Below are 42,393 nucleotides of genomic sequence, written 5' to 3' on the forward strand. Positions count from 1 at the left end.
CGAATTTCTACAGTACACCTCTCGCCCGCCGTTTGGTGTAGAATTCGGCCCCTTGTCTGTTCAAACTGCTTCCCACTGCTCCCCCCTCATGAATCCCTTTGCCCAAGCCCTTTCCGCCGCCCTCGGCCGCTGCATCGCCAGCAAAGAAATCAGCGAACACGGCCGCCGCATCGGCTTTCTCTACCGCGAAACGCCGGTGTTCGAGCAAGACAGCGGTTGGCGCTTTTTCGCCGGCGACGAAAGCGACGAATACGCCGCCGACCCCGATAATTTCGCCGTCTGCAGCATGGCCGACATCAGCGAACGCCATCCGGACATCCAGCCCCTGCTGCAGGAAGCAGAAGGCGCTTGGGAATGGAGCGAAGCCGAAAACGGCTTTGTTCCCGCCCCCGACTGGCAACCGCAATCATCCCGCCCGTAGGCTTTCAGGTAGCCTCACCGCCCTCCCTTTCATCCATCCGACAAACGGCGGCGATGCCGGGCGTCTCGAGTCCGGCACGAGCCATCCACCCCATTTCCATTTGCAAGGAACCCGCATGAACATCATTTCTCCCGACCACGACGGCACCAGCCTGCGCATCGGCATCGTACAAGCCCGCTTCTCCAATGAAATCGGCAGCGCCATGCTGACCGTGTGCACCGAAAAACTCATCGCCCTCGGCGTGGCCGAAGCCGACATCACCGTGGCCACCGTGCCCGGCGCCTTAGAAGTGCCTTTGGTGCTGCAAAACATGGCCGCTTCCGGCGATTACGACGCCCTCATTGCCTTGGGCGCCGTCATCCGCGGCGAAACCTACCACTTCGAGCTGGTTTCCAACGAATCGGGCGCCGGCGTGAGCCGGGTCGGCCTCGACTTCAACATCCCGATTGCCAACGCCATTCTCACCACCGAAAACGACGAGCAGGCCCACGCACGCATCCGCGAAAAAGCCGACGATGCCGCGGTGGTGGCGGTGGAATGCGCCAATCTGGTCAACCGCCTGAGCCAAAACTTCCCCGCCTGATGCCCGCCCTGCCGAGGACACGTCATGAAAACCAATAAAACCCCGCGCCGCCGCGCCCGCGAATACGTGGTGCAGGCGCTGTACCAAACCGCGCTCAACAGCAGCCCCGCGCCCGAAGCGGCCAAAAACATTCGCGAAAACGAACACTTCGCCAAAGCCGACGATGCCTTGTTTACCAACGTCTTCTTCGGCGCCCATCAGGCACAGCGCGAACTGATGCAGACCATGCGTCCCCTGCTCGACCGCGACGAAAAAGACCTCAACCCCATCGAGCGCGCCGTGCTGCTGATGGCCGCCTACGAGCTGCGCGAGATGCCGGAAACGCCTTATCCGGTGATCATCAACGAAGCCATCGAAGTCACCAAAACCTTCGGCGGCACCGATAGCCACAAATTTATCAACGGCATCCTCGACAAGCTGGCTGCCCAATGGCGTCCCAACGACCCCAAACGCCAGCAACGCTGAAAAACCATCCAACGCAACAACAGGCTACCTGAAAGCGAACCCACGCTTTCAGGTAGCCTGTTTCAACCTTCAACACCGACCATGGCTGGCCCCTTTAAGAAACACAAACCGCCCTTATCTGGCCAGCATCCCCGCAGACTTGCCCCCGCCTTCGGTTTGGGCGACAATTCTGCACCCACACACTGAAAAGGAATCACCATGTCCACCCCAGACGAAAGCCCCATCATCTTTACCGAAAGCTGCTGCACCAAAGTGGCCGATTTGATTGCGGAAGAAAACAATCCCGATCTGAAACTGCGCGTTTTTGTGAACGGCGGCGGCTGTTCGGGTTTCCAATACGGATTCACTTTCGACGAAATCACCAACGACGACGACTTCCAAATTGAAAAAAACGGCCTGGTCTTTCTCATCGACCCCATGAGCTATCAATATCTGGTGGGCGCGGAAATCGACTACACCGAAAGCCTGCACGGCTCGCAATTTGTCATCCGCAACCCGAATGCCGCCACCACTTGCGGCTGCGGCTCCTCATTCTCGGTTTAAGCCCAATACGACAAAAACCGCTTATCTGAAACGATCAGATAAGCGGTTTTCTATATCGCCAAAACACAGCAGCAGGCTACCAGGCCTGACGCCGTTTCAGCTGCAAATAGCGGTTGATCAACTCGGTGCTCAGCTGGCTGGGCAGCACATGCACGGCGTGGATGCGGGCGATGTCGAATTTTCGGATTGCTTCGGCCGTGTGCCGCTCATACTGCAAGGCACCCAGATAAGATAAAGCGTCTTCTTCAACCCGCAACGGGGTGCGGCGGACCTGCTCCGGCGCCTGCGGGCGCAGACCGCCGAACAACACCATATGGTGTTTGCGCAGGCGTTGGATGTGCTGCATCAAATGCCGGTCGTCATCATGATTGAGGTGGGAAAGCACCACCACCAAAGCACGGCGCTTCTGCTTTTGCAGCAACAGATTGACCGCGTTTTCAAAATCGGCCGCCTGCTGGGAAGGCTCGATGTCGAACACGCCCTGCACCAAACGCCCCAGCTGCTCCATGCCTTTGTGCGGCGGCACAAAACGGCTCTCGGCATGGGCAAAAGTGAGCAGGCCGACTGCATCCCCGTGCTTCAGCGCGGTGTAGGAGAGCAGCAGCATGGCCTGCAGGGCATGGTCGAAATGGCTTTTGCCTTCCATCTGCAAGCGCATATTGCGCCCGCAATCGAGCAGGAAAATCAGCTGCTGGTCTTGTTCGTCCTGATAAGTGCGCACAATCGGCCGGCTCATACGGGAGGTGGCTTTCCAGTCGATGTTGCGGATGTCGTCGCCGTCTTGGTAATCGCGCAGTTGGTGGAAGTCCTGCCCCAAACCGCGGCGCGGCAGTTTTTTCACCCCCACCAGATTCAGCCAGCGCTGCAGGCCGATCAAATCGGCGCCGAGAATACGGCTGAAATCAGGCAACACGGCGGCTTTGGCCGATTCGGGATCGGCCACCTGCCGGCGGTATTTGCGCTGCCACAAACCCAAAGGGCTGTTCAGCCAATACTCCACGCCCTGAAAAACGGCATGGCCGCGCCGGCGCGGGGTGAGATGGTAACGCACGGTGCTGATGCGGCCGGGCAAAGTGTCCAACACCAATTCGGGCGTATCGGTGTCCCAATCGGGCGGAAACAGATCGGCCAACAGCAGGTTTTGCGGCCGCCGCCACAGACCCTTTTCCGGCGGAATGAAGCTGATTTCCACCGTGTGCGGACGGCCTTGGATAAACTGATGCGGCAGCTGGCGCTCAATCACGGGGGCGGGATGGCGGCGGCCCATGAAAGCGTCGGCCAGCGCGGCCAAGGCCAACAACCCGCCGCCGATGCCGCAGCCGCGGGCCAGCCAGCGGCCCGCGTCTTGGTTCAGGTAGCCTAAAATCACGCCGGCCACGGCCACCGCCGCCAAGGCGGCCGCCAGCGCCACCAGCAGTTTGGAAGGTCTCATCGGCGGGCCTTACAGTCTCGGCGCGGGCACGGAAGCGGCCAATTCGTTCAGCACCTGCTCCACCTCGATGCCTTCCATCTCCATCTGGGTGGAAAGGCGCACGCGGTGGCGCATGGCGGGCAGCCAGATGGCTTTGATGTCGTCAGGCGTCACATAGTCGCGGTCGGCAATCAGGGCGTAGGCGCGGGCGCAGCTGATCAGGGCAATGCCGGCGCGCGGCCCCGCGCCAACCGACAGCGCCGGCCAATCGCGGGTGGCGGTGACCAAGCGCACGGCGTAGTCGATGATTTGCGGATCCACCGCCACTTGGGTCACTAGCTTCTGCAGCTGCTCGATTTGGCCAGGCTGGAACACATGGCGCGGTTGGTTGTCGTTCAGAATATCGTTGCCCTGGCTGTTGATCACGGCCGACACCATGCGCGCTTCGTCTTGCGGGTTCGGGTAGCCGATCAGCACCTTGAACATAAAGCGGTCGAGCTGGGCTTCGGGCAGCGGATAAGTGCCTTCCTGCTCAATCGGGTTTTGGGTGGCCAACACCATAAACGGGCGCGGCAGCGGATGGGTGTGGCCGTCCAGCGTCACGCTGCGCTCCTGCATCACTTCCAACAACGCGGATTGGGTTTTCGCCGGTGCGCGGTTGATTTCGTCGGCCAGCAACAGGTGGGTGAACACCGGGCCTTGACGCAACTCGAAACGGTTGTTGTGGGCATCGTAGCGGTAGTGGCCGGTAACGTCGGAGGGCATCAGGTCGGGCGTGAACTGGATGCGGCGGAATTCGCCGGCAAAGGTTTGCGCCAAGGAGCGCACCAGCAGGGTTTTGCCCACGCCGGGCACGCCTTCGAGCAACACGTGGCCGCCGGCCAGAAACACGGTCAGCACTTCGTCCACCACCCGCGCCTGGCCGATCAGCACCTCGTTGAGGCGCTGGCGCAGCACTTGAACGGCACGGACGCCCTGCTGCATGGCGGGCGAGGCGGGGGCCTGGGCCGGCCGGGAAAGATTGATGTCCGTCATCGAGTCATCCTTTTTGAAAATCCAATCATCACATTCATCACAGGGGCGGGCTTTTCAGGTAGCCTGCAGGCTACCTGAAAAGCGTTTACCGGCTCGTTAATACCAAGACTGCGGCAGATGGCGCATGATCCGTTGGTGGCTGTCGAGCATGGCCAGCCATTCGGCACGGCTGACGCGCTCGGGCAGTTTTTTTAGCCACGGTTCCACCACTTTCGGCGGCAGCTGAGTTTGGCGGCACAACAGCGCCACTTGGCTGTGCAGCGGCATCTTCTGCCAGCCGGGGTGGCGGCGGTGGAGCTGGGTAAGCAGCTCACGCTGCAAGTCTTTCAAAATCGCCTCGCGCGACAAATGGCGGCTGAGGAAGCGGCCTTGTGCCAGCAGATGCTGATTCAGGTAGCGTTCCGGCGCCGGCGGCAAGATGCGCACCACGCCGACGCGGGCCGCAATCCGCCACAACAGCACGCCGCCCATCAGCAACAGCAGCAATACCGCTGCCGGCTGCGCCAGCAACAGCTTCAGCCATATCGGCTGGTGCAGCGGCGGCTGGGCGCTGCGCAAACGCTGCACTAGCCACACTTTATCCGCATCCTCCGCCAGATAGGCGGCCAAATAAGCGTGGTCATACAGATTGAGGCTGGCTTCGTCCCACATCGGCACTTGCGGGTTTTCCAGCCAATCCAAGTCACTGCTCAGCACCACGCTGCCGTTACCGTGGCGCAAGGCCACCAGCTGCGAACCGTTTTGCGACTCTCCCCGAAACCAAACCGAGCTGTTTTGCTGCGGCACATAGCGGGTGCCGTCCCAATCGTTTTCACTCGGCAAAACGTGCAGCGTGCCGCCCTCGGGCAGACGGATGCGGTTAAGGCGGTAACTGCAGGAACGGATTTCGAGGCGCTGGGTTTGCTCATCCATGGCATCGCGCGCCACCGCGCGGGCTGCTTCCAAGCGCCGCTGCATATCGGCACGGCAGGCCGGCTCGATCGCCACCCGCTGTTTGTCGCTGTCTTCCTGCTCCAGCTCCTGCCCGGCTTGCGCTTTCACGCGCAGGCTGTCGGTCAGCACGCGGGCGAAATGGTCGGCATCCCCGGTATCGGTTTCGTAGTGGCGCAGGCGCAAGACCACGTGGTTGCCGCGCGCCACCCAAGCCAGCAGGTCTTGCGCATCTTCGCGGGTGCCCAAATCGTGCTGCGCCACCACCATCAGCTGGTTGTCGCCGTAGGCTTTGCTCCAGCCGGTCAGCACCCTGGCCGACTCCACCTCCAGCTCGGAATCGTAAGCCTGCAACAGCCGCTTGAGGCCGTAAAACGAGCCCTCTTTCACCGCCGCCTGTTGATCCATTTCCTTCCAGTCGCGCCGGCTTTCGGTCACCAGATTGGCCGCCACCAACGCCGCGCCGGCCAGCAACACCAACAACAGCCCCAATCCTATTTTTTTCGCCCGGCTCATGCGCCCCCTTTCCCTGCCGCCGGCAGGCTACCTGAAAGCGGCGCGCGCCCCAATACTGCGCGGTATTGCCGGCACAATTCGTGCACGGTTTCGCGCGCCGGCTGACGGTGGGCATAAGCCAGCGCCACCCAATTGTCGGTAAGCAGCCGCCAGTAATCCAGCAACTGCGGCTGGCGCTGGCGCACCCTTTTGAGCACCTGGCCTTCGGTGTCGCTCGCCCGCAGCGGCAGGCCGTAGCGGTAGCCCACTTGGGAGAGGCTGGCGCGATACAGCAGGCTCAACGCCGCACGCGGGTCGCGCTCGTATTCGGCCAACACCGCCGCAGCCACATCGTCCGGCAGGCTTTCCGGCGTAATCTTCATGCCGAACAGGGTTTCCGGCACTTCCTCGCCGCCGTGCCGATAGAAACCGCCGTTTTCGCGATACCAGCGCAGCAGCAACCACAGCACCACGGCCAACAGCAACCCCACCAGGGCATACATCACCGCATTAAACCAGGCCGGCGCTTGCCGGCCCGGCTGCTTGTCCCAAGACAAAGACGGCGGACGGCCGCTGCTTTTATCGCAACTGCGCCAGCAATATTCGGTTTCCTCGCCGATATGCGGAAACGGCGGCCGGTTCAACACCTGCTCGCGCACCTGCTCCACCTGCTGCCGGTCGGGCAGGTTTTTCGCTTCCAGGCTACCTGAAAAGCCGATGCCCAACAGCACCGCCAGCAACACGCCCCACAAAGCCGAACGCGATCCGGCCAGCCGCTCTTGGATTTTGCGCGCCGCCAAGCGGATGTCCCAGCCTTCGGCACGGGTACGGGTGTTCAGATACAGCGTAAAGCCGCAGGCGGTAAACAGCGGGCCCCAAAAGCAGAGCAACAGCGCATAAGCCGCGTTGAGCACATGGGCGAACAGGCGGCCTTCGTCCTGATCAAACATCCGCTCCAACTCCTCCAAAGTGGCCATGGCGCGCAGATTGCTGAAAGGATGGCCCACCACGTTTTCGGCCGGGTTGTCGAACCACAGCCAAAACACCGCCACTAACAGCCCGTAGGCCACAATCATTTCGAAATGGATGCCGAAAAAGCCCAGCCAGGCCGCAGACGCCCCGCTCTGGCGCGACAATTCATTGCAGCGCCGCTGGTGCGCCTTACCGCTCAAACCCTCCAACATGGTCACCGGCAGCACCAGCGTACGGCGGAAACTGAGCCGCCGCCAAGTCAGATCGCCCAACAGTCGCGGGCGGAACAGCCGTTTCCAACCCAAGCGCACGCATTCGCGGTAAGACGGCGGCGCCTCAAACACCTGCTGCGACATCACGGCCAAAATCGGCCCTTCAAACAGCGGCTTCAGCCACCAAATCAGCACACCGGCCAGGAACGGGTTTTGCCACAACACGGCCGTCAACACCAAATAAAGCGGCAGCGAAAAGGTGGCCCACAAACCCATATACAGAAACGGACGTTCCTGAAACAGGCGCGTGCCCAAATCTAAGGCTTCCCAATTGCTGCGCGGGCGGAAATTGAGGCGGGCTTCCCAAATATTCATGCCGCACCTCCCGCCCCTTTGCGGCCGGCAAACAGCAGGTAAGCATACACCAAGAGCCACAAGACGGCCGCCACCGCATATTTCAGCCACATCGGAATACTGGTGAGCGGCGACCAGAATCCTTCAATCAAGGCCGCAATAAACAGCATCAAAAACGCTCCGTTCATCAGCATCACCGCCTGTTTGCCCTGAATGCGCAAGGCATCGCGGCGCGACAAGCCTTGCGGCCTCAACAAGGCCGCACCCAAGCGCAAACCGCCGGCAGCGGCCAGCACAATACCGGTCAATTCAAACGCGCCGTGGGCGCCGACAAACGAAAAAAAGGCCGGCCCGGCGGGCTGATGCACCATATAGCCCATCGCCCCGCCGATCACCCAGCCGTTGAATACCGTCACATACACCGTGCCCAAACCGAACAAAATGCCGCTGCCGAAGCTCTGAAAGGCAATGCTGATGTTGTTCCACACATAATAGGCAAACATGACCCAATTTTGCCAAGCCTCGCGGTTGGTGCGGTCCTCATACTGCTGGCGCATTTCTTCATAAGCTTCGGCCAAACCTTCGCCGCCGCCCAAGCCGGCCACTTTATCGCTGCTCTCGGGCAGAAAGGCCACCAGCAGAAACGCCGCCATCAGCGGCACATAAAACAAAGCATGCGCCAACCACACCAGCTTCTTCTCGGCCCGCACCGCCTGCGGGAAATCGCGCCGCACAAAAGCGGAAAAACGGGCGGCCAGCGACGTTTTCTGGCTGCTGTACAAAACCTGATGCGCCCGTTCGCACAAATACTGCAAATAGTCGGTCAGGCCGCCGGAGTAATGACGGTCGTTCGCCAGCGCCAGATGGTGGCAGACGGTGCGGTAATCCTGCATAAAAGCCGTGATTTTAGCCGGCGCCGGGGTGACGCGTTTACTCTCGAATTGCTGCAAATCCTGCTCGAAAGCCTGCCAAAACGGACGGTGTTGCTCTTCGAAAAACAACTGTCTCACACCGCATCCTTTCTTTCTTCACCGGCATAATATTTGGCCAAACCCAACAACAGGCGCTCGGCATCGGCCTCTTCGCGGCCGAAAATCGACAGGGCCATCATCTGTGCCAACTCCTCGGTGCGCGCACGGGTAAGGAAACGGCGGCGCTCCACAAAGCTCAATACGGCCTGCTGCTCTTCGCGGGCCAGCGCCACCGGAGGCGGTAGCGCCTCTACTTCGCCCAAATCCAGCCGCTCGATTTTGCCGCGGGTTTTGTCCACATACACCACCACGGTGGAAGCCAATAAATCGCCCAAACGACGGCCGTGCGGATTGCTCAGCGCCACCGTCATGCCCACGCCGTAGAAAAAAGGCAGCGCGTCAAACAGGCGTAACAGATTGCGCAACAGCGAGGCCGACCAGCTCACTTGGGTGCCGTTGTCGTTGACCACTTTCAAACCGAAGATTTTTTTACCCGGCGTCTGCCCGTTCCACATCACTTCAAACAACACGGAATACAGCCAGGTTACAAAAAACAGGTTCAGCAGCATGAAAAAAATAAATATATGCTGTCCTGTCTCGGTGAAGCCCAACATCGAAACCAAAAAAGAAGTGGAAACCACAAACCACAGCACACGGATCAGCAAATCCACCGCATAGGCGCGGGCGCGGGCAAACACAGATGCCGGCCGCAGATAGATGTCCACCGCCTCCGGCGTTTCCACCTTCAGCAAAGTATCTAAACGGTGATGGGAAGAAAATTCAGACATGGGGCGCGTTTTTCGTCAACACAGTGGCAAAACAAAGCGGGCAAACGGCGTGCACTTTGCACCAAAGCCGAAGATTTGACAAGCCCGCCGCGCCCGCTGCAGGCTACCTGAAAACCCGCCCGGCCTCGCCATGCAGGCAAAACCTTAATTCGGGTAAAACCATTTGAAAAAGCCGCGGCAACTGTGCTGTAATCGCGATCTTTACATTTCAGCCTTTACAGGACAGTTCATGAAACACACCGCCCGTCTCGGCCTGCTGGCCGCCGCCCTGCTGGCCTTGAGCGCCTGCAACCAACCAGCCTCCACTTCCGCCGGCGCTTCCGCACCGGCTACCGCCTCCGCACCCGCCGCTTCCGCGCCGGCCGCCGGTTTGGATACCGATGCACAAAAAGCCAGCTACCTGATGGGCTACGAAATCGGCGCTTCCGTTCAGGAAATGAAGAAAAACGGCTTGGAAGTGGAACAAAGCGCCTTCATCACCGGCCTGAACGCCGCCTTGGCCAGCGAACCGATGGCATTCTCCGAAGAAGAAGCGCTGGCCATCATGCAAAAATTCCAAGAAGACCAAATGGCCAAACTGCAAAACCGCCAACAGGAAGCCGCCAAAGACAACGTGACCAAAGGCCAAGCCTTCCTAAATGAAAACAAAGCCAAAGCAGGCGTGAAAACCACCGCCTCCGGCCTGCAGTACAGCGTAAAAACCGAAGGCAGCGGCAAGCAACCCAAAGCCACCGACACCGTAACCGTCCACTACGAAGGCCGCCTGATCGACGGCACCGTATTCGACAGCTCCATCAAACGCGGACAGCCCGCCAGCTTCGCCCTCAACCAAGTCATCAAAGGCTGGACCGAAGGCCTGCAGCTGATGAAAGAAGGCGGCGAATACACCTTCTACATCCCCGCCGAGCTGGCCTACGGCGAACAGGGCAACCCCAGCATTCCGCCTAACTCCGTATTGATTTTCGACGTACGGCTGATCAAAGTCGGCCAATAAGCCGCCCCACGCCATCAGGCTACCTGAACAGTTTCAGGTAGCCTGATTCTTCATCATCTCCCCTGTTCCTGACATGAAACGCATCTTCGTTTTATATACCGGCGGCACCATCGGCATGCGGCAAACGCCCAACGGCCTTGCCCCCGACACCGCCTTGGTCGAAACCGCCCTGACGCCCTTCGGCCGCCGCGCCCGCTTCCACTGGCACGTTTGCCAGCCGCTTATCGACAGTTCCGCCCTCTCCCCCGCACACTGGGCCGAATGGCTGCAGATTCTCGAGCATGCCCTGCCCGGCTGCGACGGCATCCTGCTCTTGCACGGCACCGACACCCTGGCCTATACCGCCAACCTGTTGGCACTCGCTTTCGACAACCAACACAAACCCGTCGTTCTCACCGGCTCGCAACAGCCCTACAGCCAAACCGGCAGCGACGCCCCGCACAATCTGCACACCGCCGTGTCCGCCCTCCTGCGCCCAGACGTGCACGAAACCCTGATCGCCTTCAACGGTAAACTTTTTCCTGCCGTCGGCAGCAGCAAGTGCAGCACCGAAACCGCCGCCGGCTTCCATAACCTGCACTTCGGCAGCTGGCAACCCAGCCGGTCGGCCGTCTCGCTCGGCCCACTGCCGAGGCAGTTTGATCCGAACATCTGCGTCGGCCACCACTGGCTGGTGCCCGGCTGCAACAGCGCCATGACCGCCCACAGCCTCAGCCACTTCCCGCAACAGGCCGCCGTGCTGCACAGCTACGGACACGGCAACGCCCCTGCCGACGAAGCCCTGCTCGCCGCCGTCCGCCGCTTCACCCGTGAACACCTGCTGCTCAACATCAGCCAGGTTCCCCACGGCCGTGCCGATAGCAGCTATGCCCAAAGCAGTCCGCTAACGGCCGCCGGCGCTTTGGCCGGCGGCCGCTGCAACACCGAAACCGCCACCGTGCTGATGATGCTAGCCGCCGCCAACCGCTGGCAACCGGCCGATCTGCTACAGGCCTTAGACCGGCTCAGTTTGCGCTAAGCGCTGTGGTCAGCAGGCTTGCGCAGCGGTTTTCTGAGGAATCATCCGCAGATGCCGGGTAGACTCGAAAAGGTGTTTTGAGGCGCTAAGCCTATCAAACAGGTCGGCGGCATTTCCCTTATCCCGCAGAGGCGGCGCTGCGGGCAGCGGGAGGCAGGGGCCTGTTGTTGCCTATATCCGGCATGCTTGGGTAAGCAAATCGCTGAAAGCGCCTATTTATGGCGCTTTCAGCGATTTTTATTGGCTCTAGAATCATGAGTCGGCTTGCCAAACGGTCATAACAAATCCAAAAACCGATGCCAAGCCAAACCGGCCATTTGCGCAGGCTGTCGCAATATACCGCCGGGAAAGGCGCGGTGGGCGATGGATTCAAATACCTGCCAGCGCTGCTCCCGCCCGAGAATGGCCTCGCTGCACACTTGGCCGGCCAAGCCGGTCAGCGCCACACCGTGGCCGGAAAAGCCCTGCAACAGATACAGCTCCGGCCCGATGCGGCGGAAATCCGGGGCACGGTTCATGCTGATGTCCACACGACCGCCCCACACAAAATCGATGTTCACCTCGGCCAGCTGCGGAAACACTTTCAGCATGTCCTGCCTCATGCTGCGGCGCAGGGTTTCGGCGTCCGGCTCGGCCTGACGGTAGTTCACTTTGCCGCCGAACAGCAAGCGGCCATCGGCACTTTTGCGGTAATAGTCGAGCACGTAGCGGGTGTCGCAGGCGGCGATGTTGCCGGGCAGAATATCGCCGTTCCACTCGCCCAAAGGCTCGGTGGCGATCACATAAGTGCCCACCGGCAATATATAACGGCTGCGGTATTGATCGGCTGCGGCAAAACCGAAACGGACCGGGAAGGTGTTTACCGCCAACACCACATGCTGCGCCACCACGCTGCCTTGCGGGGTCTCCACCCGCCACAGGCCTTCCTGCCGCCTCAGCTTGACGGCGGGCGTTTGCTCGAATAGCAGCGCGCCCTGCCCGGCGGCAGCTTTGGCCAGGCCGAGGGTGTAGTTGAGCGGATGCAGGTGGCCAGAATCGGTGTCGTAAAGGGCGCCGCAATAGCGGTTGCTGCCGATGTGGCGGCACACTTCGCCATGGTCCCATTCGGTATAGCCGTGATAGCCGTAGCGTTGCGCGGCGGTGTCGCGCCACTGCTGCAGGGCCGCCATGTGCTGCGGCTTCACGGCCACCGTGGCATAGCCGCGCTGCCAATCGCAGTCGATGGCGTAACGGCGGACGCGCTGTTCGACCAAATCCACTGCTTCGCCGCTCCACTGCCACAAATCGCCCGCCCGCTCGGCACCCAGCAGCTGCTCCAGCTTGTCCATGCCGCAGGCGTAATCCTGAATCACCTGGCCGCCGTTGCGGCCGGAAGCGCCGAAGCCGATGTGTTTGGCTTCGAGCAACACGGCGCGGGTGTCGGCTTCAGCCAAGGACAGCGCGGTACACACGCCGGCCAAACCCCCGCCGATGATGCAGGTGTCGGTTTCGATGTCGTCCATAAGCGGCGGATAGCGGTCGGGATAGACGCAGCTGGCGGCGTAATAGGAATCGGCGGGCTTCATGGACGTCCTCCTGAATGGCAATCTGTGGGTTTCAGGTAGCCTATCGGGCTACCTGAAAAAACACAACGCCGCACACGGCGGCGTTGCAGGCTGAATCAAGAACGGGTTTGCGCAGCGGCTTCGGCAGCCGCTTGCCGGTAGGCTTGGGCGGTTTCGCGCTCGCGCTTGGTAATCTGCCGCATCATCAGATAATTGCCGGCGACCACCAAGGTGCCGACCACGGCGATCAAGATGGTGGCCAATACGTTCATCTGCGGGTCCAAACCTAAGCGGATTTTCGAAAAAATCAACTGCGGCAAGGTGGTGTAACCGGGGCCGGAAAGGAAGGAGGTAATCACCAAGTCGTCCATCGACAGGGTAACCGACAGCAGAAAGCCCGAGGCGATGGCCGGCGCAATCAGCGGCAGGGTAATCACCCAGAAAATCTTCCACGGCTTGGCGCCCAAATCTTTGGCCGCTTCTTCCAGCGACTGGTCCAACTCGGCCAGACGGGCGCGGATCACCACCGTTACATAGGCCATGCACAGCGTGGTGTGGCCCAGCCAAATGGTAAACCAGCCGCGCTCGAACTGCAGCCAGGAAACGGCTGCACCCTGCAACAGCGATTGCACTTGGTAAATCAGCATCACCACCGAGAGGCCGGTGATGATGTCGGGCATCACCATCGGCGCCGACACCATGCCGGCAAACAGAGTGCTGCCTTTGAAATGCTTGATGCGGGCCAAGGCATAGCCGGCCATGGTGCCCAGCACCACGGCGGCGAAGGCGGAAATCAGGGCGATGCGCACCGAGAGCCACACCGCATCCAGAATTTCGCGGTTGGCCAACAGGCGGCCGTACCATTGGGTGGAGAAACCGCCCCACACGGTTACCAAGCGCGATTCGTTAAAAGAATACACCACCAGCATCACGAGCGGGATATACAGGAAAGCCAAACCCAACAACAGCGAGGCTTTCAAAAACAGCGATGAGAAAGACAGCCTTTTAGCCACGGCCCACTCCTTCCAACTGACGGGTTTCATAATGGTGGAACAGCGCAATCGGTACCACCAGCAGCAAGACCATGATCACGGCCAGCGCGGAAGCCAGCGGCCAGTTGTTTTGGGCGAAGAATGCCTGCCACAACACTTTGCCGATCATCAGGTTTTCCGGCCCGCCCACCAGCTCGGGAATCACAAATTCGCCCACTGCGGGAATAAACACCAGCATGGAGCCGGCGATGATGCCGCTTTTCGACAAAGGCAGCGTGATGGTGAGGAAAGATTTGATGGGGCCCGCGCCCAAATCGGCAGAGGCCTCCAACAGGCGCAAATCCATTTTCAGCAGCTGGGTGTAGAGCGGCAGAATCATAAACGGCAGATAGGTGTACACCATCACCAGATTCAGCGAGAAGGCGTTGTAAAACATATCCAGGGGCTGGCTGATGATGCCGGCCTGCAGCAGCATATTGTTGATGATGCCGTTCTGGCCGAGCAGGCCCATCCAGGCGTACACCCGCAACAATAACGAAGTCCAAAACGGCAGCATGATCGCCAACAGCAGCACATTGCGCCATTTTTCGCCGGAGCGCGCAATCGCATAGGCCACCGGATAACCCACCAAAAGACAGATCAGGGTGGTGGTGAGCGCGGTCATGATGGAAGACAGATAAATCCGCACATACAGATTGCTGCCTTTTTCCTCGGTAAACGGGTTCAGCTCCAGCCACAGCGAAGACCAGAAATTGTCGAAAATATCGGCATAGTTCATATAGCTGAGCGCCACATTCACGCGGCCGAAATCTTCGTCCACCGTATAGAGCGGCGTATAGGGCGGAATGGCGATTGCCTGTTCGGCCACGCTGATTTTCAGCACAATGAAAAACGGGATCAGAAACAGCACCAGCAGCCACAGATAGGGAATGCCGATCACCAGCCCCTGACCGGGCTTGAACTTGGTTTTCAAATCGTTCCACTTCATGTTCAGGTAGCCTTATCGGTTAGCGGGTGAGCGGTACGGGCTGGTTGGCCGGCCAGCTCAGGTACACGGTTTCTTCCCAAGTGGGCGGCGTTTCGTTTTGCAGATACCAGCGCGAAGACGGCACCTGGCTCTTGATGATGCGGCCGCTGGGCAGGCGCACGTGGTAGATGGCAAAGCTGCCCAGATAGGCGATTTCCTCCACCGTGCCGGCGGCGCGGTTGTGCTCGCCCAAGCCGGCCGGCGGCGCTTTGTGCATATTGATGTCTTCGGGACGGATGCTCACCCACACGGTTTGGTCTTCCGGGCCGGTGATGCCGTGGTCAAGCAAGATGCGGTGCTCCAACTCGCCGCAGGCAATCTCAGCGTGGTCGGCTTCGTCCACCACCACCTTGCCTTCGAAAATATTGGTTTCGCCGATGAATTCGGCAGTGAAGCGGCTGTTGGGGAAATCGTAAATTTCGCTGGGCGTGCCCACCTGCTGCAACTGGCCTTCCGACATGATCGCAATGCGGGTGGCCATGGTCATCGCCTCTTCCTGATCGTGGGTCACCATGATGCAGGTCACGCCCACTTCTTCCAGCGTGTTCACCAATTCGAGCTGGGTTTGCTGACGCAATTTTTTGTCCAAAGCGCCCAAAGGCTCGTCGAGCAGCAGCAGCTTGGGCCGTTTGGCCAGCGAACGGGCCAGCGCCACGCGCTGCTGTTGGCCGCCCGACAATTGGTGCGGCTTGCGCTTGGCGTATTTGCTCATCTGCACCAGGCGCAGCATTTCTTCCACCCGGGCGGCAATTTCCTCTTTCGGCATTTTGTCCTGCTTCAAGCCGAAGGCGATGTTCTGCTCCACCGTCATGTGCGGGAACAGCGCATAGCTTTGGAACATCATATTGATGGGGCGTTCGTAAGGCGCGAGATGGGTGATGTCTTGTCCGTCGAGAATGATTTTGCCCTGAGTCGGGGTTTCCATGCCGGCCAGCATGCGCAGCAGCGTAGATTTGCCGCTGCCCGAGCTGCCCAACAACGCAAAAATTTCATGCTTGTCGATACTCAAATCCACGTGATCGACCGCGTATTGGTCGCCAAAGGTTTTCACCAAGCCCTGAATCTGCAGATACGGGGCGGCTTGGGTAGCACCGGAATGTTTTTCGGTCATGGTGGCATGGGCTCCATTGTGGGTGAAGTCGGTGAACGCAAACAGCAAACGGCGGCACGTTCCGCCTTTACATTGCATAACAAAGAAGGGATTGTATTAGAGCCGCCCCCTCAGGGCAATGCCCAGAAGCCATCTGACTGCTTTTTTCTGCCGCTCCAGCAGCTCATTCCGCCCAGGTATGGACATTAAATGACCGAAATCCGCCCTTGCGGCAATGACATCTCTTTTCAGGTAGCCCGAATATCTCGCCCGACAAGGCGGCTGCATCCCAAGCACCTTAGTGATACCATGCCGCCTTTCTTCATCTCATTCCCCCACGCCCATGACCGCCAAACACATTCTGCTCGGCATCAGCGGCGGCATCGCCGCCTACAAATCCTGCGAACTCGTACGCCTGCTGAAAAAACAGGGCCACACCGTCAGCGTGGCCATGAGCCGCGCCGCCGCCGAATTCGTTTCTCCGCTCACCTTCCAGGCCTTGAGCGGCCAACCCGTGCTCACCGACACCCACGACAACCGCCACGAAGGCAACGGCATGGCCCACATCAACCTCAGCCGCCGCGCCGACCTGATGCTGATCGCGCCGGCCAGCGCCAATACCCTGGCCAAAATCGCCCACGGCATTGCCGACAATCTGCTGACCAATTTGGCCGCCGCCCGCAACTGCCCGCTGGCGGTCGCTCCCGCCATGAACGTGGAAATGTGGCACAACCCGGCCAACCAAAGAAACATCGCCCGGCTGCAACAAGACGGCATCACCGTGATCCAACCGCAATACGGCGAACAGGCTTGCGGCGAAACCGGCGTGGGCCGTATGCCCGAGGCGGCCGAACTGGCCGAGCTGATTCCCGATCTGTGGACGCCGAAAACCCTGGCCGGCAAGCGCGTGTTGCTGACCGCCGGCGCCACCTTCGAAGCCATCGACCCCGTGCGCGGCATCACCAACCTCTCCAGCGGCCAAATGGGCGTGGCACTGGCCCGCGCCTGCCGCGCCGCCGGCGCCGAAGTTACCCTGATACACGGCCAGCTTCAGGTAGCCTTACCCGCCGGCTTGGCCGAAACCGTACGCGCCGACAGCGCCGACGACATGTTTGCCGCCGTGCACCAACGAATTGCCGGCTGCGACGTCTTCATCAGCGTGGCCGCGGTGGCCGACTATAAGGTCGGCAACCGCAGCGCGCAAAAACTGAAAAAAGACGGCTCCGGCCGGCCGCCGGTGATCGAGCTGACCGAAAACCCGGACATTCTGGCCAGCGTGGCCGCCCTGCCCCACGCCCCCTACTGCGTCGGCTTTGCTGCCGAAAGCGAACGCGTGGTGGAATACGCACGCGCCAAACGGCTGAAAAAAGGCATCCCGCTGATTATCGCCAACCAAGTGGCCCAAACCATGGGCAAAACCGTCAACCAAGTGACCCTCATCAGCGAACATCGGGAAACCGCCCTGCCCGAAATGAGCAAGTCCGACACCGCCGCCGCCATTGTGGCCGAACTGGGCAAGCTGTTGCCTTAGTCCGCCGCCGATAAAGGGGATAAAAAAACCGCAGGCTACCTGAAACCTTTCAGGTAGCCTGCGGACCTATTGGCAATGGCTAAAGCGGCAAATTAATCCTCGCCGGCAAAAGACAACAGAATGTTGAGCAGGCTGCTGAAGATGTTGTAAATGGCCACAAACAAAGTCAGCGCCGCGCTGATGTGGCTGTCTTCGCCGCCTTCAATCACCATGCGTACCTGCAGCATGATCAAAGCCGAGCTCACCAGCACAAACAAAGCGGATACGGTCAGCGCCAGTGCCGGCACTTGCACGAAGAAACCGGCTACCATGGCAATGATGGCCACCACAAAGCCGATGGTCACAAAACGGGCCAGGCTGCTGGTTTGGATGGCGGAAGTTTTCGCCAGCGCCGCCATGGTCAGGAACACGGCCGCGGTCATCACGGCGGCGATGCCCACCAACTCGATGCCGTTGCTCAAAGCGAGGCTGTAGTTGAGAATCGGGCCGAGGGTAAAGCCCAGACCGAAGGTGAGCACCATCAGCAGGGCGGCACCCACATTGCTGTAACGGTTTTTCTCAATCAGAAAACTCATGCCGTAGAAAAAGGCAAAGAAAACAGCCAAGGCAATCCAGCGATTGCCGACAAAGCTGTAAATGCTCAGGCCGGTGCTCATGGCGGTAAACGCGCCGGCGGCGGCAGGAATGAAAGACAAACCGAGCAGACCGTAGGTTTTGCGCAGCACGGTGTTTTGTGCGGAAACGCTGCGGCCGGCTTCGGTGTAGTCGTAAGCATTACGCGGTTGCATAAAGGCTCCTTTTAATATGTGGTTACAGAGTTATTGGAATGAAACAGTTTTGATGAGAGCAAGCTCTAAACAGGGACGGGATTGTAACAGCAAATCCGCCACTTGCGTGAAAAACCGCAACAGACCGGCAAATGGTGGCGCTTGCGCTTTTTGCAAGCCGCCCGTGTTGTTTTTTCAGGTAGCCTCCCGGCCGGCAATGGCGCATAATCCGCGCTTTGCCAGCCTTCGGAACCGCCATGTCCGCCCCTCTTTACGCCGTTTTCGGCAACCCCGTTGCCCACAGCCGCTCGCCGCTGATCCACCAAATGTTTGCCCGTCAGGAAGGCACCGCCATCCGTTACGAACGCATTCTGGCCGAACCCGGTGCGTTCGGGCAGGCCGCCGCCGACTTTTTTGCCGCCGGCGGGCAGGGCGCAAACGTTACCGTGCCGTTCAAAACCGATGCCTGCCATTGGGCCGACAGCCTTTCCGAACGCGCCCGCGCCGCCGGCGCGGTCAATACCCTGATCAAACAGGCCGACGGCCGCATCACGGGCGACAACACCGACGGCGCCGGCCTGTTGCGCGACATCACCGCCAATCTTCAGGTAGCCTTGGCCGGCAAACGCCTGCTGCTGCTCGGCGCCGGCGGGGCCGCCCGCGGTGTGATGCTGCCGCTGCAGCAGGCCGGCCCGGCTTCGCTGACGGTGGCCAACCGCACCGCCGGCAAAGCGCAGGAATTGGCCGAAGCGTTCGGCGCCCAAGCCTGTCCGCTGGCCGACCTGCCCGCCGGCGGCTTCGATGTGGTGATCAACGCCACTTCCGGCGGCCTCAGCGGCGAGCTGCCGGCAATTGCCCCTGCCGTGCTGTCGGCCTGCGAACTGGCTTACGACATGGTGTACGCCGCCGAGCCCACTGCTTTTCTGCGCTTCGCCGAACAGGCCGGTGCCCGCCGCGGCGCCGACGGCTTGGGCATGCTGGTGGAACAGGCCGCCGAATCTTATTATTTGTGGCGCGGCTTCCGCCCCGACACCGCTCCTGTGCTGGCCGCCATGCGGGCGAATCCATAGGGCTGTTGACTATACGAAATCAATAAAAATGCCGCTGCTCAGGGAGGAAGCAGCGGCGAAGGGGAAAATGTCTGTCCTTGCAATGGGAAGCAAAGCAAACATAGAGCATTATACTGTAAACCAAACGTTAACCCATTGCTAGCAGACCATTTTTAATCGAAATAACTCTTTGTTAAACATATATTATTTTTAAAAGACAAAATTTTGCCAAACAAAACAAAACAAAACAAAACAAAACAAAACAAAACAAAACAAAACAAAACAAAACAAAACAAAACAAAACAAAACAAAACAAATTTTAACATTTAGGCGATATCATACATCTCTTGGCGGCATACACAGCCGCCTTTTTAATCGCTCCCTCTGGCGCGGTTTTCATGGAATTGCGCCTGCCAATCGGCAAATGTGCCCTGTTCGATGGCCTCGCGCATTTCTTCCATGATCACTTGATAAAAATGCAGATTGTGGATGGTGTTCAATTGCGCGCCCAAAATCTCGCCGGCTTTGTGCAGATGGTAAAGGTAGGCGCGGCTGAAGTTTCGGCAGGTGTAGCAGCTGCAGCTTTCGTCCAGCGGGCGGGTGTCGTGTTTGTGCTTGGCGTTTTTGATTTTGATGTCGCCGAAGCGGGTAAACAGCCAGCCATTGCGGGCGTTGCGGGTGGGCATCACGCAGTCGAACATATCGATGCCGTGCGCCACGCCGTACACCAAATCTTCGGGCGTACCCACGCCCATCAGGTAGTGCGGTTTGTGCTCGGGCAAGATCGGGCCGACCGCGCGCAACATGCGGTACATTTCGGGCTTGGGTTCGCCCACAGAAAGGCCGCCGATGGCCAAGCCGGGGAAATCCAACTCTTCCAAACCGCGCAAAGACTCTTCGCGCAAGTCTTCATACATCGCGCCCTGCACGATGCCGAACAGTGCATTGGGGTTGTTCAAATCTTCAAATGCTTTTTTGGAACGCTCCGCCCAGCGCAGGCTCATTTGCAGCGATTGTCGCGCCTGCTCGTGCGTGGCTTCGCCGGGCGTGCATTCGTCGAGCTGCATGGCGATGTCGGAATTGAGCACGGTTTGGATTTTCATCGAGATTTCCGGCGACAGAAACAGTTTGTCTCCGTTGATCGGGCTTTTGAAGGTGCAGCCTTCTTCGGTGAGCTGGCGCATATCGGACAGCGAAAACACCTGAAAACCGCCCGAATCGGTGAGAATCGGCTTGTTCCAGCCGATAAATTGATGCAGACCGCCGAATTGTTCGATCACGTCCAAACCCGGGCGCAACCATAAGTGATAGGTGTTGCCCAAGATAATCTGCGCTTGGATATCGTGCAGATTCTGCGGCGTCATCGCCTTCACCGAGCCGTAGGTGCCCACCGGCATAAACACCGGCGTCTCGATACTGCCGTGGTTGAGCGTGAGCGTGCCGCGGCGGGCGTGGCCGTCTTTTTTGTGCAGGGTAAATTGAAGCATGGCGGGCGGTTCTTTACGGAAACAAGGCGGCGGATTATAGCGGATTTTGCCGCACCGCGTTTTCAGGTAGCCTGCAGCGGGACACAAACCGCTTCAGATAAAGCCCGGCATTTAGGGGCTGTCTGCCCGCCTCTGCGCCTGACGGCGGCGATATTGCCAAGGCGCTTGCGGACGCAGGCGCTGCCACAAACCGCTGCGCTGCCATCTGGCTTCCTGCTCTGCGGCGGCATAGCGGGCATATTGCTCGGGCGGCTGCCGTCGGGCGGCGCGGCGGCGGTCGTGCCAGGCACAGCCTTCCGCAATCTGGCGCAGATTGGCATCGGCTCCGCCTTGCCAAATGCGGGCCACCTCGCGGCCGTAGCGGTCTTGCGCCACCACTTCGAAGCGCACCTGCCGGTAAAGCAAATGGCCGGCCAAACGGTCGCGGCAGGCACGGCCTTCGGCTTGCTTGATTTCGGGGGCGTCGATGTCGGCCAGGCGGATTTTGCGGCGGCGGCCGTCGGCATCGCGAAGGTGCAGCGTGTCGCCGTCCCACACCCGCACCACCTCGCCCTGCTCCGCCGCCTGCGCCCATACCGGCAGGCAGCAGCAGAGCAGCAAAGCGGCTTTCAGGTAGCCTGAAAGGAAGGGCAGCATCTTCATCGGCTTTCCCTCAGAAGCTGTTCATCATGTTCGTGCGCAACGGTTTTCAATGCACAACCTCAGGGCAAGGCGGAAATAGGCTCAAGAGATTAACCGGACACCCCGCAAGGAAAATTTGGGACCGGCCCGCTCAATTTTGACGCACCAGATTGTCGCCGTCGCTCGGATGCAGGCGGGCAAACACCCAGCTGGCGCAAAACGTGATGCCGCCGATCAACAGAAAGGTGAGGCGGAACGCAATATGGATGCCCGCATCCGCCGGCAAACGGCTGCCGATCACATTCAACAACAAAGCGCCCAAGGCAATGCCGAAACCGATGGCCAACTGTTGGTTTACCGCCATCAGGCTGCTGCCGCTGCCGGCCTGCTGCGGGCGCAAATCGGCAATGGTCAGCGTGTTCATGGCCGAATACTGCAGCGAATTGCACATGCCCAGCGCAAACAGCAGCGGCACCAGCAGCCACAGCGGCGTTTGGGCGGTGGGCAGCGCCAAGGCCATAATCATCAGCCCGATCAGGCGCGTATTCCACACCAGCACCGCACGGTAACCGAAGCGGCGGATAAAGGCCTGGATAAACGGCTTGCTCACCAAGGCCGCCAAGGCCACCGGCGCCAGCAGCCAACCCGCCACGCTGGCGCTGCGGCCGAAGGCTACCTGTAACAGCAAAGGCAGCAGAAACGGCACCGCCGCCATGCCCAAGCGGCAAAACAAATTGCCCAAAATACCCAGACGAAAGGTGCGTACCAACCGAAGCTGCAAGGGATACAGCGCCTGTTCCCCGCCTTCGCGCGCGTGCTGCCAATACAGCCACAAAACCACTCCCCCGAAAACCGCACAGCAAACGGCAAATGGCCCGCGCTGCGGATGGGTGAGTAGTTCCACCGCCAGGCTCAAGCTCACCGCGCCGCTGCCGAACAGCAGAAACCCGTGCACATCGAAACGCGGCACCTGCCCGTTGGGCGCGTAAAAATCCGGCATCAGGCGGCTGATCATCCACAAGCCCGCCAGCCCCACTGGCACATTGATCAAAAAAATCCAATGCCAGCTGGCGTAGTCCACCAGATAGCCGCCCACCAGCGGGCCTAAAATCGGCCCCAGCAAGGCGGGCATGATGACGAAATTCATCACCCCCAAGAGGCGGGTTTTGTCGTAACTGCGCAGCATCACCAGGCGCGGCACCGGTGCCAGCATCGCCCCGCCCATGCCCTGCACCACCCGCGCAGCCACCAACAGGTTGAGACTGGGCGTAATGGCGCAGAGCAGCGAACCGACCACAAACAGCAGCATGGCGGCGGCAAACACTTTTTTGGTGCCGTAGCGGTCGCACAAATAACCGCTCATCGGCATCAGCAAGGCCAGCGTCAGCGCATAGGACACCACCGCCGACTGCATCCGCAACGGCGATTCGTCGAGATCGGCCGCCATGGCGGGGAGCGCGGTATTGAGGATGGTGGCGTCCAGCATCTGCATAAAGATGGACACCGCCAGCAAAATCGGCAGCCAACGCGAGGGCGGGGCAAGGGGAGCGGTCATAAAGAAAGGAGAAAGCGGACGGGCGGGAAAACGAAACGGCGGCAGTCGCGGCAAAACAAATATTTTCAGAATGTTTTCAGGTAGCCGATTGCCCTTCTTTCGCCACCATCCAGCCGACGCCGCGGATGTTTTTGATGTGTTCTTTGCCGATTTTTTTACGCAGGGCGTGGATCAGATAATCGATGGCATTGCTTTCCACCTCTTCGCCCCAGCCGTAAATCTTGTCTTCCAAATCGCTGCGCGAATGAATGGTGCCGGGGCGCATCAGCAGGGCTTGCAGCACGGCAAATTCTTTATTGCTCAACAACACGGCATCCGGCCGGCCGAGAATGCGCACCTGATAAGTGGCCGGGTCCAGCGTGAGCACGCCGTTGCCGGGCTGCGGCGCCGTTTGGCCGCCGTGACGGCGCAATACCGCACGGATGCGGGCCAGCAGTTCGGCCATATCGAAGGGTTTCACAATGTAATCGTCGGCGCCGCCGTCCAAGCCGGCCAAGCGGCTGCCCAAATCGTCGCGCGCCGTCACAATCAGCACCGGCACCGGATTGCGCCCGCCGCGAACAGCCTGCAGCACCTGCAGGCCGTCCTGCCCCGGCAGACCCAAATCCAGCAACACCAAATCATAAGGCTGGCCGGCCAGCGCCGCCACTGCCTCCGTGCCGCTTGCCACCCGGTCCACCACATAGCCGGCATCCTGCAGGCTACCTGAAACCGCCTCCGCAATCATGCGGTCGTCTTCCGCCAACAACAAACGCACGGCCTGCTCCTTATAAAGGATACCGCATTAAAACCACAAGGGTTTGTAACGCGCCAGATAATAAATCACGGCCAAGCACAACATGGCCAACAGATAGCCGGCATTCGATTTGGCCGAACGCGGCGGGTTTTTGATGCAGAGAAAACCGAAACCGATATACACCAATACCAAGACCAACTTCACGCCCAGCCACACCGCATTGCCGAACGGCACCCAGCCCGCGGCCAAAATCAGCAGCAAGCCGGTGAGCAGCAGCAGGGTGTCGTTCACATGCGGCAAAATCCGCAGTGCTTTGGGCAGCGGCCGCAGCGGCCGGAAAAAGCGCAGCCAGAAACGCAAATTAAACAGCAACGCCGTGATGACGACAAACAATAAATGGCTGTGTTTGGCCGCTACATACATCATGATTCCTACTCCTGATTGTTTTTGAGGCTACCTGAAAGCAGCCCGCTTGTGCCGGATAAACGGTTTTGGCTCTGTCGGCAGCGCAACGCGTGCTTGAGGAAGCGGGTTCGCGCTAAAAACCGCGTATGCCGCACGAAATGGGCGCCAAACAGCCAGACACCCGGCCAACATCGGCAATACCGCAGGCATGATTTTTCAGCGCCCATACCGCCGTAACGCGCCTGATGCCACGCCCTAATTGTCAAGCGACCGCAAGGTCGCCAGATGCGCCGCCGCCAGTTTTTCCACCGCCAACAGATAAGGCGGCCGATTGCGGCGGTTGAGAAAGCCGTAATGCAGCACCGCATACGCCTGCTGCGGCAACGCCGACAGCCATTGCCGCACCGCCTCCGCCTCGCGGGCGCCTTCTTCGTGACCGGGATACAGCGCCACGGTCAGCAAACCGCCGGGCTTCAGCACCGCCAAGGCCTGCGCCACGGCCTGCAGGGTGGTGTCGGTTTGGGTGGTGCGGCTTTTGTCGCCGCCGGGCAGATAGCCGCAGTTGAAAACGGCCACATCGGCCGGCCGCGCCACATAATCAGCCAAGGTCTGGTGGCCTGCCTCAACCAGACAAACCCGCCCGTCGTCCAGCCCCGCGGCCTGCAAACGCGCCCGGGTGGCTTCTAAAGCCGCGGCCTGCACATCAAACGCATATACCAAGCCGTTTGTCCCAGCCAATTGCGCCAAACGCAGCGTATCGTGGCCGTTGCCGGCGGTGGCATCCACCGCACAGCCGCCTTCCGGCAGCCAAGCCGCCCACAGGCGGTGGGCAAAAGGGAGGATATTGTCTAAACGGGTCATCGCATGGCATCGGGTTCGGCAGCGTCTGGGGCTACCTGAAAAACAGACGGTCAAAATGGCGGCTTCATTCAGATACCGGGCAGGCACCGTAAGCCGCTATCGCATACCGTGAGCGAGCAAGCGCCTCAGGCTGAGACCTTTGCAAAACCCCCATCTGCGGCGCATTTCTGCGTTGTGTGTTTATGCCCTATGGGTACTGCTCGTTCGCTTGCCTATCTATATGATATGTCTGTCCCACAGGGACTCCTTCGTTCGCCTCGCTGCGCTGCTACGCCTTGAACTGCATCCACATCTGGGGGTTTTGCAAAGGTCTCAGGCTACCTGAACAGCCGCCTGCCAACCGCGTATTATAAGCCATCCGCGCGCCTGCCCGCATCCTGCGGCTGCAGCGGGCGGCATCCCGCTATATAATCGCCTCCCCGCCATCCCCCATACCCGCCATGCAAACCGCTACCCTGCTTTCCTTTGCCGCCGTCGGCTTTCTCGGCGGCGGCCACTGCGCCGGCATGTGCGGCGGCCTCAGCAGCGCCTTCGCCCTGCAACTGCCGCCGCATCTGCCGCGCTGGCGGCTGATTTTGCTGACGAATATCGGCCGCATCGGTAGCTATGTGCTGATCGGCATGCTGCTCGGCGGCCTCGGTCAATTCGGTATTTCGCTCGACCACACCCGCAGCCTGCAAACAGTCCTGTTTGCCGCCGCCAATGTGCTGCTGCTCTTGCTGGGCCTGTATTTGGCCGGCCTCAACCACGCCGCTGTGCACATCGAACGCCTGGGCCGCCCCGTTTGGCGGTGGCTCAACCCGCTGCTCAACCGCCTACTGCCCATCAAAAGCCATGCTGGCTGCCTGGCTGTCGGCATCTTGTGGGGCTGGCTGCCCTGCGGCTTGGTGTACAGCGCCTCGCTCTACGCCTTGGGCAGCGGCCATCTGATCGAGGGCGGCTTGCTGATGCTGGCTTTCGGCTTGGGCACGCTGCCCAATCTGCTGCTGATGGGCTGGTTTGCTGGCCAATTGCGCTCCTTGTTGCAAAACCGCCTGTTCCGTTTAGGCGCCGGTTTGTGCGTGGCCGCTTGGGCGCTGTGGCAGCTCTACACTGCCTTTGCGCCATGGCAGGCCTGACTCCGGCGCCCCTTCTCGTTTTCATGCGCAACACGTATTCCCCCTTTCCCGCCCGACGGCGTGGACGGGTCAGAAAACATACCGCTATAATCGGCAACAAGCTGCACGACAGCCGAAAATCAATAACAATATCTGTGTGGGAAAATCATGATGTATGCTCTGCTTCTGATCTTGCTGCTGCTCGTCTTGCTGTTTCTCTACTCCCGCCAACTGCGCCGGCAAAAATGGCAGGATGAAACGGATGAATGCCGTTTTTTCAATCAAGTTTACGGGAAAGACCCCGGAGAACCTCCACCCCAATCGTAATCTTGGCCCAAAATCAACAGCCGCCAAGCCTCATAAGGCATGGCGGCTGCGGATGCGGTTTGGCGGATATGGGCGGCCGGTATGAGCAAGGTGAGACCTTTGCACCCCCCCAGATGTGGATGCAGTTCAAGGCGTAGCAGCGCAGCGAACCTGAACGCAGGAATCCCCGTGGGACAGACATATCACATAGATAGGCAAGTGAGCGAGCAGTACCCATAGGGCATAAACGCACAACGCAGAAATGCGCCGCAGATGGGGGTTTTGCAAAGGTCTCAAGGTGTGCCTGCACGCCCTGCCGTGACCTTACTCGGCAATCTTGAGCAAATGGCCCAGCTTTTCGGCCTTGGTATTCAGGTAGCCTTCGTTCTCCGGATTCACCCCCACCTGCAGCGGCACCCGCTCCACCACATTAATCCCGTTGCGGCGCATGGTGGCCAGCTTTTCCGGATTGTTGGTCAGCAGGCGCACTTCTTCTACGCCGAGGTGGCGGTAAATATCGCGGGCCAGGGTGAAATCGCGCGCATCAATCGGCAGCCCCAAAGCCAAATTGGCTTCCACCGTATCCATGCCGGCATCCTGCAGCTTGTAGGCGCGGATTTTATTGATCAAGCCGATGCCGCGCCCTTCCTGACGCAGATACACAATCACCCCCCGTCCTTCGGCCTGCACCGCCCGCATCGCGGCCTGCAGTTGGGGGCCGCAGTCGCATTTCTGCGAAAACAGCGCATCGCCGGTTAGGCATTCGGAATGGATGCGCGACAATACCGGCCCGCCTTGCGCCACATCGCCCATGACCAAAGCCACATGCTCCTGCCCGCTCGCGATTTCTTCAAAACCGTGCAGCGAAAACAGGCCGTATTCGGTAGGCAAGCGGCAGGCGGCAACAAAGCGCAAGCCTTGTGTGTGTGTGTCGGAGTGATTCATTCTGTTTCTTGTGCTGAAGTTGCGGGCGACGATAATCCGGCCAAAGGCTCGGCCAAGGCCAGCGCCAAACCGCTCCAATGGCTGAGGGCCTGGTCGTCAAAACCCGAGAGACGACGGCTTTCCAAATACACGACGCCCAACACCCGCCCGCTGCTTTGGCACACAGGCACGGCCAGTTGGCTGCCGTCTTGATGTCTGGCACCGGCCAAATCGCCGCTGCGCAGCCAAGCAGCGACGTCGTCGATTTGGTTCAGCCAGCCGGTTTGCGCACTGCGCGCCGCCAAATGGAGGACGGCCTCTGCGGCCAAATCCTGCTCGGCCGCCACCACATCTTCCGCCTCTTCACCCCGGCTGCACAAGCGCACCAATTTGTCCGGTGCCGCCAGCCAATAAACCGCAGCCAGGCTGGCCGGCGCGGCCTCGTGGAAAGAATCCAGCGCCATAAACACGCGGCGCAACAAATCGGTGTGCTCGGGCGTTTCCGGCAAATGCTCGGTCAAACCGGCATCGGCGTGCCGATACCACAGCAGCTGCGGTTCAATCGAGGCCTGGCCGCCCGCCATCACGGTTTGGGCGGTCAGCAAGGCTACCTGAACGGCTTCCAGCGGCAGCTTCAGGCCCTGGGTGCGTAGATAATCGCGGATCAAAACGGCTGACATAGACAATTTCCGTTACAAAAGCGGCGGCTTCACAGCGGGCGGCCACCTGACTGGCCGACGGCGGGCAATCGCAGCCACAAACGTTGTTGCTTTCAGGTAGCCTGCAAGCGGCAATACTCTCTGACAACCGCCCTATTCCCGTTTACTTCTTACTTCACTTCGCTGCGGTTGCTCAATACTTGGTCGATCAGGCCGTATTGTTTGGCTTCATCGGCCGACATAAAGTGATCGCGGTCGGTGTCGCGCTCCAGCTCTTCCAAGGTGCGGCCGCAGTGTTGCGCCATCAATTCGTTCAACTTGGCTTTCAGCTTGAGCAGCTCTTTGGCATGGATTTCGATGTCGGAAGCCTGACCGCCCAAGCCGCCGCTGATCAACGGCTGGTGGATCATGATGCGGCTGTTGGGCAGAGCGAAACGCTTGCCTTTGGCACCGGCCGACAACAAAAACGCGCCCATGCTGGCCGCCTGGCCCAGGCACAAAGTGGACACGTCGGGCTTGATGAAATTCATGGTGTCATAAATCGACATACCGGCAGTCACCGAGCCGCCGGGGCTGTTGATGTAGAGGAAAATTTCCTTATCCGGGTTTTCACTTTCCAAAAACAGCAGCTGCGCCACCACCAGATTGGCGGTTTGGTCGTTGACCGGGCCGACCAGAAAAATAATCCGTTCTTTGAGCAGGCGCGAATAAATATCGAAAGCGCGCTCGCCGCGGCCGCTCTGCTCGATGACGGTGGGCACCAGATAGCTATTGGTGATTTCGGGCAACATAATGGGCTTCTCCATAATGGTTAAAAACCTGTCACCCTCTTCTGTTCGACAGCCGTGCGGATTCGGCAACGCTGCACAGAAGATGGTGAGCAGGTTGTGAGGCTACCTGAAAACGAGACGCGCGGATTTTTGCGCAGCAAAAGATTTCAGGTAGCCCGATTCGGGACGGCTGCTTAAGCCTGCTGGCCCATCACCTCGTCGAAAGCCAAAGCCTTTTCGTTCACTTTGGCCTGCTCCAACACATACTTCACCACATTGGCTTCTACGGCCAAAGAAGTAGGGCCTTGCAGGCGGCTGCGGTCGGCAAAATACCATTCCACCACTTCTTGCGGGTCTTCGTAGCTTTCGGAGAAATCGGCCACCACCGCTTTGATCTGCTCTTCGCTGGGTTCCAGCTTCTGGCTGCTCACCAGTTCGGCCAAAATCAGGCCCAAGGCCACGCGGCGCTCGGCCTGCTCGTTGAACATATCGGCCGGCAGATCCAGGTTTTTGGTGTCCATGCCTTGGTTGGCAAAGTTTTGACGCATGTCGTCGGCCAAGCGGGCGGCCTCTTCGCGCACCAACACTTTGGGCACTTCGATTTCGGTCACGTCCAGCAGTGCCTGCATCACGTTTTCTTTGGTTTGGTTTTCTACGCGGCGGCTCACTTCGCGCTGCACGTTTTTCTTCACTTCTTCGCGCATTTTAGCCACGTCACCGTCGGCGATGCCCAAAGATTTGGCGAATTGCTCGTCAACCGGCGGCAATTCGGCTTCGGCCACGTTTTTCAGGGTGATCACGAATACCGCGGTTTTACCGGCCACATCGGCGCCGTGGTAGTCTTCGGGGAAGTTCACTTCCACTTCTTTCACGTCATTCTCTTTCATGCCCAAAATGCCGGACTCGAATTCCGGCAGCATGCGGCCTTGACCAAGAATGAAGGGGTAATTTTGCGAAGAGCCGCCATCAAAAGGCACACCGTCGATTTTGCCGGCAAAATCGATGATCACGCGGTCGCCGTCGCGCGCTTCGCGCTCCACGCGGTTGAAGCGGGTTCGCTGCTGGCGCAGGATGTCGATGGTTTTTTCCACTTCGGCTTCGCCCACTTCGGTGGTGACTTTTTCGATTTCCTTACCGCTCAAATCGCCCAGCTTAACTTCGGGGAACACTTCGAAAGTGGCGGCCACTTTGAAGCTTTTCTCGTCGTCTTGCTGTTCCAAAGCGTCAAACGCCAGCAGGCCGGCCAGTTTGATGCCTTCTTCGGAAACGGTTTGCGCAAATTTTTGGCGCAGTTGTTCGTTCAACACTTCATCGCGGATACCGGCACCGTACATGGACTCGATCATACGCAGCGGCGCTTTGCCCGGACGGAAGCCGTCCACGCGCGCGCGGCGTTGGGTGGCTTGCAGTTTTTTCTGTACGGCGGCTTCTACGTCGCTCCATGCCAAATCCAGCACCAGCTTGCGCTCGAGACCTTCCAATTTTTCTACGGTGATACTCATGGTTAATCCTTAATGAAATGAAAGATTCCGCCGGGGCTGCGCCCGTACGGGAGATTCAGTTGGCCGCCGATCTCGGCCGGCGGCAAAAAATGAAAAGCGCGAGTGTACCACACTTTCGCGTTTTGTCGTGGCCGGGCAAACGGCAGACCGCCCTGAGGTTTCAGGTAGCTTGCCGTAGGCCTTAACCGGCGGAGCCTACGCCGCCAGTTCCACCAACAAAGTGCGCATCGCCGACCAAGCATCGCCGTCTTCCGCACCTTTGATCATGCGGTCAATCGCCGCGCATTGCTGCAGGGCGGCCACCAGACGGGCGGGCGCAATGCGGCGCACCGCCTGCGGAGCCAACTGCTGTTTGCTGCCCCACAAGCGCAGGCTGTTGCGCACCTGTGCCACGGTTTGCCCTTGCTTGAAGGCGGCAGCCAAACGAATCAGGGTGCGCACGTCTTCCGCCACCGACCACAACAGCAACACCGGCTCTTCGCCTTCCGCCTGCAGCCCTTCGAGCAGGCGCAACACGCGCTCGGCCTCGCCCGACATCCAAGCCTCGGTGAGCTGGAAGGCATCGAAGCGGGCCACATCGGCCACCGTGCGCTCGGTCTCCTCCGCCGTGAGCAAATGCCCGGCCGGATAGAGCAGCGCCAGTTTGTCCACCTCCTGTTTGGCGGCCAACAAATTGCCCTCTACCTTGGCGGCAAACAAGGCCAACGCTTCGTTTTCGATAGCCAAACCGGCCTGCTGCAAACGGCCGCGCAACCAAGCCGGCAAAGCGTTGCCGGCCACGGGCTTGGCTTCCGCCACGGTGCCCGCTTTGGCCAGCGCGGTAAACCATTTGCTTTGCAGCTGCGCCCGCTCCAGCTTGGGCAGCATCACAAGCAGCACCGTATCCGGCGGCAGATCGGCGGCCAGCCGCTCCAAAGCCTCGCCGCCGGGCTTGCCCGGCTTGCCGTTGGGGATGTGTACCTCAATCAGTTTCAAATCGGCAAACAGACCCATGCTGCCGGCCGAGGCCAACAGTTCCTGCCAATCGAATCCGCTGTCGGCGGTATAGACTTCGCGGTTCAGGTAGCCCTGCGCCTTGGCGGCGGCCCGCAAAGCATCCAGCGCCTCCACCCGCAGCAAATCTTCTTCGCCGTGAATCACATACAGCGGATGCAGCGGCGCGGCCAGGCTTTCTTCCAGACGGCTAATGTCCAAAGCAGCCATTATTCGGCTTTCAGGTAGCCCAAACGGCGCACCAGCTGCTCGGCGGCATCCACCCGCATTTCCGCCCACAACAGCGCTTCTTCTTCCTGTTTGCCCAAAATATCGCGGTCGTGATAGTCCAATGGGCGGCGTACGGTCACATCCAGCGGGTGCACGGTCTCGCGGCCTTCAAAACGCACTTCCGCCTGCACCCGCAACACCAGCATATATTCCTTTACCGTGCCAGACAAATTGATGCTGTGGATATCGCGCCGCGTTTGCACATCTTTCACTTGCAGCAGCGCACCGGCAAACGCATTGTCCACCCGCGCATGGCGACGCAGCAGCTCGGTTTCCAGTACCTGCTGCATGGCCCCGCCCTGCACCGCCCACACGCGCTGCGACAGCTCGGCCGACACCGCCGGATCGCTGCCGGCCAAGCGGAAACCGCAAGCGGAAAGCAATACCGCCAAGGCCAAAGGAATGTATTTATTCATTTCGGATTCGTCCTTCCATTGTGTGCCGCATAGAATCAGGCTGAGACCTTTGCAAACCCCCAGATGTGGATGCAGTTCAAGGCGTAGCAGCGCAGCGAGCGTGAACGCAGGAATCCCCGTGGGACAGACATATCACATAGATAGGCAAGTGAGCGAGCAGTACCCATAGGGCATAAACGCACAACGCAGAAATGCGCCGCAGATGGGGGTTTTGCAAAGGTCTCAGGCTACCTGAAAGCAGCTTTCAGGTAGCCTAATGGCTCGGCTCCGTCTCTGCAAGCCGATTTTGCTCAAACCAGTTTCGCTTTCAGCAATTCCTGCACCTGCTGCGGATTGGCTTTGCCTTTGCTGGCTTTCATCACTTGGCCCACCAGCGCGTTAAAGGCTTTTTCCTTACCGGCTTTGAATTCTTCTACCGATTTGGCGTTGGCGGCCAGAACTTCGTCGATGATTTTTTCAATCGCGCCGCTGTCGGTCATTTGTTGCAAACCGTCGCGCTCAATAATGGCTGCGGCAGTCAAATCGCTGCCCCACATGGCTTCAAACACTTGCTTGGCCAGTTTGTTGCTCAAGGTGCCGTCGGCGATTTTCGCCACCAACCCGGCCAAACGATCGGCCTGAATCGGGCTTGCAGACAGGCTTAAACCTTCTTTGTTCAAGGTGGCGGCCAATTCGCCGTTCATCCAGTTGGCCACCAGTTTCCCCTGCCCGCTGGCTTGGGCGGCGGTTTCAAAGAAAGCGGCTTGAGCGCGGCTGGCGGTTAATAAACGGGCATCGTAGTCGCTTACGCCGAAATCGCGGATAAAGCGTTGCGCCATTTCAGACGGCAATTCGGGCATTGCGCTGCGGGCGCGTTCTATTTGCTCATCGGAAATAATCACCGGCAGCAAATCGGGATCGGGGAAATAGCGGTAATCGTGCGCGTCTTCTTTCAGTCGCATCACGCGGGTTTCGCCCTTATCGGGGTCGAACAACATGGTGGCCTGCTGCACTTTGCCGCCATCTTCCAACAGCTCAATCTGACTTTCCACTTCATAATTAATCGCCTGCTCCAAAAAGCGGAAAGAGTTTAAGTTTTTGATTTCACGGCGCATACCAAATTCCTGCTGCCCTTTCGGGCGCACCGATACATTGGCATCGATGCGGAACGAACCTTCCGCCATATTGCCGTCGCAAATATCCAGCCACGTGACCAAGCCGTGCAAAGCTTTGGCATAAGCCACAGCCTCGGCGGCGGAACGCATTTCCGGCTCGGAAACCACTTCCAGCAGAGGCGTGCCGGCACGGTTGAGATCGATGCCCGTTGCACCGCTCAAACCTTCATGCACCGATTTGCCCGCATCTTCTTCCATGTGCGCACGGGTTACATGGATGGTTTTCACTTCGTCGCCCACCACAATTTCCAACTTGCCGCGCTCCACAATCGGCGCGTCCAACTGGCTGATTTGATAGCCTTTGGGCAAATCGGGGTAGAAGTAGTTTTTACGGTCGAACACGTTTTTGCGGTTGATTTTCGCATCCAAAGCCAAACCGAGTCTGACGGCCTTTTCCACCACCTCGCGGTTCATCACCGGCAACACGCCCGGCAAAGCACATTCCACCACACTGGCATGCGCGTTCGGCTCGGCACCGAAAGCGGTGGAAGCACCGCTGAAAATTTTGGATTTGGTATTTAATTGGACGTGGATTTCCAGTCCGATTACGGTTTCCCAGGTCATAGGAGATCTTTCTTGCTAATTAAGCTTTTCCAATAATTCTTTCGCTATTCAGTATATTTAAAGGCTACCTGAAAGCTTAAACCGGAGACTGCATATGCCAATCACTTTCCAACTGCATCTGATGCGCCACGCCCAGCAATTTCGCTTCGGCGAAATAATTGCCAATCAATTGCACGCCAATCGGCAGGCCGTCTGAAGAGAAGCCTGCGGGCAGGGTCATGGCGGGGAGGCCGGCGAGGTTGACGGCGATGGTGTAGATGTCGGAAAGGTACATCTGCACAGGGTCGTTAATGTTGCTGTTCAGTTTGGGCGCGGCGGTGGGGGCAGTGGGCGCGAGGATGATGTCGCATTGCTGTAAGGCCGTCTGAAAATCGTTGGTGACCAAACGGCGCAGTTTTTGGGCTTTGAGGTAGTAGGCGTCGTAATAGCCGTGGCTCAAAACGTAGGTGCCGATCATAATGCGGCGTTTGACTTCGCTGCCGAAGCCTTCGGCGCGGGTGTTGCTGTACATTTCTTCCAAGTCGCCGAATCGGGCGGCGCGGTGGCCGTAGCGCACGCCGTCGTAGCGGGATAAGTTGGTGCTGGCTTCGGCCGAGGTCAAAACATAATATGCGGGGATGGAAAGCTCGGTTTGCGGCAGGCTCACTTCTACCATTTCTGCGCCTTGTGCTTTGAGCAGGTCGATGGCCGCTTGAATGGCTTTTTGTACGTCTGCGCTCATGCCTTCGCCGAAGTATTCTTTGGGCAGGCCGACTTTCAAGCCTTTGAGGGCTTGGTTTAAGTTGCGGGTGTAGTCTTCTTTGGTGCGTTCCAAGCTGGTGGAATCGCGTTCGTCGAAGCTCGCCATGGCATTCAGCAGAATGGCGCAGTCTTCGGCGGTTTGTGCCATCGGGCCGGCTTGGTCGAAGCTGGACGCGTAAGCCACCATGCCGAAACGGGAAACGACGCCGTAAGTGGGTTTGATGCCGGTGATGCCGCAATGCGAAGCGGGCTGGCGGATAGAGCCGCCGGTGTCGGAGCCTAATGCCGCCGGTGCCAAACGGGCGGCGATAACGGCTGCGGAACCGCCGGAAGAGCCGCCGGGTACGTTTTCTAAATTCCACGGATTTTTAACGGCACCGTCAAACGAGGTTTCGTTGGTCGAACCCATGGCGAATTCGTCCATATTGGTGCGGCCGAGCGTTACCATGCCTTCGTTGAGCAGGTTTTGCACGACGGTGGCGGTGTAGGGGGAAACGAAGTTGTCGAGCATTTTGCTGGAACACGCGCTTCTCCAACCTTGTTGGCAGAAGATGTCTTTAAAGGCAATGGGTACGCCGGTGAGGATGCCTGCGTTTCCGGCAGCCAAACGTTCGTCGGCGGCCTTGGCTTCGGCAAGCGTTAATTCTTTATTCAGGGTGGTGTAACCGTTGATGGCGGGGTTTCGGGCGTCGATGGCGTTGAGGTATTCTTGCGCCAGCTCGGTGGCGGAAATTTTTTTGGTTTGCAGCAATTCGCTGGCTTGTTTGAGCGTGTAATGAACCATAATGTCAATAGTTTCTGGATGATTTGGATGTAATGAGATGTTTCAGGTAGCCTCATGCTGTAAACGGGCTACCTGAAAAGCAAATAGGCTTGCCGCTTAACCATGGCTCAGTTGGTGGTCAATATCGTGCCAATGCCAAGCCGACGAGCCAGGCCGGTACGCCGTCGCCGTTGCGGCCGCGCCGCCTGCAACCATATCGAAGTGCCAGTTTTGTGCGCTGCGCGGTGTGCCTGCCACACTTTAAGCGCCACCGCAACGGCCTCAGGCGAGCGAACGGCGTTGGCCTCATCGCCGCCCGGCAGCTGGTTTTGGCCGGCAGATTACTCTTCAATCACTTGCGGCACAATATACAGGCGGTTGCGCACCTCGGGCGCCACCGCCTGATATTCGGCGGCATGGTCGGTTTCGGTGACCACATCGTCGCGCAGGCGCAGGGCGACTTCGTGCGGGTGGGCCATCGGCTCGATGCCGTCGGTATCGACCGCCTGCATCTTTTCCACCAAGGCAAAAATATCGTTCAATTCCTGCAGGCTCTGCTGCTGTTCCGCATCGCTCAAACTCAGGCGCGACAGGCGGGCGATTTTTTCCACATCGGAAAGTGTAAGCGACATAAAATTTCCTTAAATTATCTTTAGCAAAACACCCAATCTCGGGTATCATTGCGCGTTTTTTGACAAGGCCGACAGCCTAAGACGGCTGCGGATTATAGCCCAAAACCCAATTCAAAGCATGGCGGCCCGAGCAGGCTACCTGAAAGCGTGCCGCGCGGCCGTGCGCCCAAATCTGAAAAACACCCTATTTAGGAATCCTCCCATGTTCCGTTTTCTCACCCAATATTTTTCCAACGATCTGGCCATTGATTTAGGCACCGCCAACACCCTGATTTACATCAAGGGCCGCGGCATCGTGCTGGACGAACCTTCCGTGGTGGCCATGCCCAACGACTTTCACAATAAAAATGCTGCCGTGGCCGTTGGCGTGGAAGCCAAACGCATGTTGGGCCGCACACCGGGCAGCATCCAAGCCATCCGCCCGATGAAAGACGGCGTGATTGCCGATTTCAATGTTACCGAGAAAATGCTGAAGCACTTTATCCGCAAAGTGAACAACAGCCGTTTTGCCGCCGCGCCGCGCATCGTCATCTGCGTGCCCTGCGGCTCCACCCAAGTAGAACGCAAAGCCATCCACGACTCAGCCGAAAGAGCCGGCGCCTCGGCCGTGTATTTGATTGAAGAACCGATGGCCGCCGCCATCGGTGCCGGCCTGCCGATTGAAGAACCCACCGGCTCCATGGTGGTGGACATCGGCGGCGGCACCACCGAAGTGGGCGTCATTTCCCTGTCCGGCGTGGTGTATTCCCATTCCGTGCGCGTGGGCGGCGATGCGTTTGACGAAGCCATCATCAACTATGTACGCCGCAATTACGGCATGTTGATCGGCGAGGCCACCGCCGAGGAAATCAAAAAAGCCATCGGCTCCGCCTTCCCGGGCCACACCATGCGCGAAATCGAAGCCAAAGGCCGCAACTTGGCCGAAGGCATCCCCCGCGCTTTCACCATCAGCTCCAACGAAGTGTTGGAAGCCTTGGCCGAGCCGCTCAACCAAATCGTACAAGCGGTGAAAAACGCCCTGGAGCAAACACCGCCGGAATTGGGCGCCGATATTGCCGACCGCGGTCTGGTGCTCACCGGCGGCGGCGCCCTGCTGTGCGGCTTAGACCGCCTGCTGGCCGAGGAAACCGGCCTGCCCGTAACCATCGCCGAAGACCCGCTCACCTGCGTGGTGCGCGGCAGCGGCAAAGCCTTAGACATGATCGGCAAAATGAATTCCGTTTTCGTGGCCAATCCCTGATGCCTTTCAGGTAGCCTGCCCTTATGTCGCAAGAACTCCATTTCGTCAAACCCGCCGTCGGCCCGGCCGGCAAATTGGTTTTGCTGAGCATGCTGTCGATCGCCCTCTTGGTGCTCGACAGCCGTTACGCCGCATTGCAACAGGCCAAAGCCTATGTGGCCACCGCGCTCTATCCCCTGCAATGGGCGGCCAACCAGCCGGTGGAATGGGTACGCTACGGTACGGACATGTTGGGCGACAAGCACAATCTGCTGCGGGAAAACGCCCGCCTGCGCAGTGAAAACATCCGTTTGAGTATGCAGTTGCAATTGCAGCAACCTGCCGTGCGCGAATTGGGCGAATTGAAAAGCGTACACCGCCTGCAACCGCTGCTGATGCCCAACGTGATGGTGGCCGAAATCGTCTCCAAAGCCAGCAGCGCACAATCCGGCCGTTTCCTGATCAACCGCGGCAGCCGCGACGGCGTGCGGGTGGGCGATCCGGTCAGCGATGAGCACGGCCTGCTCGGCCAAATCACTTCCGTCCAGCCCGCAGCGGCGGAAGTCACCCTGATCAGCCACAACCAAGCCGTGATTCCGGCCATGCTTGCCCGAAGCGGCATCCGCACCTTGGTTTACGGCCGCGGCGGCGGTTTGGATTTGCGCTACTTCCCGGTTTCCGCCGAGCTGGCGGCCGGCGACTTATTGGTCACCTCCGGCATCGACAGCATTTATCCGCCCGGCATTCCAGTTGCCAAGGTCACCCAAGCAGAGCGCAATTCCGGCACTCCTTACTACCGTGCCGCCATCGAAGCCGCCGCAGGCTTGCACAGCAGCCGCTATGTATTGGTTATTCCGCAAAAAACCTCCGCTGAGGCCGCTCTTCCCGCCGCCCCGGCCAGCAGCCCGCAAGAGTAGTCATGACCGAAATGGACGAATTCCGCGGCGCCACCCCCAAACGGTTGGTCGTCCTCAGCTTTTTTCTGACCTTGCTGTTGGATTTTATCCCCCTGCCCGCCCCGTTAGCCTATATCTTGCCGGAGGCCTCGGCCATCTTCTTGATTTACTGGCTGCTGCACCGGCCTCAGTTTATCGGCATCGGCGCTGCCTTCCTACTCGGCCTGCTGATGGACATCGGCACCAACTCCGCCTTAGGCCAACATGCGCTGGCCTATACGGTGACCGCTTTTCTGATCCAACACAAACAGCGCCAAATCGTGCTGTATTCTTTCGGCCTGCAGGCCGTGGCCGTGGCTTTGGCGCTTTTGGTCTGCCAATCGATCAGTACCTTGGTGACCCTGTTCCAACAGCAACAGCCCGATTGGCTGGCGATTGGCTTGCCGCCGCTGTTTGCCGGCCTGATCTGGCCCCTGTTGAATAAAATGATGCTGGCCTTGGCCCATTACCGCCGTACCCGCTCATGAACGCTTCGCGCCACTTTACTTCCAAGCAGCCGCGCCGGCGGCAGCAAGACCACATCATCCGTCTGATGGCGGCTTTTACCCTGATTCTGCTGCTGTTTGCCGTCTTGATTGCCCGTTTCGTCTATCTTCAGGTAGCCAAACATGAAGAGTTTGTGGCCAAAGCGGCCACCAACCGCATTTCCCTGATCCCCACCCCGCCGATACGCGGCGAAATCACCGATGTCAACGGCGTGGTTTTGGCCCACAACTACCCGGCTTATTCGCTTGAGGTGATCCCCAACGAGCTGGAGATGAAAATCGAAGAGCTGGTGGAAGCGCTGCGCCCCTATGCCGACATCAGCGAAGGCGACCTGCGCCGTTTCCGCCGTTTCCGCGCCGAATCCCGCTCCTACGAACGCATACCGCTGAAACTGAAACTCAGCACCGAGGAAGCCGCCCGCCTGGCCGCCGTTCTGTTCCGTTTCAAAGGCGTCGAAGTCAACGCCCGCACCTTCCGCGAATACCCCTACGGCGAGCTGACCACCCACATCCTCGGCTACATCGGCCGCATCAGCGACCGCGACATGCAGAAGCTGGAAGAAGAAGCGCGCAGCGAACTCTACCGAGGCTCCACCCACATCGGCAAAATGGGGCTGGAAAATTTCTACGAGCGCCAATTGCACGGCCTGCCCGGCTATCGGGAAGTGGAAAAAGACGCCCAAGGCAACATCGTGCGCACCCTCAAAAGCGTGCCGCCCGCCAGCGGCCAAACCCTGCGCCTGTCGCTCGATATCCGCATGCAGCAGAAAGCCAGCGACCTGTTGGGCAACCGCCGCGGCGCCTTGGTGGCCATCGATCCGCAAACCGGCGGTATTTTGGCGCTGGTATCCAAGCCCACTTACGACGCCAATCTGTTTATCGACGGCATCGACAGCGATACTTGGAAAGCACTCAACGAAGACTGGCAGCGCCCCCTGATCAACCGCGTGACCCAAGGCCTCTATCCCCCCGGTTCTACCTTCAAACCCTTTATGGGCATGGCCGCCCTGCAAAGCGGACACATCACCATGGACACCGTACTGCCCTCTCCCGGCGCCTGGAGCATTCCCGGCAGCAGCCACCTGTTCCGCGATTCGGTGCGCCGCGGTCACGGTTCGGCCAATTTGAGCAAAGCCATCCAAGTGTCTTCCGACACCTTTTTCTACCGCTTGGGTTATGAAATGGGAATAGAAAAAACCTACCCCTACCTGGCCCAATTCGGCTTCGGCCAGCCCACCGGCATCGACCTGCCCAACGAATACAAAGGCATTCTGCCCAGCCCCGAATGGAAAGCGCGGCGTTTTGCCAATGCCAACGAAGCCACCCGCCGCTGGAAAGCCGCCGACATGGTGACCATCAGCATCGGCCAAGGCTACAACACCTACACCCCGCTGCAGCTGGCGCATGCCACCGCCGTGCTGGCCAACGACGGCGTGGTGTACCGCCCCCATTTGGTCAAAGAACTGCTCGACCACCAAAACCAAACCCGCACCTTGGTTGAGCCGCGCCCCAGCGCCACCCTGCCCTTCAAGCGCGAATATTTCGAATACGTCAAACACAGCATGGAGCGCGTGCTGCGCCCCGGCGGCACCGCCTGGCGTTTGGGCAGCGGCCTGCGCTACAGCATGGGCGGCAAAACCGGCACCGCCCAAGTGGTGCAGATCAAGCAGGGCGCCACCTATAATGCCGCCGCCCTGGCCGAGCAACACCGCGACCACGCCTGGTTTATTTCCTTCGCTCCGGTGGACAAACCGCAGATCGCCATCGCCGTGCTGCTCGAAAACGGCGGCTGGGGCGCCACCGCCGCCCCGATTGCGCGCCAATTGAGCGACTTCTATCTGCTCCAGCTGCGCGGCGAAGCAGGCCGCGAACTGCCGCTGCCCAAGCCCTCGGTGGCCTTGGTAGAACCGATGAGCCAAAACAACGGCGGCGGCCCCGCTGTCGAAGCCGCACGCATCGAAGCGGCCTACCGCACGGTTTCAGGTAGCCCGCCCGCGCGTCCTGCCGCTCCAGAAAGCACCGTACCATGAACCGCGAATCCGAACACCCCATCCGCCGTTATTGGCAGAAAATCTGGGATCCCATGGATCTCTGGCTGTTTTACAGCATGCTGGCCATTTACGTGATGAGCCTGTTTTTGCTCTACTCCGCCGACGGTCAAAGCCTGCGCCAGCTGGAAAGCAAAACCGTGCACACCGTCATCGGCTTCGGCCTGCTGTGGCTGATTGCCCGCACCCGGCCGCAACTGTTGGGCAACTTCGCCCCGCCGCTGTATGTGCTCGCCCTGCTGATGCTGATTGCGGTCCACTTTTTCGGCGTCACGGTCAACGGCTCCCAACGCTGGCTCAATCTCGGCTTTATCCGCCCCCAGCCCTCCGAAATCATGAAAATCGCCCTACCGATGATGGTGGCGTGGTATCTGCAAAAGCACGAGGCGCATTTGGGCTGGAAACACTACCTCATCGCCTTGGTGTTGGTGGGCCTGCCCGGTTTTCTGATTTTGAAACAGCCCGATCTGGGCACCGCCACCCTGATCATGGCCTCCGGCCTGTTCGTCATCTTCTTTGCCGGCCTGCCGTGGAAAGCGCTGTTCGCCGCCGTAATCGGCTTCTGCGCCGCCCTGCCCCTGATTTGGCTGTACGGCATGCACGATTATCAGCGCACCCGCGTGCTGACCCTGCTCGACCCCACCAAAGACCCGCTCGGCGCCGGCTACCACATTTTGCAGTCCATGACCGCCATCGGCTCCGGCGGCGTGTGGGGCAAAGGCTGGCTCAACGGCACGCAAACCCATCTCGACTACATCCCCGAAGCCACCACCGACTTTATTTTCGCGGTTTACGGCGAAGAGTTCGGCCTCATCGGCAACATCCTGCTGCTGGGCGTCTATACCGTCATCCTCGCCCGCGGCCTCTACATCGCCGCCAAAGCGCCCACGCTCTACAGCCGCACCCTCGCCGGCGCACTCACCATGACCCTGTTCTGCTATATTTTCGTCAACATGGGCATGGTGAGCGGCATCCTGCCCGTGGTCGGCGTGCCCCTGCCGCTGGTGAGTTACGGCGGCACCGCCACCCTATCCATCATGATCATCATCGCCATGCTGATGGGGATTGCCAACCAAAAACGTACCTGATAACCAGGCAATACCACAAACAGGCTGTGGCCTTTGCAAAGCCTCCAGATGTGGATGCCGTTCAAGGCGTAGCAGCGCAGCAAGTGTGAACGCCAGGAATCCCCGTGGGACAGACATATCACACGATAGGCAAGCGAGCGGGCAGTACCCATAGGGCATAAACGCACAACGCAGAAATGCGCCGCAGATGGGGGTTTTGCAAAGGTCTCAGGCTACCTGAAAGCCTTTCAGGTAGCCTGCCTTTCCTTCCCATCCACCACCCAAACCGCCTGCCGGCGGCCCAAGCGACCGAACTTCATGAGCGCCGAAATCATCAAAATCTTTCTCGCCTTTCTCGTCTTGATCAACCCCTTTGCCGCCCTGGGCTATTTTGTCAGCGCCACCGCCCAGCACAGCCGCCAGGAACGGCGCAACACCGCCCGCATCACCTCGTTGAGCGTCTTCATCATCATTTGCATCGCCGCGCTGGCCGGCGACCGCCTGCTCGGCATCCTGGGCATCAGCATCGGCTCCTTCCGCATCGCCGGCGGCATTTTGGTGTTCCTGATCGCCTTGGCCATGATGAACGGCAACGACAACCCGGCCAAACCCTCGGCCGACGGCATCGCGCCGCCGGAAACCAAAAACGCCTTCGCCGTGGTGCCCTTGGCCATGCCCATGATCATCGGCCCCGGCGGCATTTCCACCGTCATCATTTACAGCAGCCAGGCGCGCAACTGGTATGAAACCGGCGCCATTCTCGCCGCCGGCTTCCTGATTACCCTCATCTGCTATTTCAGCCTCGAAGCCGCCACCAAGGTCAGCCGCTTGCTCGGCGACACCGGCATGAAAATCGTCAACCGCGTGATGGGTTTGCTGTTGGCCGCCCTGGCCATCGAAATCATCCTCGCCGGTCTGAAAAACCTGTTTCCGCAATTGGGTTGAGCCGAATCTTTCTGCCAACAGGCTG

The 42,393-nt window shown here is 59.5% G+C and carries 41 protein-coding genes and 2 pseudogenes; 15 read left to right on the forward strand and 28 right to left on the reverse strand.

Features of this window, described 5'->3' with window-relative positions; all coding sequences use genetic code 11:
* Window positions 1–88: 88 nt before the first annotated feature.
* From HMPREF9371_RS03570 to erpA, 4 genes are all read left to right on the forward strand, one after another.
* Window positions 89–421, forward strand: a complete 333-nt coding sequence (locus tag HMPREF9371_RS03570; protein WP_009118536.1) for a DUF2185 domain-containing protein — start codon at window positions 89–91, stop codon at window positions 419–421.
* A gap of 115 nt (window positions 422–536) precedes the next feature.
* Window positions 537–1,004: a 6,7-dimethyl-8-ribityllumazine synthase gene (gene ribH / locus HMPREF9371_RS03575; protein WP_040660109.1), complete on the forward strand. Its 468-nt coding sequence runs from the start codon at window positions 537–539 to the stop codon at window positions 1,002–1,004.
* Between the two features lie 24 nt (window positions 1,005–1,028).
* Window positions 1,029–1,469: a transcription antitermination factor NusB gene (gene nusB, locus HMPREF9371_RS03580; RefSeq protein WP_009118538.1), complete on the forward strand. Its 441-nt coding sequence runs from the start codon at window positions 1,029–1,031 to the stop codon at window positions 1,467–1,469.
* A gap of 198 nt (window positions 1,470–1,667) precedes the next feature.
* Window positions 1,668–2,012, forward strand: a complete 345-nt coding sequence (erpA, locus tag HMPREF9371_RS03585) for an iron-sulfur cluster insertion protein ErpA (RefSeq protein WP_009118539.1) — start codon at window positions 1,668–1,670, stop codon at window positions 2,010–2,012.
* A 76-nt stretch (window positions 2,013–2,088) separates the two neighbouring features.
* On the opposite strand, the gene HMPREF9371_RS03590 is transcribed toward erpA, so the two are convergent.
* The 6 genes from HMPREF9371_RS03590 to HMPREF9371_RS03615 all read right to left on the reverse strand — a co-directional run bounded on the left by HMPREF9371_RS03590 (window position 2,089) and on the right by HMPREF9371_RS03615 (window position 9,180).
* On the reverse strand, window positions 2,089–3,444 hold the full coding sequence (locus HMPREF9371_RS03590; protein ID WP_009118540.1) for a DUF58 domain-containing protein: 1,356 nt from the start codon (window positions 3,442–3,444) through the stop codon (window positions 2,089–2,091).
* 9 nt (window positions 3,445–3,453) lie between these two features.
* Window positions 3,454–4,458, reverse strand: a complete 1,005-nt coding sequence (locus HMPREF9371_RS03595) for an AAA family ATPase (protein WP_009118541.1) — start codon at window positions 4,456–4,458, stop codon at window positions 3,454–3,456.
* A 96-nt stretch (window positions 4,459–4,554) separates the two neighbouring features.
* Entirely contained in the window at window positions 4,555–5,904 is a 1,350-nt protein-coding gene (locus HMPREF9371_RS03600; RefSeq protein ID WP_009118542.1) for a DUF4350 domain-containing protein, read from the reverse strand.
* Window positions 5,901–7,442: a DUF4129 domain-containing protein gene (locus HMPREF9371_RS03605; RefSeq protein WP_009118543.1), complete on the reverse strand. Its 1,542-nt coding sequence runs from the start codon at window positions 7,440–7,442 to the stop codon at window positions 5,901–5,903. Before HMPREF9371_RS03605 ends, HMPREF9371_RS03600 begins: the two co-directional genes overlap by 4 nt.
* On the reverse strand, window positions 7,439–8,431 hold the full coding sequence (locus HMPREF9371_RS03610) for a stage II sporulation protein M (RefSeq protein ID WP_009118544.1): 993 nt from the start codon (window positions 8,429–8,431) through the stop codon (window positions 7,439–7,441). The genes HMPREF9371_RS03605 and HMPREF9371_RS03610 overlap by 4 nt, the downstream gene beginning before the upstream one ends.
* Window positions 8,428–9,180 carry an RDD family protein gene (locus tag HMPREF9371_RS03615; protein ID WP_009118545.1) on the reverse strand — a complete coding sequence of 251 codons (753 nt, stop codon included), beginning with the start codon at window positions 9,178–9,180 and terminating at the stop codon, window positions 8,428–8,430. The genes HMPREF9371_RS03610 and HMPREF9371_RS03615 overlap by 4 nt, the downstream gene beginning before the upstream one ends.
* A 229-nt stretch (window positions 9,181–9,409) precedes the next feature.
* Between HMPREF9371_RS03615 and HMPREF9371_RS03620 the strand changes: the two genes are divergently transcribed.
* Together HMPREF9371_RS03620 and HMPREF9371_RS03625 are read left to right on the forward strand one after the other, a co-directional pair.
* The gene (locus tag HMPREF9371_RS03620) at window positions 9,410–10,174 is read left to right on the forward strand and encodes an FKBP-type peptidyl-prolyl cis-trans isomerase (protein ID WP_009118546.1); all 765 of its coding nucleotides are present in this window, start codon (window positions 9,410–9,412) and stop codon (window positions 10,172–10,174) included.
* Window positions 10,175–10,247: 73 nt separating this feature from the next.
* Window positions 10,248–11,192: an asparaginase gene (locus HMPREF9371_RS03625; protein WP_009118547.1), complete on the forward strand. Its 945-nt coding sequence runs from the start codon at window positions 10,248–10,250 to the stop codon at window positions 11,190–11,192.
* A 275-nt stretch (window positions 11,193–11,467) separates the two neighbouring features.
* Here HMPREF9371_RS03625 and HMPREF9371_RS03630 read toward each other — a convergent pair whose 3' ends face one another.
* The 4 genes from HMPREF9371_RS03630 to HMPREF9371_RS03645 form a co-directional block, all read right to left on the reverse strand.
* A complete protein-coding gene (locus HMPREF9371_RS03630; RefSeq protein ID WP_009118548.1) occupies window positions 11,468–12,757 on the reverse strand; it encodes an NAD(P)/FAD-dependent oxidoreductase in 1,290 nt (429 codons plus the stop codon).
* Window positions 12,758–12,852: 95 nt separating this feature from the next.
* A complete protein-coding gene (locus tag HMPREF9371_RS03635; RefSeq protein WP_009118549.1) occupies window positions 12,853–13,779 on the reverse strand; it encodes an ABC transporter permease in 927 nt (308 codons plus the stop codon).
* Window positions 13,742–14,716 (reverse strand): ABC transporter permease subunit, encoded by a 975-nt coding sequence (locus HMPREF9371_RS03640; RefSeq protein WP_009118550.1) that lies wholly within the window; start codon window positions 14,714–14,716, stop codon window positions 13,742–13,744. Before HMPREF9371_RS03640 ends, HMPREF9371_RS03635 begins: the two co-directional genes overlap by 38 nt.
* A gap of 19 nt (window positions 14,717–14,735) precedes the next feature.
* The gene (locus HMPREF9371_RS03645; RefSeq protein ID WP_040660113.1) at window positions 14,736–15,866 is read right to left on the reverse strand and encodes an ABC transporter ATP-binding protein; all 1,131 of its coding nucleotides are present in this window, start codon (window positions 15,864–15,866) and stop codon (window positions 14,736–14,738) included.
* 322 nt (window positions 15,867–16,188) lie between these two features.
* Between HMPREF9371_RS03645 and coaBC the strand changes: the two genes are divergently transcribed.
* A complete protein-coding gene (gene coaBC, locus HMPREF9371_RS03650; RefSeq protein ID WP_009118552.1) occupies window positions 16,189–17,376 on the forward strand; it encodes a bifunctional phosphopantothenoylcysteine decarboxylase/phosphopantothenate--cysteine ligase CoaBC in 1,188 nt (395 codons plus the stop codon).
* 92 nt (window positions 17,377–17,468) lie between these two features.
* Here the strand turns inward: coaBC and HMPREF9371_RS03655 are convergent, their stop codons facing one another.
* Entirely contained in the window at window positions 17,469–18,164 is a 696-nt protein-coding gene (locus HMPREF9371_RS03655) for a Bax inhibitor-1 family protein (RefSeq protein ID WP_009118553.1), read from the reverse strand.
* 236 nt (window positions 18,165–18,400) lie between these two features.
* Between HMPREF9371_RS03655 and aroE the strand changes: the two genes are divergently transcribed.
* Window positions 18,401–19,213, forward strand: a complete 813-nt coding sequence (gene aroE / locus HMPREF9371_RS03660; RefSeq protein WP_009118554.1) for a shikimate dehydrogenase — start codon at window positions 18,401–18,403, stop codon at window positions 19,211–19,213.
* 350 nt (window positions 19,214–19,563) lie between these two features.
* Here aroE and tgt read toward each other — a convergent pair whose 3' ends face one another.
* The 6 genes from tgt to mnmM form a co-directional block, all read right to left on the reverse strand.
* Window positions 19,564–20,679: a tRNA guanosine(34) transglycosylase Tgt gene (gene tgt, locus HMPREF9371_RS03665; protein ID WP_040660748.1), complete on the reverse strand. Its 1,116-nt coding sequence runs from the start codon at window positions 20,677–20,679 to the stop codon at window positions 19,564–19,566.
* Window positions 20,680–20,790: 111 nt separating this feature from the next.
* Entirely contained in the window at window positions 20,791–21,321 is a 531-nt protein-coding gene (locus tag HMPREF9371_RS03670; protein WP_009118557.1) for a thermonuclease family protein, read from the reverse strand.
* Window positions 21,322–21,451: 130 nt separating this feature from the next.
* Window positions 21,452–22,855, reverse strand: a complete 1,404-nt coding sequence (locus tag HMPREF9371_RS03675; protein ID WP_040660750.1) for an MFS transporter — start codon at window positions 22,853–22,855, stop codon at window positions 21,452–21,454.
* Window positions 22,856–22,931: 76 nt separating this feature from the next.
* A complete protein-coding gene (locus tag HMPREF9371_RS03680) occupies window positions 22,932–23,612 on the reverse strand; it encodes a response regulator transcription factor (RefSeq protein ID WP_009118559.1) in 681 nt (226 codons plus the stop codon).
* A 27-nt stretch (window positions 23,613–23,639) separates the two neighbouring features.
* Entirely contained in the window at window positions 23,640–24,017 is a 378-nt protein-coding gene (locus HMPREF9371_RS03685) for a SirB2 family protein (protein WP_009118560.1), read from the reverse strand.
* A 234-nt stretch (window positions 24,018–24,251) separates the two neighbouring features.
* A complete protein-coding gene (gene mnmM / locus HMPREF9371_RS03690; RefSeq protein ID WP_040660116.1) occupies window positions 24,252–24,857 on the reverse strand; it encodes a tRNA 5-(aminomethyl)-2-thiouridylate-methyltransferase MnmM in 606 nt (201 codons plus the stop codon).
* A 440-nt stretch (window positions 24,858–25,297) separates the two neighbouring features.
* On the opposite strand from mnmM, the gene HMPREF9371_RS03695 reads away from it, so the two are divergent.
* Window positions 25,298–25,975, forward strand: coding sequence for a sulfite exporter TauE/SafE family protein (locus tag HMPREF9371_RS03695; protein ID WP_009118563.1), 678 nt, complete (start codon window positions 25,298–25,300; stop codon window positions 25,973–25,975).
* A gap of 416 nt (window positions 25,976–26,391) precedes the next feature.
* On the opposite strand, the pseudogene HMPREF9371_RS13145 reads toward HMPREF9371_RS03695, so the two are convergent.
* From HMPREF9371_RS13145 to gatC, 10 genes and pseudogenes are all read right to left on the reverse strand, one after another.
* Window positions 26,392–26,557: pseudogene (locus HMPREF9371_RS13145) on the reverse strand (ATP-dependent exonuclease); the annotation flags it as partial.
* 27 nt (window positions 26,558–26,584) lie between these two features.
* A complete protein-coding gene (gene ribA / locus HMPREF9371_RS03700; protein WP_009118565.1) occupies window positions 26,585–27,205 on the reverse strand; it encodes a GTP cyclohydrolase II in 621 nt (206 codons plus the stop codon).
* Window positions 27,202–27,864, reverse strand: a complete 663-nt coding sequence (locus HMPREF9371_RS03705) for a GAF domain-containing protein (RefSeq protein WP_009118566.1) — start codon at window positions 27,862–27,864, stop codon at window positions 27,202–27,204. Before HMPREF9371_RS03705 ends, ribA begins: the two co-directional genes overlap by 4 nt.
* A 149-nt stretch (window positions 27,865–28,013) precedes the next feature.
* Window positions 28,014–28,634 (reverse strand): ATP-dependent Clp endopeptidase proteolytic subunit ClpP, encoded by a 621-nt coding sequence (clpP, locus tag HMPREF9371_RS03710; RefSeq protein ID WP_040660118.1) that lies wholly within the window; start codon window positions 28,632–28,634, stop codon window positions 28,014–28,016.
* Between the two features lie 173 nt (window positions 28,635–28,807).
* Window positions 28,808–30,115 (reverse strand): trigger factor, encoded by a 1,308-nt coding sequence (tig, locus tag HMPREF9371_RS03715; RefSeq protein ID WP_009118569.1) that lies wholly within the window; start codon window positions 30,113–30,115, stop codon window positions 28,808–28,810.
* 195 nt (window positions 30,116–30,310) lie between these two features.
* On the reverse strand, window positions 30,311–31,318 hold the full coding sequence (holA, locus tag HMPREF9371_RS03720; protein ID WP_009118570.1) for a DNA polymerase III subunit delta: 1,008 nt from the start codon (window positions 31,316–31,318) through the stop codon (window positions 30,311–30,313).
* Window positions 31,318–31,794, reverse strand: coding sequence for an LPS-assembly lipoprotein LptE (locus HMPREF9371_RS03725; RefSeq protein WP_009118571.1), 477 nt, complete (start codon window positions 31,792–31,794; stop codon window positions 31,318–31,320). Before HMPREF9371_RS03725 ends, holA begins: the two co-directional genes overlap by 1 nt.
* A 290-nt stretch (window positions 31,795–32,084) precedes the next feature.
* Window positions 32,085–33,512, reverse strand: a complete 1,428-nt coding sequence (gene gatB / locus HMPREF9371_RS03730) for an Asp-tRNA(Asn)/Glu-tRNA(Gln) amidotransferase subunit GatB (RefSeq protein WP_009118572.1) — start codon at window positions 33,510–33,512, stop codon at window positions 32,085–32,087.
* A 76-nt stretch (window positions 33,513–33,588) separates the two neighbouring features.
* Window positions 33,589–35,037, reverse strand: a complete 1,449-nt coding sequence (gene gatA, locus HMPREF9371_RS03735) for an Asp-tRNA(Asn)/Glu-tRNA(Gln) amidotransferase subunit GatA (protein ID WP_009118573.1) — start codon at window positions 35,035–35,037, stop codon at window positions 33,589–33,591.
* A 320-nt stretch (window positions 35,038–35,357) separates the two neighbouring features.
* Window positions 35,358–35,648 carry an Asp-tRNA(Asn)/Glu-tRNA(Gln) amidotransferase subunit GatC gene (gene gatC / locus HMPREF9371_RS03740; protein WP_009118574.1) on the reverse strand — a complete coding sequence of 97 codons (291 nt, stop codon included), beginning with the start codon at window positions 35,646–35,648 and terminating at the stop codon, window positions 35,358–35,360.
* 202 nt (window positions 35,649–35,850) lie between these two features.
* Between gatC and HMPREF9371_RS03745 the strand changes: the two genes are divergently transcribed.
* From HMPREF9371_RS03745 to rodA, 5 genes are read left to right on the forward strand one after another with little or no spacing between them, the layout of a single operon-like run.
* Window positions 35,851–36,888: a rod shape-determining protein gene (locus tag HMPREF9371_RS03745; RefSeq protein ID WP_040660119.1), complete on the forward strand. Its 1,038-nt coding sequence runs from the start codon at window positions 35,851–35,853 to the stop codon at window positions 36,886–36,888.
* A 23-nt stretch (window positions 36,889–36,911) separates the two neighbouring features.
* The gene (gene mreC / locus HMPREF9371_RS03750; RefSeq protein WP_009118576.1) at window positions 36,912–37,784 is read left to right on the forward strand and encodes a rod shape-determining protein MreC; all 873 of its coding nucleotides are present in this window, start codon (window positions 36,912–36,914) and stop codon (window positions 37,782–37,784) included.
* A 2-nt stretch (window positions 37,785–37,786) separates the two neighbouring features.
* Complete coding sequence (gene mreD, locus HMPREF9371_RS03755) at window positions 37,787–38,290, forward strand: rod shape-determining protein MreD (protein ID WP_009118577.1); 504 nt, start codon at window positions 37,787–37,789, stop codon at window positions 38,288–38,290.
* The gene (gene mrdA / locus HMPREF9371_RS03760; protein WP_009118578.1) at window positions 38,287–40,338 is read left to right on the forward strand and encodes a penicillin-binding protein 2; all 2,052 of its coding nucleotides are present in this window, start codon (window positions 38,287–38,289) and stop codon (window positions 40,336–40,338) included. The genes mreD and mrdA overlap by 4 nt, the downstream gene beginning before the upstream one ends.
* Entirely contained in the window at window positions 40,335–41,444 is a 1,110-nt protein-coding gene (rodA, locus tag HMPREF9371_RS03765; RefSeq protein WP_009118579.1) for a rod shape-determining protein RodA, read from the forward strand. Before mrdA ends, rodA begins: the two co-directional genes overlap by 4 nt.
* Here rodA and HMPREF9371_RS14010 read toward each other — a convergent pair.
* Window positions 41,385–41,697: pseudogene (locus tag HMPREF9371_RS14010) on the reverse strand (hypothetical protein). The gene rodA and the pseudogene HMPREF9371_RS14010 sit on opposite strands and share 60 nt — an antisense overlap.
* A gap of 44 nt (window positions 41,698–41,741) precedes the next feature.
* Between HMPREF9371_RS14010 and HMPREF9371_RS03770 the strand changes: the two are divergent.
* Window positions 41,742–42,368, forward strand: a complete 627-nt coding sequence (locus HMPREF9371_RS03770; RefSeq protein ID WP_009118581.1) for a MarC family protein — start codon at window positions 41,742–41,744, stop codon at window positions 42,366–42,368.
* Window positions 42,369–42,393: the final 25 nt, after the last annotated feature.

The sequence above is a fragment of the Neisseria shayeganii 871 genome (genome assembly GCF_000226875.1).
GTDB lineage: Bacteria > Pseudomonadota > Gammaproteobacteria > Burkholderiales > Neisseriaceae > Eikenella > Eikenella shayeganii.

Bases quoted from the DNA above. Each gene is read 5' to 3' on its own strand.
- HMPREF9371_RS03570 (WP_009118536.1), top strand. From the start codon at position 89: ATGAATCCCTTTGCCCAAGCCCTTTCCGCCGCCCTCGGCCGCTGCATC.
- ribH (WP_040660109.1), top strand. From the start codon at position 537: ATGAACATCATTTCTCCCGACCACGACGGCACCAGCCTGCGCATCGGC.
- nusB (WP_009118538.1), top strand. From the start codon at position 1,029: ATGAAAACCAATAAAACCCCGCGCCGCCGCGCCCGCGAATACGTGGTG.
- erpA (WP_009118539.1), top strand. From the start codon at position 1,668: ATGTCCACCCCAGACGAAAGCCCCATCATCTTTACCGAAAGCTGCTGC.
- HMPREF9371_RS03590 (WP_009118540.1), bottom strand. From the start codon at position 3,444: ATGAGACCTTCCAAACTGCTGGTGGCGCTGGCGGCCGCCTTGGCGGCG.
- HMPREF9371_RS03595 (WP_009118541.1), bottom strand. From the start codon at position 4,458: ATGACGGACATCAATCTTTCCCGGCCGGCCCAGGCCCCCGCCTCGCCC.
- HMPREF9371_RS03600 (WP_009118542.1), bottom strand. From the start codon at position 5,904: ATGAGCCGGGCGAAAAAAATAGGATTGGGGCTGTTGTTGGTGTTGCTG.
- HMPREF9371_RS03605 (WP_009118543.1), bottom strand. From the start codon at position 7,442: ATGAATATTTGGGAAGCCCGCCTCAATTTCCGCCCGCGCAGCAATTGG.
- HMPREF9371_RS03615 (WP_009118545.1), bottom strand. From the start codon at position 9,180: ATGTCTGAATTTTCTTCCCATCACCGTTTAGATACTTTGCTGAAGGTG.
- HMPREF9371_RS03620 (WP_009118546.1), top strand. From the start codon at position 9,410: ATGAAACACACCGCCCGTCTCGGCCTGCTGGCCGCCGCCCTGCTGGCC.
- HMPREF9371_RS03625 (WP_009118547.1), top strand. From the start codon at position 10,248: ATGAAACGCATCTTCGTTTTATATACCGGCGGCACCATCGGCATGCGG.
- HMPREF9371_RS03630 (WP_009118548.1), bottom strand. From the start codon at position 12,757: ATGAAGCCCGCCGATTCCTATTACGCCGCCAGCTGCGTCTATCCCGAC.
- HMPREF9371_RS03635 (WP_009118549.1), bottom strand. From the start codon at position 13,779: ATGAAACCCGTCAGTTGGAAGGAGTGGGCCGTGGCTAAAAGGCTGTCT.
- HMPREF9371_RS03640 (WP_009118550.1), bottom strand. From the start codon at position 14,716: ATGAAGTGGAACGATTTGAAAACCAAGTTCAAGCCCGGTCAGGGGCTG.
- HMPREF9371_RS03645 (WP_040660113.1), bottom strand. From the start codon at position 15,866: ATGACCGAAAAACATTCCGGTGCTACCCAAGCCGCCCCGTATCTGCAG.
- coaBC (WP_009118552.1), top strand. From the start codon at position 16,189: ATGACCGCCAAACACATTCTGCTCGGCATCAGCGGCGGCATCGCCGCC.
- HMPREF9371_RS03655 (WP_009118553.1), bottom strand. From the start codon at position 18,164: ATGCAACCGCGTAATGCTTACGACTACACCGAAGCCGGCCGCAGCGTT.
- aroE (WP_009118554.1), top strand. From the start codon at position 18,401: ATGTCCGCCCCTCTTTACGCCGTTTTCGGCAACCCCGTTGCCCACAGC.
- tgt (WP_040660748.1), bottom strand. From the start codon at position 20,679: ATGCTTCAATTTACCCTGCACAAAAAAGACGGCCACGCCCGCCGCGGC.
- HMPREF9371_RS03670 (WP_009118557.1), bottom strand. From the start codon at position 21,321: ATGAAGATGCTGCCCTTCCTTTCAGGCTACCTGAAAGCCGCTTTGCTG.
- HMPREF9371_RS03675 (WP_040660750.1), bottom strand. From the start codon at position 22,855: ATGACCGCTCCCCTTGCCCCGCCCTCGCGTTGGCTGCCGATTTTGCTG.
- HMPREF9371_RS03685 (WP_009118560.1), bottom strand. From the start codon at position 24,017: ATGATGTATGTAGCGGCCAAACACAGCCATTTATTGTTTGTCGTCATC.
- mnmM (WP_040660116.1), bottom strand. From the start codon at position 24,857: ATGACCCGTTTAGACAATATCCTCCCTTTTGCCCACCGCCTGTGGGCG.
- HMPREF9371_RS03695 (WP_009118563.1), top strand. From the start codon at position 25,298: ATGCAAACCGCTACCCTGCTTTCCTTTGCCGCCGTCGGCTTTCTCGGC.
- ribA (WP_009118565.1), bottom strand. From the start codon at position 27,205: ATGAATCACTCCGACACACACACACAAGGCTTGCGCTTTGTTGCCGCC.
- HMPREF9371_RS03705 (WP_009118566.1), bottom strand. From the start codon at position 27,864: ATGTCAGCCGTTTTGATCCGCGATTATCTACGCACCCAGGGCCTGAAG.
- clpP (WP_040660118.1), bottom strand. From the start codon at position 28,634: ATGTTGCCCGAAATCACCAATAGCTATCTGGTGCCCACCGTCATCGAG.
- tig (WP_009118569.1), bottom strand. From the start codon at position 30,115: ATGAGTATCACCGTAGAAAAATTGGAAGGTCTCGAGCGCAAGCTGGTG.
- holA (WP_009118570.1), bottom strand. From the start codon at position 31,318: ATGGCTGCTTTGGACATTAGCCGTCTGGAAGAAAGCCTGGCCGCGCCG.
- HMPREF9371_RS03725 (WP_009118571.1), bottom strand. From the start codon at position 31,794: ATGAATAAATACATTCCTTTGGCCTTGGCGGTATTGCTTTCCGCTTGC.
- gatB (WP_009118572.1), bottom strand. From the start codon at position 33,512: ATGACCTGGGAAACCGTAATCGGACTGGAAATCCACGTCCAATTAAAT.
- gatA (WP_009118573.1), bottom strand. From the start codon at position 35,037: ATGGTTCATTACACGCTCAAACAAGCCAGCGAATTGCTGCAAACCAAA.
- gatC (WP_009118574.1), bottom strand. From the start codon at position 35,648: ATGTCGCTTACACTTTCCGATGTGGAAAAAATCGCCCGCCTGTCGCGC.
- HMPREF9371_RS03745 (WP_040660119.1), top strand. From the start codon at position 35,851: ATGTTCCGTTTTCTCACCCAATATTTTTCCAACGATCTGGCCATTGAT.
- mreC (WP_009118576.1), top strand. From the start codon at position 36,912: ATGTCGCAAGAACTCCATTTCGTCAAACCCGCCGTCGGCCCGGCCGGC.
- mreD (WP_009118577.1), top strand. From the start codon at position 37,787: ATGACCGAAATGGACGAATTCCGCGGCGCCACCCCCAAACGGTTGGTC.
- mrdA (WP_009118578.1), top strand. From the start codon at position 38,287: ATGAACGCTTCGCGCCACTTTACTTCCAAGCAGCCGCGCCGGCGGCAG.
- rodA (WP_009118579.1), top strand. From the start codon at position 40,335: ATGAACCGCGAATCCGAACACCCCATCCGCCGTTATTGGCAGAAAATC.
- HMPREF9371_RS03770 (WP_009118581.1), top strand. From the start codon at position 41,742: ATGAGCGCCGAAATCATCAAAATCTTTCTCGCCTTTCTCGTCTTGATC.